The organism is Deltaproteobacteria bacterium (assembly GCA_022340465.1).
GTDB lineage: Bacteria > Desulfobacterota > Desulfobacteria > Desulfobacterales > B30-G6 > JAJDNW01.
The window spans coordinates 1-52,187 of record JAJDNW010000029.1; the positions used below are offsets into that span (position 1 = coordinate 1).

The following is a 52,187-nucleotide window of genomic DNA, read 5'->3' on the forward strand; positions in this document are numbered from 1 at the left end:
TGGCATGAAAGATAACAGCGATTTGTTGACAATGACCATTCCGCAGCTGTTGCGCTGGCGGGTCAAGGAATCCGGTAACAAGGTGGCCCTGCGTGAAAAGGATTTCGGCTACTGGAACAACTACACCTGGAACGATTTCTACGACCACGTTCGCAAAATTGCCCTGGGACTCGAGAGGGTGGGCGTTAAAAAAGGCGACAAGCTGGCTTTGATCGGTGACAACATTCCGGAAATGCTGTTTATGGCCATCGGCGCCCAGTCCATAGGGGCGGTGTCGGCAGGCATCTACCAAACCACCCTTCCCGATGAAATTGCCGAACTGATCGATTACATGGATATCACCGCCGTGTTCTGCGACGACCAGGAGCAGGTGGACAAGCTGGTCGAGGTTAGGGATAAAATTCCCGCGGTGCGCAAGGTGATCTACGAAGATCCCCGGGGCATGCGCGGCTATCGGTCGGACGACTGGTACCTTTACATCAGGGATCTGTATGCGCTCGGGGACGCCGTCCATGTCGAAGATCCGCAGCGCTTCGAAGCCCTCATCGAGCGGGGAGCGCCGGACGATGTGTGCCATTTCTGCCTGACTTCCGGCACCACCGGTTTGTCCAAGGCGTCCATGATGACCCACAAAAATTACATCAACATGGGCATTCAGATCACCAAGGTCGACAAACTCGAAAGCACGGACGAATATCTTTCGTTTCTTCCCTTTGCCTGGATCGGCGAGCAGATGAACTCCTTCGGCGTGGCCATGGCCACCGGCATCACCATCAACTTTCCCGAATCGGTGGAAACCAGCATGTCCGACCTCAAGGAGATCGGGCCTCATTTCATGTTCGGTGCCCCCAGGATCTACGAAACCATCCGCTCGCAGATATGGCTGAAAATCGACGAATCCTACTGGTTGAACCGTCTGGCCTACAACCAGTTTATCAAGATCGGGGAACGGGCGGCCCGTTACCGCATGAGCGGCGAAAAGATGCCGGCCTCCCTGCGCTTTGCGGCCTGGCTGGGGAAGGTCCTGGTGATGGACCCTTTGATCAACCAGATCGGGCTGCGCCGGCTGCGGCGGGCCTACACCGGGGGGGCGGCCTTAGGCCCCGAGCTGTTCACCTTTTACCAGGCCATCGGTGTCAACCTGAAACAGATCTATGGGCAGACCGAGATCACCGGCATCGCCTACATGCATCGCGATGGCGACGTGCGGTCCGACACGGTGGGCAAACCCCTGCCGGAAACCGAGTGTAAAATCAGCGAAGAGGGCGAAATCCTCTCGCGTTCGAACTCGGTGTGCGCGGGGTACTACAAAAGAGATGAACAGACCGAAGAGCTGCTGGAAGGGGGATGGCTGCATTCCGGGGACGCCGGGTACATCGACGAGAACGGCCACCTGGTGGTGATCGACCGGGTGGCCGACGTGATGCACAATGCCAGGGGCGAGATGTTCAGCCCCATGTTTCTGGAAAACAAGCTCAAGTTCAGCCCCTACATAAAGGAGGCGGTCATCTTCGGCGACCAACGCGATTATGTGGCCGCCCTGATCAACATCGATCCCATCGTTGTGGGCAAGTGGGCCGAAGACCGGGGGATCTCCTACACCACCTTCATGGACCTGTCCGGCAAACCGGAAGTGGCGGAGCTGCTGAAAGGGGCGGTGGCCGACGTCAACGCGCGTGCGGAGCAGGACCATTTTAAAATCAAACGCTTCGCCGTTCTTTACAAACTGCTGGACACGGACGACGGCGAGTTGACCAAGACCGGGAAAATTCGCCGGAAATTTGTTCGGGAGAAATACGAGGATCTTTACGAAGCCCTCTACGACGAGAGCGTGAGCAAAAAGAGAGTCGAGGCGTTTTTCCAGTACCAGGACGGCCAGACCACCACCGTGGAGGCCGACATGTCGTTTTACACAATGGAAGGAGAGGCATGAGTTATTTTTTTCAACTTGTCATCAGCGGGGTCGTGGTGGGCTCCATTTATGCCCTTTCGGCACTGGGGTTCGTGCTGATCTATAAATCCAGCCGTGTCTTGAACCTCGCCCACGGTCAGATTATCGCCTCCGGGGCCTTCATTGCCTATGCCCTGACCGTGTTTGTAGGCATTCACATCGTGATCTCCTTTCTCCTGAGCATGGTGATCACCTTTTTTCTGGCCATGAGCGTGGAGCGCGTGTTCCTGCGCCGATTGATCGGCGAACCCATCATCTCGGTGATCATGGTGACCATCGGGTTGATGTCCATAATCGACGGCATTATCTACCTGACGCCCTTTGGCGCCGGCAACTTTTCATTTCCGGAATTTCTGCCCAAGGCACCCGTTACCTTTGGGGGGGTATCGATTTCATGGACCCAGCTGGTGGGGGTCGTTATCACCTTTATTATGATCGGCGCCTTTACCTGGTTTTTCAAGGCCTCCACCGTGGGCATCTCCATGCGGGCCGTGTCCGACGACCAATTTGCCTCCATGTCCATCGGCATCTCCGTTCCCCGGGTGTTCGGACTGGCCTGGGCCACGGCCGGCTTGAGTGCGGCCGCAGCCGGCGGCATTATCGGCAACATCACCGGCTTGAATTTTAACGTGCTGCACTCCTTTGGCATCATCGTCTTTCCGGTGGTGATCGTGGGAGGGCTGGACTCCATTGTCGGGGCCATCGTGGCCGGCATCATCATGGGCCTGATCCAGCAGTTCGCCGCCGGCTATCTGGATGGCCACTGGGGGTTGAACGGAACCGCCGACGTTTTGCCCTACGTTATTTTACTGATCATTCTGCTGTTTAAACCCCATGGCCTTTTCGGTATCCATGAAATTGAGCGGGTGTAGTCTATGTCTGAAAATCGATGGTTAGCCACGGGCAACTTTTTTACTTCCTATAAAGCGGAACAGCGCATCTTTTTGACGCACATCGACCGGCTGATTTTCAGTTGTTTCCTGGTAGTGGCGTTTGTCTGGCCGCTTTTCCTGGAGGTCGGCAACAAATACATGCTGGTGATCGACAGCATTCTCATCGCCATCATCGCCGTTTACGGCTTGAACCTGCTGACCGGGTTTGCCGGCCTGATCTCCATTGGCCACGCCGCCTTTGTGGGGGTGGGGGCCTATAGCCTGGCGGCTTTTGCGCGCGTCCTGGGTGGCAACCATGTGCTCTTGACGCACTACTGGCCCCTGATGATCCTGGTGGCCGGCCTGGTCGGTGCGGTGATCGGCGGCATCGTCGGCCTGCCGTCCCTGCGCCTGAAGCACCTCTATTTGGTGATCGCTACGCTCTCGTTCCAGATGATTTTTCAGTGGTTTATCAACTTTTCCAAGTTTTTCAACCAGGGACAGACCATCGCCATCGGCCGGGTGTTCTGGTTCACGGGCAAGGTAATGCGCAACCAGCACTATTTTTTCTGGTACTACGTGATCCTGGTCTTTGTGGTTGTCCTGGGCTTTGCCGTGCGAAACCTGCTGCGCACCAAACACGGTCGGTGCCTGGTGGCCGTGCGCGACAATGACCGGGCGGCCGACGCCATGGGCATGAATCCGGGGTTTACCAAGGTGTACGCCTTTGCTCTGGCCGGCTTTTTTGCGGGGGTGGCAGGCGCCCTGCATGCCTACCTGTGGCGTGGCGTCGGCTTCGAGTCCTTTCTATTGCATCATTCCATTACCTATTTGGCCATGGCCATTGTGGGTGGCCTGGGCACCCTGGTGGGCGCCATTGTCGGGCCGGCCGCCATCATGATGCTGGAGTTGCAGGTGGAAAACCTGGCCGGGTTTATCGGGCATTACATTTCGTCCCTCGGAGACGTGGCCACGGCGTTTCGGCCCCTGTCCTTCGGTCTGGTCATCGTGCTGTTTCTGATGTTCGAGCCGCGGGGGATCGCCAACTGGTGGCGCATTATGCGGAACTATTTCAAGCTGTGGCCGTTCAGATACTGATTTTGAGCAACCCCGGCCTTGGACGAAACAGGGCGGGGTTGATAAATAACTGTCAATGGTCGGTACGACGCCATGGTTAACCTAAAAAAAGGGAGGAAAAAAATGAAGCGAAAACAAATCATGTTCATACTGGTCACCATCTCTTTTCTGCTGTTCTTGGGGCTTTCCAGCCAGGCCCTGGCCGGAGAAACCTATAAAATGGGGCTGTCTCTAGCGATTACCGGACCGACATCGGATGCCGGCGACCCCTATTCCAAAGGGGCCGAGGACTATGCCAAATATGTCAATGACGAAAAACTGTTGGGTGACGACAAAATAGAACTCTTCATTCGCGATGACGCCTACAAAACAGAAACGACCAAGCGCAATTTCGAGGATTTTCTGGATGAAGGCATTGTCTTCTACCTGAACTATTCGACAGGCAGCACCATGGCATTAAGGGCGGACTTTCAGGAAGAGAAGATTCCGGTAATTCCGGCATCGTTTCATGCCGGCAATCTGGAGGGCTGCGATTACACGTTTCTGCCGATCGCCTCCTATTCCAGCCAGACAGTCGGTTTGGCGGAATATGTCGTAAAAAACCATAAGGGCAGTGGCAAACCCAAGGTAGCCCTGTTCATTCACCCTTCCGCATTCGGCCGTGCGCCGCTTGAGGATGTAAAAAAGGCGATCGAGGCGGGATTGGCCATCGATCTCGTCGAGGTGGTGGAGCACGGCAAGGACCTGGACAACACGGCCATGCTGAAACGCTTTCAGAACAAAGGGGTCCAATACGTCATCAGTCAAACCGTGCAGCCACCGGTGGCAACCATGCTTAAAAGTGCCCAGAGTCTGGATTTGATTGCCTCCACCTACGGCGAGAAAGGCAAGATTACCTTCCTGGGCGCTCACTATGCCGGTGGCCCCGGTTTGATCGCTCTAGCGGGGAGTGCGGCGGAAAACAACTACTACTGGACCACGTCTTACAAGTTGATGACCGCCAAGGGGCCGGGCACCGATGCCCAGCTGGCTCTGGCAAAGCGATACGGCCGGGATGACAAATTGGCCAACGACAGCAACTACACCAACGGCATCATGGTCGTGCAGGTGGCTGTAGAGGCCATGCGCCGCGCCAAAGCCCGAGGCAAGAAAGTCACCCGTGAAAGCCTGTATCAGGAGCTTCTTGCCATGCACGGGTACAATGCATTTTATCCGCTGACCACGGTGGGTCCGGTGACGTATTCAAAGGATGACCGGGAAGGCGTGGATACCCTGCAGCTCTACGTTTCCAAAGGTGGTATGTTTTATGGAATCGGTACACCGTTCGTTTCCGAGTATGTGCAGAAGATCAAAAAATAACAGCGCTTAGCGCCGTTATGCAACGCGGCTTAGCCGCTTTAAAAAACAGGAGGGCTGCCTTGTGCAGCCCTCCCGCTCAGAAATGAAAACTATGGCGAATCAAACATCCAATGGCAAGCTGTTAGATGTCAACAACATCGAGGTCGTTTACAACGACATCGTTCAGGTGCTGCGCGGGGTCAGCCTGAGTGTGCAAAAAGGCGGCATCGTGTCGCTTTTGGGCACCAATGGCGCCGGCAAAACCACGACTTTGAGGGCGATCAGCGGCCTGCTCAAGCCGGAGAACGGCTTCATCAAAGACGGCCACATCAAGTTCCAGGGTGAAGACATCACCAATGTTCTGGGAACCCAGGTGGTCAAGCTGGGGGCGGTGATGGTTCCCGAGGGACGCCGGGTGTTCAAGCATTTGACGGTGGACGAGAACATCCGGGTGGGCTCCATCACCCGCAAGGATGGGGCTCAGAATGTTCGCAAGGACCAGGAGCTGATGTATGATCATTTCCCCCGTCTTTCCCGGGTGACCAACCGGCTGGCGGGATATTGTTCGGGCGGCGAGCAGCAGATGATTGCCATCGCCCGGGCGCTCATGTCGTCGCCGACGATGCTCATGCTGGACGAACCGTCCTTGGGCCTGGCACCGCTTTTGGTCAAGGAGATTTTCGAAAACGTCGAGCGCATCAACCAGGAGATGCAAACGACGCTTTTAATCGTGGAACAGAACGCCAAGATCGCCCTGGAGATATCGAGCTACGCCTACATCATGGAAACCGGCAAGATCGTTCTGGAGGGGCCTTCAAAAGAATTGAAGAAAAATCCCGACGTCAAAGAGTTTTACATGGGTGTCACCCAGGGCGGCGGCAGGAAGTCTTTTAAGGAAGTCAAATCCTATAAGCGGCGCAAGCGCTGGATGTAATTCTGATTCTATTGCTTCCACCTGAAATAGTCAGTTGGAAGCAATAGAATCAGTTTACGGCTTCGCCGTGGTATGGTGGAGATAATCTGGGGCAGTTCGGTCGGGATGGATACGGTTTTCGGTAGATCAGCCTTGTTGCCGGACGACGGTCGGAGTTGCAGAAGATGACAGGGGGAAAAAAGGCCATGAAACTAGTTGTTGGCTTCAACGGAACGGATGAATCGAGAAGCGCTCTCGCGGTTGCCAAGCAGCATGCCGAGCTCTTCAACGCCAAGCTGCTGGTTGTCTATTCGAGTGAGGGAGGCAAGGGGGAGACGCCGGAAAGCATCGGCAAGATAACGGTGGAACTGGACCAGATCCGCGCGGATCTGGAGAAGGAAGGCATCGATGTAGAAGTGGAACAGCTTGCCAGGGGATTTTCGCCGGGCGAGGACATCGTGATGTTCGCCGCCGAGAACGATGCCGATCAGGTCTATGTGGGCATTCGAAAAAAATCACGCACCAGCAAGCTGATTCTGGGGTCCACCGCCCAGTACATTATTCTAAAGTGTCGGTGCCCGGTAACATCGGTCAACACCGGCTGAAAAGGAGCTGACTTAATATTATGGGATTGTATGATTTCACCTTTTATGACCTGATTGCCCGCAATGCCCGTTCCTTCAACAACCGTCCCGCCTGGCTGGAAGCGGACGACGGCAGGGCGCTGACATACGGCCAGTTCAAGGAAGCGGTGGACCGCCTTGCAAGCGGCCTGCAGCAGGCCGGTGTGAAAAAGGGGGACCGCATCGGTGTTCTGGGTAAGAACAACCTGGAGTTTTTTCTCCTGTATGGTGCGGCTGCGGCTCTGGGCGCCATCGTCCTGCCGGTGAACTGGCGCCTGTCTCCGGAAGAGGTGCTTTTCAATCTGAATGACGGCGGACCCAAATTGCTGTTCGCAGGCAGCGGGCAGGCGGAGCTGGTGGAGAAAGTCCGGGACCGCCTTGACAGTGTGAAAGACATTTACAATCTCGACATCAACACCGGGTCTTTTTGCGGTATCGAGACCCTGCTGGACAACACCGGTGGGTTTGCGCCGGCCGATGTTGCGGCGGATGACGGTTTTGTCATTATCCACACGGCTGCCGTGGCCGGGAGGCCCCGCGGCGCACTGTTGAGTCACGGAAACCTTTTGTGTGCCAACCTGACCATCGATTATTACCTTGAAATGTCGGCAAAGACCGTTCATTTGAGTCTGCTGCCGCTGTTTCATGTGGGGGGCCTGTTTATGGCCACGGCCAGCTTTCAAGCCGGGGCCCACAACATCAGCATGTCCAAATTCGATGCGGGCCAGGCGGTCGCGCTGATCGAGAGGCACCAGGTCTCGATGCTTTTTGAATTTGCTCCCATTCTTGCCGCCATCCTCGAGGCAGCGGAGAAAAACGGAGCGCCGCTAAAATCTTTGAAATGTGTCGGCGGCCTGGATGCGCCGGACACCATCGAGAAATACCAGGAAATGACCGGGGGGACGTTTTTCTGCATGTATGGTCAGACCGAAACGTCCTGTGCCGCCACCATGGGGCGCTACGATGAAAAGCCCGGTTCTGCCGGCAAGACGGTTCCGTTGGGGGTGGTACAGCTGGTAGACGACCATGACCGGCCGGTTGCCACCGGCGATACAGGCGAGATTACCATGAGGGGTCCCATGGTTTTCAAGGGCTATTGGAACCTTCCGGAAGACAATGCCTACACCTTTCGTGGAGGCTGGCACCACACCGGCGACCTGGGCCGCTTCGACGAAGACGGCTTTTTGTGGTACGCGGGACGCAAGCCTGAAAAGGAGCTCATCAAGCCCGGCGGCGAGAATGTCTACCCCGCCGAGGTGGAAAAAGTGATCCTGCAGCATCCGGCCGTGGCGGAAACCGTGGTTTTCGGCGTGCCCGATCCCAAATGGAAAGAGGGGATCAAGGCTGTGTGTTGTCTTGAAAAAGGAGAAAGCCTGACGCCGGAGGCATTGATCGACTTTGTCGGTGAACGGATCGCCCGTTTCAAAAAACCCGGCTACGTCGAGTTCGTCGACGCAATGCCGGTTCTGGAAGACGGATCACCGGACCGGGAGACCGTGAAAAAGCAATATGGCGGGGAACAATAGCTAACTGAAAATAGAGGTGATTTCGTGATTCTTTTTTAAGCGGCAAAGCACATTTCTAAGGAGCGCTCAAATGGTACGCACGGAAATATCGCTGTTCATGAAGAATGAGCCCGGGGAACTGGGCAAGCTGGCCACCTATTTCGGGGAAGCGGGCATCAACATCGATGCCATCACGATTCAGGACGCATCCAGCTATGTGCAGGAACTGTTCAAGGCCCGCGGGAAATCCCTCAAACGGATAGCCTCGCCGGCAAGCTACAATTCGATGCGCAAGGACTCGGCCATGTTCGCGTTGATCAGACTGCTGCCGGGGGACGGCATGACCAACAAGGCCATTGACCTTCTCTCCAAACACGAGTACCTTTTCGACATGATGCCGGTTATCGCGCTGGAACTGGATAACAAAGCGGGGGAACTGGCCAAAATCACCAGTCGGTTCGGTGAAGCGGGCATCAACATCAACTACGTCTACGGCTCGGTTCAATCTCCAGACGCCAAGTGTCTTTTCGTATTCTGCCCGGAAGACATCGACCTGGCAACGAAAATTTTCTCGGAGTAATTTTCGAAAGTCATGTCGGCATTCCTTTCTAAATTAGAGCATTTGCCATAAATAGGTTCCACGTCAATATTGGATTGGAAGGTGGCGGGTTTATTTTTCAGAGCACCATATCATCGATCCGGCGGGCACAGGGTATGCTTTGGTTTGATGTGGTGCTTTGTAAAATAAACCCGCCACCCGCTTAGGGCAAACGGAACGTTATTCTGACAAACACTATAGAATTTCCAGCCTGTCAGTGTCAGGGCCCGTAGATGACGACCAGCAGCTTGGCTTCCTTTTTTCCGATATTGCGCAGGTTGTGGGAAATGCCGGAATTGAAGTGCAGGGAGTCGCCGGTTTTGAGCTTGTTGATGTGGTCGCCGACCTTCACCTCCACGGTTCCCTCGAGAATGTAGTTGAACTCCTCACCCTCGTGCTGGTAGCCCACACCGACATGGTCCTGCATGGGGTCGATGGTTACGAGGAAGGCCTTCAGGTGTTTGTTTTCGGCCCCAGGCGTCAGCGTGGTGTAGGCGTAGTTGTCGGTCCGCTTGGTGTAGGCCTTGATCCGGCGCTTCATTTTGCTTTCGTCGGCCTTCAGCAACGTGCCGGAGTCGATCTCGAGAGCCCGGGCAATCTGTAAAAGTGTTCCCACCGGTGGTGTGGTTTTTCCGGATTCAATCTCTTTAAGGTAGTCGACGGAAAATCCGGTCTCGTTGGCCAGCTGCTCGTAGCCCAGCTTCTTGGCTGTCCGGGCTTTTTTTATCTTTGCGCCAACGGAAATCTTGCTATCGGTTTTTTTTTTAGCCATGTTGTTTACGCAGCGTTGGGGTTAATTGTAATCGTAGAATCCCTTGCCGGTTTTGCGCCCGAGCCAGCCGGCCTCCACATACTTCCGCAACAGGGGGCAGGGCCGGTATTTGGAGTCGTTGAACCCGTTGTACAGGGTTTCCATGATGGCCAGGCAGGTGTCCAGTCCGATGAGGTCCGCCAGAGTCAGGGGTCCCATGGGGTGGTTCATGCCCAGCTTCATGACCGTGTCGATGTCTTCGCGTTTTCCCACGCCGTGATAAAGGCAGTAAACCGCTTCGTTGATCATGGGCAGAAGAATGCGGTTGGCGATGAAGCCCGGGAAGTCATTGGCTTCCGCCGGTGTTTTGCCGAACCTGACGGCAAGGTCCCAGGTGGTTTTGAACGTTTCGTCCGATGTGGCGATGCCCCGGATGACCTCCACCAGCTTCATTACCGGCACCGGGTTCATGAAGTGCATACCGATCACGTTGTCCGGGCGCTTGGTCTGGGCCGCGATGCGTCCGATGGGTATCGAAGAGGTGTTGGAGGAAAGGATCACTCCGGGCTTGCAGATCGCGTCCAGGCCTGTAAAAATTTTGAACTTGAGATCCTCCCTTTCCGTGGCGGCTTCGACCACAAAGTCGGCGGCCTCCATATCCTGCAGTTTCAAGCTGGGTTGAATACGGTCGAGCGCTGCACGCTTTTCATCTTCAGGCAATTTTCCTTTGGCCACGGCGCGTTCCAGGTTTTTGGTGATGGTGCCGAGGCCGCGCTGGACAAATTCATCGCTGATGTCGTTCATGATCACCTGCAATCCGCTCATGGCTGCCACCTGGGCAATACCGTTTCCCATCTGACCGGCACCGATGACGCCGAATGTCTGAACAGTCATATATTCCTCCTGTAAATTTTAAGTTTAAAAAGTTCTAAAGATTCGTTGATCACTTCACAATCAGGGCTATAGCCTTGGCCTACATCGGAAGAAAGTTTTGCTTAACGAAATGTTATCTTTTTAACTTACGAATACGAATTTATGTAGCGCAGGGATTTATCACTGCCAGAGCGCCACGTGGAACAGCCCCCTTATCGCTTGATGATCAGTGCCACCGCTTCTCCGCCGCCCAGGCAGAGCGAGGCCATCCCGGTCTTTTTATCCTTCCGGATCATTTCATACAGCAGGGTCACCAGGACGCGGCAGCCACTGGCGCCGATGGGGTGACCCAGGGCGACGCTGCCGCCGTTGACATTGACCCTGGCGTGATCCAGGTCAAGCTCCTTCATCACCGCCACCGTAGAACCGCTGAAGGCTTCGTTGATTTCAAAAAGATCCACGTCTTCCTGGCTGATACCTTCCTTGTCCAAGCATTTGGGAATGGCGTACATGGGAGCCACGAGCACATACTTCATGTCGATGCCAAAAGATGCCTGGGCGCCGATGCTTGCCAAAACCCGGCAGCCCAGGGCCCGGGCCTTTTCTCTGGACATGACCACCACCGCGGCGGCCCCGTCGCTGATAATCGAGGCATTGCCGGCGGTGCCCAGACCGTCTTTACGGAAGGCCGGTTTCATCTTGGACAGCGCGTCATAGCCTGTCTCCCGGGGGCATTCGTCTTTCGCAAATGTCACCGGGTTCCCTTTGCGCCGGGGGATCTCGACGGGGACGATCTGGTCTTCGAAGCGTCCGGCGGCGATGGCGGCCAGAGCCCGTTCATACGAGGTTGCCGCATACCGGTCCTGGTCCTCGCGGCTGACGCCGTAGCGTTCGGAGCAAAGCTCGTTGGATATACCCATGTGGAAATCGTTGACCACGTCCCACAAGCCGTCATGCAGCATGTGGTCTTCGAGTTTGCCTGCCCCCATACGGTAGCCGAAGCGTGCCTTGTCCAGATAATAGGGCGCCAGGCTCATATTTTCCATCCCGCCGGCGACGACAACATCCGCGTCTCCCACCTGTATGGCCTGGGCGGCCAGCATAATTGATTTCAGGGATGAACCGCAGACCTTGTTGACGGTGATGCATTCCGCCTCCCAGGGCATGTCCGCCTTTACGGCGGCCTGCTTGGCGGGGTTTTGGCCGTAGCCGCAAGGGAGCACCTGCCCCATGATCACCTCGTTGACGTCGTGTTTTTCGATGCCGGCTCTTTTGACCGCTTCGCGGATGACGACGGCCCCCAGGTCGGTGGCGCCGGTTTGACCCAGCGAACCGTTGAAACTCCCCAGGGCTGTCCGGCAGGCACTGACGATAACTGCTTCTTTCATGGTTAATCTCCCTTGTTTACTGCTGACATTCTTAATGTAATCAATTTTGAATTAAATTTATCAGAGCAATATTATCAGGGTTCAAGGATCCAAGGGGTCCAGGGGCCAAGTGGAAAAAGCGCATAGCTTATAGCGTGCCATGGTCTATACGCCATGAACTCGTTTCTGTTTCACTTGAACCCTCGAACCCCTGGTTCCTTGAATCCTAATTTGAAGGAAAAAATCATCGAAACGAACATTGATTGCTCTTAGTAGCGATAGCAATTATAAACGTTTTCCGGTATAGGCCCGCAGAGCCGTCACGTAATGAATTTGAGCAAAATGGAAGCCATTTTGCTCAAATTCATTGCTACATGTTGCGGCGATACTGGCCGCCGACATCATACAACGCCTGGGTAATCTGCCCCAGGCTGCAACGGCGCACCGTGTTCATCAGTTCCTCGAAAATGTTGTCGCCGGCAAGGGCCACTTGCTGGAGCCGTTCCAGCGCCTCCGGCGCGGCAGCCTCGTTTTGCTTCTGAAAGTCGGCCAGCCGTTTCAGCTGCGACTGCTTTTCCTCCTCGGTCGCCCGGGCCAGTTCGAGGCCCTCGCTAAGCACCTCGAATTCGGCATCCGGGTCCCTGAAGGTGTTGACGCCGATGATGGGCAGTTTGCCGGTGTGTTTCAGACTCTCGTAGTACATGGATTCTTCCTGAATCTTGCTGCGCTGGTAGCCGGTTTCCATGGCTCCCAGCACGCCGCCGCGCTCGCTGATTCTCTCGAATTCGTAGAGGACGGCTTCTTCAACAAGCCGGGTAAGCTCTTCCACGATGAAGCTGCCCTGGAGCATGTTTTGGTTTTTGGCCAGCCCCCACTCCCGGTTGATGATCAACTGGATGGCCAGTGCGCGCCTGACCGATTCGTTGCTGGGGGTGGTGATGGCTTCATCGAAGGCATTGGTGTGCAGGCTGTTGCAGTTGTCGTATATGGCGCAGAGGGCCTGCAGCGACGTTCTGATGTCGTTGAACTGGATGTCCTGGCTGTGGAGGGAGCGCCCCGACGTCTGAATGTGGTATTTCAGCATCTGTGAGCGCGGGGACCCGCCGTAGAGGTTTTTCATGGCAATGGCCCAAATCCGGCGGGCCACCCGGCCGATTACCGTGTATTCCGGGTCCATCCCGTTGGAAAAGAAAAAAGACAGGTTCGGGGCAAAGGCGTCGATGGGCATTCCCCTGGATAGGTAGTACTCCACGTAGGTAAACCCGTTGGCCAAGGTCAGGGCCAGCTGGGTGATGGGGTTGGCGCCGGCCTCCGCGATGTGGTACCCGGATATGGACACCGAGTAGAAATTGCGCACATGGTTGTCGATGAAGTACTGCTGGATGTCACCCATCATCTTGAGAGCGAACTCAATGGAAAAAATGCAGGTGTTCTGCCCCTGGTCTTCTTTGAGAATGTCTGCCTGCACGGTTCCCCGTACGTTGCCGAGCACGTGCTCCCTGATGCTGGCGTAGGTTTCGGACGTCGGCTCACCGCCGTTTTCAAGCCGGTACTTGTCGACTTGCTGATCGATGGCTGCATTGAGAAACATGGCCAGGACAATGGGGGCCGGACCGTTAATGGTCATGGAAACCGAGGTGTTCGGCGCGCACAGCTCGAAGCCGTCGTACAGCGTTTTGACATCCTCGAGGGAGCAGACGCTGACGCCGGAGGTGCCCACTTTTCCGTAGATATCCGGACGGATGTCGGGGTCGTAGCCGTAAAGGGTTACGGAGTCGAAAGCCGTGGACAACCGTTTTGCCTTGCTGTCCGCCGAAAGAAGTTTGAAGCGTTGATTGGTTCTGGCGGGATCCCCTTCACCGGCGAACATGCGCGTGGGATCTTCGTCTACCCTTTTTACAGGGAAAACGCCGGCTGTGAAGGGGAAGTGCCCGGCCACATTTTCACCGCGCATCCAGTGGTAGATTTCACCGGGGTCCTCGAATTCCGGCAGGGCGATTTTAGGGATTTTCTGGTGGCACAATGATTCCACGAAAAGGGGTACGCGTATCTCCTGGTCGCGAACCCGATAGACTAGCTCGTCCTTCCGGTAGGCTTCATTGATTCGTTCCCACTCCTCGAGCAGCGCCGGAGCCTCGGGGCCCAATGCGGCCCGGGTCCCTTCGAGCTCCCGTTTCAAACGGTCCAGGGCGGCGCCGGCATTGTCTTCAGTCAGGGAGAGCACCTTTTCCGCCTCTTCGAGATGCCATATCCTGCGGAGAAGATTGCCTTGGTCTTTTGTTTTTTGGTGGTAACGCCGTATCTCTTCCGCGATTTCGGCAAGATAGCGGGTCCGTTCCGGGGGGATGATGATGGTTTTGGATGAGGAGGTGGTTCCCGGCGGCCGTTGCAGCCCGGATTCAAACCGAATACCGGTTTTGGCTTCGACGGTATCGATAATGGCATGGTAGAGCGCCGTGACCCCGTCATCGTTGAATTTGGAGGCAATCGTGCCAAATACGGGCATCTCCCCGGGAGACTTTTCCCACAGGTTACGGTTGCGCTGAACCTGCTTGCGTACATCCCTGACGGCATCCTCGCTGCCCCGTTTTTCGAACTTGTTGACCACCACCAGGTCGGCATAGTCGAGCATATCGATTTTTTCCAGCTGGGAAGCGGCCCCGAATTCGCTGGTCATCACATAGATGGAAAGATCGCTCAGGTTGACGATGTTCGAATCTCCCTGCCCGATGCCCGCTGTTTCGGCGATGACCAGGTCGTAGCCGGCGGCCCTGGCGACTCGGATCACTTCACCCAGGGCCAGCGGAATCTCCGTGCTGGAATGGCGGGTTGCCAGCGAGCGCATGAAAATCCTGGGGTTTTTAATGGCGTTCATGCGGATGCGATCCCCCAAAAGCGCACCACCGGTTTTACGCCGGGAGGGATCGCTGCTGATGATGGCGATGCGAATGTCCCGCATGTCGTGCAGAAACCGTAGAATCAATTCGTCGGTGAGGGAGGACTTGCCCGCCCCTCCTGTTCCGGTAATGCCGATGACTGGTATCGTCCGGTCCTCGATTTTTTCGTCCAGCCTGGTCCTCAGATTGTCCAGGTCAAACGCGTCGTCGTCAACAGCCTGCTCGACGGTAGTCATCAGTCTGGCTACCACCAGCCGGTTTTCCGGCGAGAGCGCGGCGAGGTCCGGGGCGTCATCAATGCCCGCCATCGGAAAGTCCAGTTCCCTGGTCATGTGGTTGATAAGTCCCTGCAGCCCCATGGAGGCACCGTCTTCGGGAGAGTAAATTTTTGTAACGCCGTAGGCTTGAAGCTCCCGAATTTCTTCCGGTACGATAACGCCGCCCCCACCCCCGAAAATTTTTATGTGGGGCGCACCGTTTTCTTTGAGGAGGTCCACCATGTATTTGAAAAATTCGATGTGGCCACCCTGGTAGCTGGAAACGGCAATGCCCTGGGCATCTTCTTCGATGGCGGCATCGACGATCTCCTTGACCGACCGGTTGTGGCCCAGGTGGATTACCTCCACACCGGTACTTTGCAGTATCCGGCGCATGATGTTGATGGATGCGTCGTGGCCGTCGAAAAGCGACGTTGCTGTGACGACGCGGATGTTGTTTTCAGGCTTGTAGACTTCTGTTTCCACTAAACGTTCCTCCTCAGCTGAAATTCGAAACGGGCAAAGCAGCGCAGGCTTCGCTATGACGACCGGGACACCATGCCGATGATTAAATCCGTTTGAGCACGTATGTAGTCGTCGATGCTGTGATGCCGTGCCAAATACCACCGTCTGAAGGTCCACATGTGCCCCAGAACCGTGATATTGTGAGCCACCAATTCCAGTTTTTCGTCGCTCATGGCGGGCAGATCGCCGCCGGCTACCAGGCCGGCAAGCACCTCCATGAGTACACCGGTGATGCGCAGCTCGTTTTCTAAAACCCTTTTGCGCCACACCACGGGCAGAGACCTGGTTTCCTGGTAGATAAGCAGAATGAAGTCACTCATCCGGTGGCACACCAGAAAGTATTCCCGGACAACCTCGGCCAAGACCTCTTTGCCGACGGCCCTTCGCTGCATGGCTTCGGCAACGCCGTGTTCAACTTCGGTGTGAATGTATTCGCAAACCAAGTATAGAACGTCCTCCTTGGAGGTAACGTATTCATACAGAGAGCCGATGGAAAATCCCGCCGTCCTGGCAATCTGGCGTGTGGTCGTTTTGTGAAACCCCTGTTCGATGAAAAGCTTGGCCGCGGCTTCCACGATCTGTCGCCGCCTTTTTTCCACCAGATCGGGGTTCTTTACCTGGGTGGGAACATCACGGGTCCGGATGGGTTGCTCATGCATGCTCTATTCGTTCCATTCTCGATGGGGCGATCACATTGTTTTCTGAGCGAGCGCTCAGTCGTAGAAGGCTACCACAGCCTTTTCCATTCGTCAAGGCTTAAGCTACAGACCGTAGGCAAGCATGCGGCGGCCGCACATAAAATTAAACTTATATATCAACCGGTTAATATGACTGCTGACATCGAACAGAAAGCGGTTGACAATAAGATTCTCTTTATATTACCATGCATCCGACCGAGCGCTCGTTCATAATAGTTTTTCTTGCCTATGCAGCTGTTTTAACATCATTTCTCATTGCTGGAAAAGGAGGGCCGGGTGGATTTCGATTTAACCAAAGAACAGGAAATGATCCGCAAAGAAGTCCGCACATTTGCCAACGCCGAAATTGCTCCTGTCGCCGCCGAACTGGATGAAAATGAAACGTTTTCAGCCGATCTGACCCGGAAAATGGGCGAGATCGGGCTGTTCGGCATGTTCGTTCCCGAGGCGTACGACGGGCAGGCCATGGACTATATATCCTACATTATCGCCGTGGAGGAGGTTGCCCGGGTGGACGGTTCCCAGGCGGCCACCATCGCGGCGGGCAATTCCCTCGGTATCGGCCCTTTGAATTATTTCGGTACAGAGGAGCAGAAACGCAAATACCTGCCGAAGCTGTGCCGCGGCGAGGCCTTGTGGGGGTTCGGGCTGACGGAGCCAACTGCCGGGTCGGATGCCGGGGGCAGCCATACCACCGCCGTTCAGGATGGGAACGAATGGGTGCTGAACGGGTCGAAAATTTTCATCACCAATGCCGCCTGCGAAATGTCTCTGGGGGTGACAGTGCAGGCCAAGACCGGAACAAGGCCGAGTGGAAAACCGGAGTACACCTGCTTTTTGGTCGAGCACGGCACACCGGGGTTCAAGGCCGTTCCCATGCATAAAAAACTCATGTGGCGGGCATCCAGCACGGCGGAATTGTATTTTGACGATGTGCGTGTCCCGGCGGAAAACATGCTGGGCAACAAGGGGGATGGGTTTCACCAGATGCTGCAGACGCTGGATGGCGGAAGGCTTTCCATTGGGGCCATGGGGTTGGGTGGCGCGCAGGGGGCGTATGATGCCGCCCTGACATACAGCCGGAAAAGGGAGCAGTTCGGGCAGCCCATCTCCAAATTTCAGGCGGTGGCGTTCAAGCTCGCGGACTGCGCCGTGGAAATCGAATGCGCCAGAAATCTGCTCTACAAGGCCTGCTGGCTCAGGGATAAAAAACGCCCTTTTGAAAAAGAGGCGGCCATGGCAAAACTCTACTGCTCCGAGGTCATGGGGCGGGTGGCCGACCACGCCGTCCAGCTACACGGAGGATACGGGTTGATGAAGGAGTACAACGTGGAGCGCTTTTACCGGGACCAGAAGCTTCTCACGATCGGTGAAGGGACTTCCGAAGTCCAGCGCATCGTTATTTCGCGCTATATCGGCTGCTAATTTTTGCTTCGCAAAAAATTAGTGAACGCGGCTTCCGTCTTCGCTCTTTGAGTTTTGCCGAGACAAGCCGCCGCTATTTTATTAAAATAAGGAGTTAGAAATATGGATAGCGATCTCTTGTTGCGAGAGGAAGCGGACGGCGTCGTTACCTTGACGCTCAACCGTCCGAAAATGATGAATTCGTTTAACTTTGACTTGCTGCGGGCGTTGGGGGGCCAGGTGGAGGCGCTGCGGTTCGAGGCGGGGGTCCGCGTTGTTATCGTCACGGGCGCCGGTGAAAAAGCGTTCTGTGCCGGTGCGGACCTGAAGGAGCGGGTGACACTCTCGCCGATGCAGGTCAAGGAGTTCATTTTTACCATTCGAAACCTGTTTACGGCTATCGAAAACCTCAACAAGCCCGTGATCGCCGCCGTCAACGGGGTGGCCCTGGGCGGGGGCACGGAACTGGCCCTGGCTTCCGACATGCGCATTGCGTCCCTCAATGCCAGCATGGGCCTCACGGAAACGCGCCTGGCCATTATTCCGGGAGCCGGGGGCACCCAGCGCCTGCCGCGGCTGGTGGGCAGGGGCAAGGCCAAGGAGCTGATTTTCACCGGCCAGCGAATAGGGGCTGAGGAAGCCCTGCGAATCGGGCTGGTCAATAAGATCTGCCCCCTGGACGCGTTGCTGGACGAAGCCCACAAAATGGCGGCCATGATCTGTGAAACCGGCCCCGTTGCCATCGAGCAGGCCAAGTATGCCATCAATCACGGGTTGGAAACCGATCTGAACACCGGCCTGGCCATCGAGTCCAATGCCTACTGGGTCACCATACCCACCAAGGACCGCCTGGAGGGGCTGGCGGCATTCCGTGAAAAGAGAAAACCCGTGTACAGAGGAGAGTAGCAATGACTGAATATGATTACAGGAAGATCTTCCCGCGCATGCCCAAAAGCGTCACCATCGGCGACATCACCATCCGCGACGGGTTCCAGCACCTGGAAAAATTCATTTCCACGCGCGCCAAAATATTCTATGCCGAAGAGCTGATATTTGCGGGCTGTCGCGAAATCGAGGTCACCAATCTGGGCAATCCCTACCTGATGCCGCAGTTCAGCGATGCCGAGGAAATTTTGGCCCACCTTCGCAGTGACCGCTTTAAAAAACGCTGTGCCCGCAAGGGCATCGATATGGATGACGTCTGCATCACGGCGGTAACCATCCGCGAGCGGTCGGTTGACAGGGCCATCGAATTGAAGAAAAAGGGGGTCGGTCCCGACCGCGTTCTCATGATGGTTTCCACCGAAGAGGAGCATCACTTCGCCAATTCAGGCACCACCTTGCCGGACTATTGGGCGGAAGCCGAGCGGTGCATCAAAAAATGTACCGATGCCGGCATCAAGATGTGCGGTACCGTCAGCACGATCTGGGGCAGCCCGATCGCCGGCGCCACAGACATGAAGGACGCCGTCGAGTTCACCAAGCGTTGGCTCGAGATAGGGGCTCACGACATCGAACATGCCGACCACGACGGCAGTGCATCGGCCCCGGCTGTGTACCGCTATTTTTCGATGATCCTGGATGCCATCCCCAATACCGACGTGCACCTGGCCCACTTTCACGAAACCAAGCGGGTGGCGTCCGCTTCGGTTTTGGCGGCCCTCCAGGCCGGCATCGCCAGGTTCGAGGCCACCCTCGGCGGCATGGGCGGGCAGCCGGCGAATTTTTTAGACGACACACCGGTGCCCGGCACCGGGGATTACTACTACGAAGATCCCCGTTATGTCGGCCTGACCTGTATGGAAGACCTGCTGGTGCAGGTCGATGAAATGGGCATCGAGCACGGGTACGACGTTGACCGCATCCTCTGGCTGGGGCGTCAGATGGAGCGGACCGTGGGACAGCGCCTGCGTTCCGAAGCCGCCGTCAACGGTCGCACCCTCAAAGAGGGTCACATGAAATTCGCCCGGCCCGGGTTGAAAAAGTTGAAGGAGAAAATGGGAGAAAAACCCGGCCAGAATTTTCCAGACGGCTGGTCGGAAAACGCCGTACTGCCGGAGAAATACCGGCCCTAGGTTGGCTGCAGAAGGAAAGAAAGTAAGACGGTGAGAAGGTGAGCGCCTCCATCCTTCCCACCTTCTTTACACTTACAGGGGGAAACATTGACAGATTCTTTTCAATCGGTCGAGGGAATGGATCGCCAGGCCTTGGTTCGTCTGGTCGTGGACATGCTGCAGCGCCTGGCCCTTCACAACGGCATGTGGTTCAACGAAGTCAAGCATCAGATGGGGCTTGAAAAGGCCTTTGAGATGTACAGCCTTGCAGCGGGCAAGAGCCTGGAGATACAGCTGAGAAGGCTTGCCAAGCTGTTCGGTTTCAATATGCGCGACGGATTGCCGGCCGTGCTGTTCGACATGCCCAGGGAGAAATTGGTGGACCTTTTGGACGCCCTGGCGGCCAACTGGCTGGCCAATGACGGTGTGTGGTTTCAGGCGGTGGAATTCAGCAGCGGCATGGTCGATGCCAAACGCTGCAACGATTCCTGCTGGGCGCAATTTTCTCCGGTGGAAGCCTGGTCCATCAAGAAGATCTTGGGACTTTCCAGGAATCCCGGGATAGACGGCCTGAAGCAGGCCCTAAACCTCAGGCTTTACGCCCGCCTCAACCAACAATCCATCATCGATGAGGGGCCCGACGGCATCGTCTTTCAGATGAACGAGTGCCGCGTCCAGACCGCCCGCAAGCGCAAAGGGCTGCCGGACTACCCTTGTAAGTCCGTCGGTAACGTGGAGTACCCCTATTTTGCCCGGACCATCGATGACCGGATCACCACGGAGTGCATCGGCTGCCCGCCGGACGACCACCCGGACGATTGGTACTGCGCCTGGCGGTTCAGCATTCAGCAACCCTCATCGTTGCAACGTTGAGGTAACGCACTTGCGGCCTTGTCGGCGCTGGGAACACGGTTTTATGTTTACCCCCCTTGCAAATCAGTTACGTTTGTCATAAAACAGTTCCGGTTTTAATGGATACTTAAACGAGGAGTATTCGCTCATGCCCAAAATGCCGTGTTATTCGAGGAACCGGGCCACCAGCGTCGAACAGATCGATGCCACCACGTTAACATCCACCTGCCGCCTGCAAGACAGCTTTACCGATGCCCATGTGACCATCCATGTACGCCTGCCGGAACTGGAAATTATTGCGGCCGATGGCGCTTTTTCCCGTATCAGCCACGAGACGTGCCGGGGTGCGGAAGAGGCCCTGGAAAAGGTTGTGGGGGTGCGCATCGGAGCCGGTATGAAAAAGATCATCCGCGGGCTTGTGGGGGAAGTGACGGACTGCGGGGAACTGGCCGTCCTGGTGGAGGAGTGTTGTCACGCCGTCATCCTGGCTTTTACCAAGGAGATGTTGGGTCAGGTGCCGGAGGAGCTGAAAAAGGAAAAGGATTTCTTTGCCAACATGGTCAAAGAGAACATCCGGCTCTACAACAGCTGCGCCGCCTTTGCGCCGGGGAGCCCCATTGTGGAGGGGATCGATCCTCCCTGAATCTTGCATGAAATTTGATGATCCTTTTTATGTCTATCGATATTTACAGATGTTCACGCATTTGCAACTATTCTTCATTAAACTGATTGGGTTAAGCGGATGAAATCTTTTTGACTCATCAAAATTCACCCTTCGGGCGGGCCGGAGGCTTCCACATGCTGTGTTGCCAAGGGTTCGAAGTAAACCACTACGACTTCACCCCTGGACGCCTTGCCTGTGAAAGCCTCCGACCCGTGCAAGATCCAGGTAATAAGCACCTACAATTTGTTTGAGGACAAGCGGATATGCTTAAATTTCAGAGAACCAAGCTGGTCAACATCATCAACAACAACGACGGTACCCTGGCGGTGCACGGCGCCCTTGACGATCACATCTACCAGATCGACATCGACATGATCATCGGCATCGAGAACCTCACCATCCAGGCTATCGAGGGCAAATGGCTCCGGGCGGAAAATTCGGAGTGCCGGCGCGCCATACCCTTTCTCCAGAATGCCGTGGGCATTCGCATCGACCAGGAGGGATTTTCCCAGCAGGTCAACAAACATGTGGGTCGCACATCGTGCCCCCACTTCGCCAACCTGATTATCGAATGCAGCGATGCGGCCCTGGATGCCGTGGACATGATCCGTTTCGAAGCGGCGCGGGAGAGCCGGACGGACCTGACCTTCGATGAATTTCTTGAAGGCCGTGTCAGCGCCCCCCCACCCCCTGCGGCAAATGCCCGTGTCAGTGTCCAGGCTGAAAAACGAGAAACCATAGAAGACGAAAAGGCACGATCGACCGCTGGTATGGAAGGCTTTACCGTGGACCTGCACGTCCACACTTTTCCGGCTTCCCAGTGCAGTTCGGCGTCCGCCGAAGACATGCTCCAGGAGGCCAAGAGAATCGGCCTCGATGCCGTTTGTATCACCGACCACAACTACGTGTGGCAACCAGCTGACATCGAGGCGCTGAGTTCCAGAAACGACATCCCGGTATTCATGGGCAACGAGATAACCACGGATCAGGGCGACATGCTGGTTTTCGGCATGTACGAGGACGTGCAGGGGATCATCAAGCTTCAGGAACTGAAGCAACGGGTGGATGCCGCGGATGGGTTCATGATCGCCGCCCACCCCTTTCGGGGGTTTTTAATCTTCAATACCAACGAGATCGGGCTCACCATTGAAAAGGCGATGGAGCGGCCTATCTGGAAAATGGTGCACGCCCTGGAGGTGCTGAATGGCAAGGTGACCGAGAGGGAAAACATTTTTGCCGGCAAGGTGGCCGCGGGGCTGGGCATGCCGGCTACCGGCGGGAGCGACGCTCATGACGTGCAGGGTGTCGGCAAGTATGCGACCTGCTTTAAAGAGCGCATCGCCAACGAAAAAGAACTGGTGGAGGCCTTGAAAAGCGGCGCTTATACGCCTTGTAAATTCCGGCAATGATCCGGCCGCCAGGCCCATCCGTAACCAACCATCAAGAGGTGCTTTCAGAATGCAGATGAAAACGGAAAAGAAAATAGACTGGGAAAAGTTGATCCGGCGCATGGAGCTGCTGATGCGGCTCAAATCATTTCCGGTGGCGTTCAAGATGCTGGAGAAGAAGGAGGAACTGGAAAAGATTCCTTTCATGCGGCGTACCAGCCACAAGTCGACCCTGTGCCAGTTGATTACACTGGTGAGAAATTTCGACTGGACCGTGGGGGCGGATCTGGATGATTTTCTTTTTTCGGCCTGCCCGTCCATCCTGGGCCTCACAGAGGTTCCGGAGGTGTGCACGAACGGGACCTTCAGGAGCATCGTGTGGGTCAAGACCAAGAAGGACGGCAGGAAGTACGAGGCTTCCATTCCCCGGCTTCCCCTGGGAAAGTACGAGGCCGTGGCCATGGCGCCCATGGTGTACAATCCCTTCGAGCCCGACATCGTCCTCATCTATGCCAACCCGGCCCAGATGATGCTGCTGATCAACGCGCTTCAGTTCGAAGACTACGAAGTCATGCAGTTCTTTTGTGTCGGGGAGTCTTCCTGCTCCGATGCCATTGCCCGCTGCTACAACACGGGCAAGCCCTCGCTGACGATTCCCTGCTACGGCGAGCGCCGCTATGGGCACGCCCAGGACGAAGACCTGGTCATGGCCATTCCCCGCGACATGATGGAAAAGGCGCTTTTCGGGCTGGAGGTGCTGTATCGGCGGGGGGTGCGCTATCCCATCAGCTTTGCCGGCGCCGAAGGCGATGTGGGGCCCATGTTTCCGGCCAGCTACCACAGTATGGAAGACGTATCCAAACATATTTCGGGAGGAGAGCACCTGCTTTTAGGGGTGACCGGCGGCATTGCCAGCGGTAAATCCTATGTGTCCGAAATCCTGGAGGACCTGGGATCGCCGCTTATCGATTTCGACAGGCTGGCCAGAATTGTGGTGGAGCCCGGCAAACCGGCGTTTGAACAGATCGTGGCCTACTTCGGCCGACAGGTGTTGGCCGAGGACGGCACCCTGGACCGCAAGCAGCTGTCGGACATCGTCTTCAGCGACATGGAAAAACGTAAGAAATTGGAGAGCTTTACCCACCCAGCCATCTATACGGGGTTTTTCGACGGCATCAGCGCCATCACCAAAGAGAAGCCCGATGCCGTCATCCAGGTGGCGGTGCCCCTCCTGATCGAACTGAATCTGCAGTTTTTATTCGACAAGCTGCTGGTGGTACACGTCCCCATGGAGGTCCAGGTCGAGCGTTTGGCCGCACGGGACGGAATTACCACGCAAGAAGCAGCCAACATCCTCAGATCCCAGCTGCCCATCGACGAGAAGGTCCGGTTCGCCGATTTCGTCATCCACAACGAAGGGTCACGCGAGGCGACCCGCCGGCAGGTGGCAGCGGTGTGGGAGGAACTCGGCAAAGTCGGGTAGTTTTAGCTTATAACGCTAGTCATCCCTGCATGCCTCCCCCGGCATGGTGTTGGGCCGCAGGCAGGGATCCAGGGCATATAGCGGATCGCTTGCTGGATCCCTGCTTGGGAAGGGATGACGGATTTGAGGAATCTAATAGCCAGAGTAATAATATTATTCTTTGCGGCCCTTGCCCAGCTAAATCCTCTGAAGGAAGGCATCCGACCTCTGGATTCTGACTTCTGCCCTCTAAGGTTTTACCATCGGACCTTTCGATGGATGCAAGTTGCGCCCATCAGCGGCCGACCGCCTTGGTCCCGGCCAGGGAAAAGCGAACGATATGGTCCGTCAGGCGCCGAATCAAATCCGGGCTGATTTTTTCACACAGCAGGAATTCCAAATCGTTGCGTTTGATGGTCAAAAGCGCGCGGCACTGGGTGATGATGCTCAATTCGCAGAAACGCACGTCCTGCTCGTCGGCATCGGGGCCGATCAATGCGCGGATGACGTCGTGCAACTTTCGCCTTTCGGGATTGACCAACTCACGCCAGTCGTTTTTGACCAGGCCGGTTGGGTTGGCCAGCTCCATCAGATACAGGCGAATAAAGTGACCCTCCTCCCCCTTTTTGATAACGTTTTGCATGAGGGTTTGGATAAACACCCGCAGCCGATCCATGGGCGCCCCCTCGCTTGAAACCGAAAAAACCTGGTCTTCGAATTGTAGAAAGGTGTAACGCCACGTTTCGGCATAGAGGCTGGCCTTGTTTTTGAAGTAGTAATTGACGGAAGCCACGTTGGCCCCGGCCCGGGAGCAGATTTCCACCACCTTGGCATTGCGGTATCCTTTTTCGGCAAACACTTCGCAGGCTGCGTTCAACAGTCTTTTCCGGGTTTCTTTGCCATCCTCTCGTTTCGCCACGGTGCTCTCCCTGGTGGGTGATGGCGCCGGCAAGCCGCGCCATCGGCTTCATTGAAGCGCTGTAACAGCGTTGTCATATTTTATAATTAGGCCTATGGTCACCGGCATAAATGATCGTTGACATGGCCGTTCCTATAAGTTAAAAAGCGATTTTAAATAATCGTTTAAGATAATGGATACCATTTGTCAAGCGGAAGGAAAACATTCATGCAAATCATCAAAACAAGGCCTTCTATCATTGCCCTGACAGCAGCCGTTCTACTGACCGGGCTGGTGTTCGCAAGCTGTGATCGATCGACGGAATTTAGGCCGCCTCGAGCGGTTCCCGAAGTATCGACGGTCACGGTTGACGCATGCATGCTCCTGCTGACCACCGAACTGCCCGGCCGCACGTCCGCTTACCGTACTGCGGAAATTCGTCCCCAGGTCAGCGGCTTGATTCTAAAACGCCTGTTTGAGGAAGGGTCCGCTATCAAGGCGGGACAGGTGCTTTACCAGATCGACCCCGCCCCTTTTCAGGCCGCTTTGGACAGTGCCGAGGCAAATAAAACGGTGATGCTCACGGCCACCGAACAGGCGCGGGCGGCATTGAAAGCGAGCCAGGCCGAGGTTGCCCGTTTGAAAGATGCCCTGGCCCTAGCGAAAACGAACAATGAGCGCTACGAGGAAGCGTTCAAGGACAATGCCATTTCCGCCATCCAGAGGGACCAGGCCGCCACCGAGGTGAAAACCACGGAATCCTCACTGCGGGCTGCGGAAGCGCAGGTCGAAAGCAGCCGCCAGGCGGTGGCTGCAGCCCAGGCCGGCATTCAGCAGTCCGAAGCGACACTGAAGACCATGAGAATCAATTTGGGATATACAAAGATGACGGCACCCATCTCCGGCCGCATCGGCAAATCCAGCGTAACCGAAGGTGCCATCGTCACGGCCTATCAGCCGGTCCCCCTCGCCACGATCCAGCAGTTGGATCCCATCTATGTGGATGTGCCCCAATCCACCAGCGAGCTTCTGCGGTTGAAGCGTCGCGTTGCCGAAGGCCTGCTGCACAACGAAGGGAAGAATCAGAGCAAGGTCCAACTGATTATGGAAGACGGCTCGGCTTACCCTCTTGAGGGGACCCTGCAGTTTCAGGATGTCACGGTGAACCCGAGCACCGGTTCCGTGCTCTTGCGGGTGGTCTTCCCAAATCCTGACGGATTTCTCCTGCCGGGCATGTTCGTGCGGGCGGTCATCCAGGAGGGACTGGACGAAGAGGCCATCCTGATTCCCCAGCAGGCGGTGTCGAGGGATCACAAGGGAAATCCCTATGCGTTGACGGTGGATGCCCAGGGCAAGGTCGGTCAGCGGATGCTCACCCTCGACCGGGCGATCGACGATCAGTGGCTGGTCGCATCGGGGCTAAATCCCGGTGATCGGCTGATCGTCGAGGGACGGCAGCGGATACGGCCGGGTATGGCGGTTAAAACGGTGCCATTCGTTGAAAAAAAAGCCGGGCAGGATACGAGTGGTAACGCCGGGGCACCGTCTGGAAAGAAAAGTCAAGGAGGCGCCTGATGTTGTCACGGTTTTTCCTGGACCGACCGGTATTTGCCTGGGTTATCGCCATTGCCATCATGGCCGCCGGCATCCTGGCGATTTACAATCTGCCCGTGTCGCAGTACCCCCCGATCGCGCCGCCGTCCATCGCCATCGATGCCTCCTATCCCGGTGCATCGGCGGAAACCGTCGAAAACACGGTGACGCAGATTGTCGAGCAAAAAATGACCGGGTTGAGCGATATGCTTTATCTGTCCGGTACCAGTTCCTCTTCCGGCTCCGCCAGAGTCGAGTTGACCTTTAAGCCCGGAACCGACCCGGATCTGGCCTGGGCCAAGGTACAGAACAAACTCCAGCTCGCCATGGCCAGCCTTCCCGATGTGGTCCAGCGCCAGGGCGTCCGGGTCGCGAAGTCGACCCGGAACTACCTGATCATCGTGGGGCTGATATCGGAAGACGGCAGCATGGATGGTGACGACCTGCGCGACTATGCCCAGTCGAACCTGGAAAAGATTATGGCCAGGGTCCCGGGCGTGGGTGAGGTCCAGATCTTCGGTTCCCAGTATGCGATGCGGATCTGGGTAAATCCCGACAAGTTGACCAGTTTTAACCTGACCATGGAAGACGTCATTGCGGCCCTGCGAACCTACAACGTGGAGGTGTCCGCCGGACAGCTGGGCGGGGCTCCCGCGGTGGAGGGGCAGCGGATGAACGCCGCCATCGTCGTGCAGCACCTGCTGCAGACCCCGGAAGAATTTTCCGCCATACCCATTCGCACGAATCCCGACGGCTCCGTTGTTCGCGTCAAGAACATCGGGAGGACCGAGCTCGGCACCGAGCAGTACAGTGTCACCAGTTCTTATAACGGCAAGCCCTCGGCAGGCATGGCCATCAGGCAGGCCGCCGGTGCCAATGCCCTGGAAACGGCCAATGCCGTCAGACAAAAACTGGAGGAGATGAGTCACTACTTTCCCCCCGGCATGAAGGTGATTTATCCTTACGACACCACCCCCTTTACCAGGGTGGCTATCGAGGAAGTGGTCAAAACCCTGTTTGAAGCGATTCTGCTTGTGTTTGTGATCATGTACCTTTTCATGGGAACCTTCCGGGCTACCCTGATACCCACCATCGCGGTGCCGGTGGTGCTGCTGGGTACCTTTGCGATTCTGGGCTTTTTCGGGTTTTCCATCAACATGCTGACCATGTTTGCCATGGTACTGGCCATCGGACTGCTGGTGGACGACGCCATCGTGGTGGTGGAAAATGTGGAACGGATCATGAGCGAGGAGGGACTCCCCCCAAAGGAGGCGACGGCCAAATCGATGGATCAAATCACCACCGCACTGATCGGCATCGGGCTGGTGCTCGCAGCGGTTTTTGGCCCTATGGCCTTCTTCCCAGGGTCCACCGGCATCATTTACCGGCAGTTCGCCTTGACGATTGCCTCTGCGATGCTGCTGTCGGTTGTCGTCGCCCTGATTCTGACCCCCGTGCTTTGCGCTTCACTCCTCAAACCGGTGCCGAAAGGGCACGAACCGGCGGATAACGCCGTTTTTTTTCTGCGCCCGTTTTTCAGATGGTTTGACCGGGCCTTTTTCAGTACGCGCAATCTGTATGTCAGGCTGGTCGGCCACGCCCTGGCTTCGAAACTGCGCTATCTGATTCTCTTCGGACTGATTGTGGGCGCCATGGGTTATCTCTTTCAGCGTATGCCCACGGCATATCTACCCGACGAAGACCAGGGCATCATGCTGGTCCAAGCCATCTTGCCATCAGGCTCCACCCTGGAACAGACCCAGCAGATTTTAGGGGAGGTCAGACACTATTTCCAGACACAGGAAAAAGAAGCGGTGGAGTCTTTCATGGCCATTTCCGGCATCAGTTTCGGCGGACAGGGACAAAACATGGGATTGGGTTTTACCAAGCTCAGAGACTGGGACCTGCGTCAAAGGCCCGATCTAAAGGTCGACGCCATTGCCGGCAGGACTATGCGGGCCTTTTCGCAGATAAAGGGCGCCATGGTGTTCGCATTCGCTCCCCCACCGGTTTCTGAATTGGGCAGTGCCACCGGGTTTGATTTCCGGTTGCAGGATCGCGGCGGGATCGGCCATCAAAAACTGATGGAAGCACGCAATCAGCTTCTGGGCATGGCTGCCCAGGATCCGCGCTTGACGCGCGTTCGACCCAACGGCATGGAAGACGTACCGGAATACCGCATCGATGTGGACTGGGACAAGGCCGGGGCTTTGGGAATTCCCATCAGCTCAGTTAACAACACGGTCTCGGCCGCTTTTGGCAGCGCTTACGTCAACGACTTTATCCAGGCCGGACGGGTCAAGCGTGTCTTCGTGCAGGCGGATGCCCCGTACCGCATGATGCCGAGTGATTTGAATAAACTCTATGTCCGCAACAACAAGGGCGAAATGGTGGCTTTCTCCTCCATTGCTTCCGGTCGATGGGCCATCGGTTCTCCGCAACTGGAACGCTACAATGCCTTCTCCTCCATCAATATCTGGGGCGAGCCTTCACCGGGAAGGAGCTCGGGAGAGGCCATGCAGGCCATGGAGGAGATCGTTTCAAAATTGCCGCAGGGGATCGGCTTCGACTGGAGTGGACTTTCCTATCAGGAGCGCATGGCCAGCGCCCAGGCTCCCTTGCTGTACGCATTTTCCATTTTCGTCATTTTCCTGTGTCTGGCAGCGCTCTATGAAAGCTGGCCGATTCCCCTGGCCATTTTGCTGACCCTTCCTCTGGGGGTCATCGGCGGTGTCATTGCTTCGTTCATGCGGTCGATGCCCAATGACGTTTATTTTCAGATCGGCCTGCTGACCACCCTGGGCCTGACCACCAAGAATGCCATTCTGATCGTTCAATTCGCCAAGGCCAGGGTCGATGCGGGGGATCGGCTCATCCAGGCGACGCTCGAGGCCGCAAAATTGAGGCTGCGTCCCATCATCATGACCTCGCTGGCGTTCGGCTTCGGTGTGTTGCCGCTTGCCCTGGCGAGCGGTGCCGGTTCGGGTGCGCAAAGAGCGATCGGCACCGCTGTTCTGGGAGGCATGGTGACATCCACCCTCCTGGTGATCCTGTTTGCGCCGCTTTTTTACGTTTTAATCTATAAGGCACTGGGAAAACACAGAAAGCGTGTAACTATGAAGTATGTTGCTGAGAATTCAGTGGGGGGTGGAACCAAATGAAGGCATCCATATTCTTGATGGGGGTTGGCATGGTTATGGCTTTGTACGGGTGCACGATGGCGCCCCGATACGAACAGCCGCCGGCACCGGTCCCCGCCGCGTGGCCCCAGGGTGCCGCCTACACGGACATGCGCGCCGGCTCGGAAACGGTGCCGGTGAACGATCTTGTGTGGAAAGATTTTTTTAGCGACGATCAGCTGCAGCAAATCATTGAAACCGCCTTGAACAATAACCGCGACCTTCGGATTGCGGCCCTGAACGTGGAAAGGGCCCGCGGGCTCTACGGTATTCAACGGGCGGAACTGCTTCCTTCCGTGGATGCCTCCGGCGTGTACAGCAAGGAGCGCCGCTCATCCGATTTGATCACTCCGGGCTATCCGCGGACCTTCGAACAGTATAGTGTCAACCTCGGTGTCGCCGCGTGGGAGATCGATTTTTTCGGCCGTATTCGCAGTCTAAAGGACCAGGCACTGCAGAATTATCTGGCCACCGAGCAGGCCCGCCGCAGCGCGCAGATTGCTCTGATTGCACAGGTGGCGAGGACGTATCTGCTCCTGGCGGCTGACAGGGAGAACCTGGCCCTGGCCCTGGCAACGTTTGAGGCCCAGCAATCCTCCTGTGATTTGATTCAGCGGCAATATGAAACCGGATTCACCACCAAGCTGGATCTGAGCCAAGCACAAACCAGGCTGGAAGCGGCCCGGAGAGATATCCCCCGGTTCACCCAGATCGTCGCGCAGGATAACAATGCCTTGAATCTTCTGGCAGGCGCGGTGGTGTCGCAAGATCTTCTGCCCGAAGACATGAGCGCCATCCACCCACCCAAAGATGTTGCACCGGGCCTGCCTTCCGAAGCCCTTTTGTCTCGTCCCGACATCATCGCGGCGGAACACAGGCTCAAAGGGGCCTATGCTTCCATCGGTGCGGCCAGGGCGGCCTTTTTCCCCCGTATTTCTTTGACGACTACGGTGGGGACGGCCAGCGATGAACTGTCGGGACTGTTCGGATCGACGGCCGATACCTGGAGCTTCGTCCCGCAGATCACCATGCCTATCTTTGATGGCCGCGTCTGGGCCGCCTTGCGGGTCAGCAAAACCGACCGGGAAATCATTTTGACCCAATATGAGAAATCGATCCAGACCGCTTTCAGGGAGGTTGCGGATGCCCTTGCCGTAAGGGGGACGATCAATCAACAAATAGCAGCACAGGAATCTCTGGTGGATGCGGTTGCCGAAACCTATCGCCTTTCAGAGAAACGCTATAAAATGGGGATCGACAGCTATCTGAACGTTCTCGATGCCCAGCGCTCTCTCTATGCCCAACAGCAGGTGCTGATCAGGCTGCGCTTGACCGAACTCGAAAACCGGGTGGTGCTTTACCAGGTCTTGGGAGGAGGGGCCGGATAGGCCCCAAGGCCCTCTCTTTTCCATACTGAAAGAGGATATCAACCGCGACAGGGGGGAAGAAAAATGACACAGCAATTACATCCGACGACCACCGCACCCGACAAAAATGAAATGTCCGGCAGATTGGCAAAGGTCAGGGAAATGATGGCAGCGCAACAATTGGATTACTACATCGCATACGACCCGGTAAATGTGTACTACCTGACCAATTTCTACAACTACGTGCATGAAAGGCCCTTTATTTTAGTCATCGGCAAAGCAGGGGCGCCAAAATTCCTGGTTCCAAAACTTGAAATACCGCATGTGCAAAGCCGTGCCAAATGTGATCTGGAATTGGTGCAGTATTTTGAATATCCCGCGCCTGAAGGTGAGAACTGGCATGACTATTACCGGTCCGTGATCGACGAGAACGCACGTGTCGGTGTCGAATCCGCCATGACGCTAGAGATATACGACCAGACACCGGGCAACAAGATTAAAACCGATATCATAGACGACGTCCGATTTATCAAGACGGATTTCGAAATCGGTCGTTATGTCCATGCCTGTGACGTGTTGAAAGCGGGTTTTAACAAGCTCCTGGAGGTCTGCCGGCCCGGAAAGATGATGATCGAACTTTACAGCGCACTGACACAGGAGATGATGGGCAAGGCCATCATGGAAATCCCGGAGCTCAATCCCTTGATAACAACCGTAAAAGGCGTGGCCCAACCCCCGAGCATTTCGCACGATCCCCACAATTTTACCAACCTCTTTCTCTCCATGGAAAACGGCGGGCCGCATGTGACCCTGCTTGCCGGGCAGGTCGACGGATGCGGCGTCGAGCTCGAGAGAACCTTTTTTCTCGGCACGGTTCCCGAAGCCGCCAAAAAGCCCTTCAACGCTATGCTGGAAGCCAGGAGCATGACCTACGATCAACTGAAACCGGGGGCCAATATGGCCGAGATCGACAGGAAGGCCAACGAATTTTTCAAGAAAGCCGGTTACGGGGAGAACCTGTTGCACCGGACAGGGCACGGAATGGGAATCACGGGACACGAGGGGCCTTTTCTGGCGGAAGGGTATGACCGTGAACTCGAGGCGGGCATGATGGTCAGTGTCGAACCGGGCATCTATTTTCCGGGATTGGGAGGATTCAGGCATTCGGATACGGTACTGATTACCGAAGATGGTTATGCCAAGCTGACCGACGCCCCGGATTCGATGGAAGCGCTGACCATACCTTTATAAGCATAAAATCGTGTCCCACGATTTTATGATACGCGACTGCGTCGCTCCTATGCGAAAGAACAAAATTCATATTCCTGAAGCAAGCTGCAGGGTATTTCGGAATGTTGCCGAAATCCTTCGGATTCCGGTATCGCTCTTCCACAAATAAATGAATCCTTATCTATATTTTCGTTTTACGGCGCCTGCCGGACGTGAAGGGTGCGCATGCGGTTGATGGCCCCTGCGAGCTCGAAGGCCCTGAAGGCGGCGATATCCCCGGTCAAATAGGGTGTCAGGCATTCCAGGCCCCCGGCGGCCACGTCCTTCAGCACACAATCGACCACCTCCCTGAGGGTGCGCTGCCCGTCCATGTGACGCACGGCCCGGTGCATGCCGTGGGCCAGGCCCCGGGTCTGGGCGCTGTCGACGATCTGTTCCAGGTCACCCAGGTCGATGCGGGTGCGGCCAAACAGGATTTCCTTTCTTCGGGGGGCGGCGATTTTGGTTCGCCGGTGCTGGCTAAAAGGGTCGAAGCCCTGTTTCAAGGGGATGCGTTTTTTCAGCGCGCCGAACGGTTCGCCCCCTTCTGCGATGCGGCCGGTGTCGTTTTCCGCGGCGATGTCGTGCGCTCTTTCGGTGACGTCTTCGGGCCGGTAGTTGTTCATGCGGATGACGGTGTCGGCCGCCTGAAAGTAATCCCCGGACCCGCCCATCACCAGCACGGTCGAAATGCCCAGATCATCGTAGAGTTGACGCACCCTGTCCACGAAGGGCGTGATGGGTTCGTTGGCCTTCTCCACCAGCATCTGCATGCGCCGGTCGCGAATCATGAAGTTGGTGGCCGAGGTGTCCTCGTCCAGGAGCAGGACTTTCGCGCCCGTTTCGATGGCCTCGGATATGTTGGCGGCCTGGGAGGTGCTGCCGCTGGCGTTGGCGGTGAAAAAGGCGTTGGTGTCCTTCTTGAACGGCAGATTGTCGATAAAGGGCGAGATGTCTACGCCGGCCACGGATCGACCGTCGGCGGCCCTGATTTTAACGGCTGCTTCGAGGCTGACCGTCATTTCCCGACCGTCGCCGGGCAGGTGGTTGTAAACGCCCAGTTCCAGGGCGTTGAGCAGGGTCGACTTGCCGTGAAAACCGCCGCCGACAATCAGGGTAACCCCTTGGGGAATGCCCATCCCGCTGACAATGCCGCGGTTGGGCAGGCGCACTTTCGTTTTAAGGCTTGCCGGCGATTCAAAGCGGACGGCGAGACGTTCCTTCAGAGGTCCGGGATCGATGCCGCTGGCCCGCGGCAGGAGGGATCCGTCGCCCACGAAGCCGACCAGGCCCCTGTCGGCAATGATCCGGCGGAGGGTGTGTGCGTCTTCGGCCGTTTCGATGTGCTCCATGACCGCGGGCATGCTCAGGCTGCGGGCATAAAGCGATGCCTGCACGATTTTGGGGAGTTCCTCAAAAAACATGGCCCGTGCGTGCCGCCCGGATATTTTCCTGCCGACCGCCGGCAGGCCCATGAAGAAGCGCGCTTCCACCAACCGGTCATCCACGGCCATGGCGGTACGGGCCAGGATTTCCTGCGGGGGCCTGTCGATGGTGATCAGGCCGCTTTTGCCGGTTCCCCGCTCGCCCCGGGCAATGCGTGTGCAGCTGTGATGAAAGCTTCTGGTAAGATAGTCGCAAAGAGCGGTTTGCCGGCTGGGACTGGCGGTGGTTTCCGGACCGAAGCCGGAAACCGGACGCATCACGCGGGCGCGGATCCTCGACGGGGCGGCGAAGGGATCGCCCTGGACATGATCGACAAAAAGCCTGAAGCCAGGAAAATCATAGACCCCCTCGATTTCCTTGTAGGTTTTATAGCCTCTGCCGTCGATGCGACGGAGGGTCTTTTCAAGATGGGAGCTCTCTTCGGTCATGGGTCATCCTCCCAACATCGCCGGCGCTTGGCAAGATAGCGTTCCGACATCCAGGTCGCTGTCGCGGTTCAATCCGTTTGCTTTTTGCGGTTGGCCTTGATCGCTTTATCGAGCGCCTTGGCATGCACGTTGCCGGCAAAGTGTACGGGGCTCTTACCGTAAATGGGATCCCAGCCGGCCGGGTCGGCGCTGCAAAAAAACTGAACCTCCAGGCCCATGCGAACGGCGGCCTCTTCAACCGGATAGCCGATGATTTTCAGGGCCGCCTCCCAACTGGCCCCGCAGGGCGCACCGCGCACTACGGTCACGGCGGAAATTTTCCCACCGGCGACTTCGACTTCGTATTCCGGGGCGCCGAATCGGGCGCCGTACTCCCCCAGGCAGTCCTGCCGGGAAAGCCCGCATCAGGTCGGCGGCGTGGCCACGCCCTCCATTTTTACTTTTTTACCCGAGGCCACGACAGGAATACCTTTTTCACGGCACAGCAGGCCGAGGTCGTAGGACAGATCGGGGTGCGTGAGGAAATCCAGCACCAGGTCGGCATCGATATCATCGGGCAGATAGTCGCGGGCGTCATCGATGACCGCCGGAAGCGGCGTGTCGATGGAGATCATCTCGAGGTCGAAGCGGTCCTGACCGAACTTTCTGATGCCGGCGATTTTGCTTTCACCGCTTCCGTTTTGTTGAAACACCAATACTTTCAAAACCGGATAACCTCCTCCGGAGTCATAAGTTGCATGTTGCCGTCTGCATCAACACCCAGGAATATATCCCCTTCAACATTGCCCGCAAGGATCGGATGACGGGATCTCAAGTTCGGAAAATCAAGTTGTTCAAGGGCCTGTTTCAGCAGGTCGATTTGTATTTCTATGTCCTGTCTGCCAAGTCGGTTTTTGAAATATCGGGACACATTTCTATTATAAAGCCGCTTGATTTCGGTTTCAACACAGTGCCGGCTCAGATCGAGCCGAATTTTCACAGGTAATTCACCCACTCCCATTGCTTGAACCCCTCTTTTTCCGTCAGGCGCAGGTATCCGCCTCGCACGGCATGACGCAGGGTGTTCAATATCTCTTCCCTGGACGGCTCAAGGAAATCCTGGATGCGTTCCACCAGGTGTTCCAATGCCGAATCGGTCGGCTCGCCCCGGGCACTGTCCGGCATATCCCCTGGAACAGGACCCAGGTTTTCGAGCACCCGCTTCATCATCATGTCATAAAGCAAAACGGTGTGTTCCAGGTTGGTCAGGGGCCAGGCCTCTTCTTCATCTGCTTCTCCGCTGGCTCTTCTGGTTTTTATTTTGTCCAGCCAGATGTCAAAGTTCTTTTCCCAGTCCAAAACCACTTTATCGAGCATTTCCCGGGTGGCCCCCCTGGTGCTGACGATGGCCCGGTTGGCGTGGTAGTCGTTCCAGTCGTGGCTTTCTATCTTGAGGTCGTAGTTACGGCAATTCTCCCGCACCGCGGTGCCCGGAAACGGTGCCAGGAGATGGAAGCCGTACAGGACCCCCATGGCTTTCAGTTTTTCGCCGAAGGCCACGGTTTCGGCGATGGTTTCGCGCGTTTCTCCGGGAAGCCCTAAAATAAAGGAGGCATGCGGGGTGATGCCGGCATCCGTGCACATCTCAACCGCGGCAACCACCTGATCCAGGGTGATGCCCTTTTTAATCCTCTTGAGCATTTCCGGATTGCCCGTCTCGACCCCGAAACTGACGGCCGTGCATCCGGCGGCCTTCATCCGCTGCAAAACCTCCGGCGATACCGTGTCCACTCTGGCAAACGAGGTCCAGCGCACATCCATTCCGCGGGCGATGATTTCATCACATACGGACAGGCAGTGCCTGGGGGCCGCAGTGAACAGGTCGTCGGCGATATTGATCTGGCTGAAATCGAGGCGGTCGAGATAGGCCAGCTCGTCCACGACCTTCAGGGGGTTGCGGTATCTTACCCTGCCGCCCACCATTTTACGGCCGACGCAGAAGATGCACTTGAAAGGGCAGCCCCGACTGGTGGTCATGCTGACGGGCAGTCCCAGGGCGCGGTAGCGGCCAAGGGGAACGAGATGGCGGGCCGGATCGGGAAGGGTGTCGATGTTTTGGATGAAAGGCCGCGGCCCGGACGACGAGATTCCATCGCCGTCCCGGTAGACCAGTCCCCTGATGTGCGACCAGCTTTCCGGCCGCCGGGGGGACGCAACCAGTTCGACAACGGTTTCCTCGCCTTCACCCAGAACCACGAAGTCTATTTCCGGCACCGCCCGCATGGTTTCCTCGGCACAGAAGGTGACATGCGGGCCGCCCATGACGGTCATGATGTCGGGAGAGAGTGACTTGACGTCCCTGAGAACGGAAAGGGCATTTTCGATATTCATGGTCACGGCGGTAAAGCCGACAAATTGTGGGTCGAATCGCTTCAGTATCGACTGCAACCGCTTTTTAGCGTAGGGGAATACCACCAGGTCGAGAATTTCGACATCGACACCGGCCGCCTCGAGGGCCCCTGCTAAAAATGCCAGGCCCAGGGGGGGGGAGGGTGTTTCCGAAATGGGGTAAAACGGGTTTACCAGTAAGAATCGCGCGGTCATATATTTTTAATGTCCCATACGGGGAATGGGAGAAAATTCCTCGCCCTTGGGTGAAAACTTACGTTTGACAATATAGAACGGAAAGGATTCAAGGATTCAAGGGGCCAAGTGAATGTTCTTTGCTGTTAGCTTTTAGCAGCGATCAGCTAAAGGCTTATTTCTCACTCGAATCCTTGACTCCTCGGCCCCTGAATCCTTTCCTGATGAAAAAACGATGCCACAGTCTGATGACCGTGGCATCATCATTTTTCAGTTATGTAGCGGCGTTTCGTCCGGCGTAACCCGCAGAGCGAAGACAAAAGCCGCAGTTCATAAAATCGGGGAGTCCGATTTTATTAGAACAGTCCGGAGACCTTTCCGGTGTCAGTGTCCACATCGACTCTTCTGAAGGCCGGGTTGGAACCGGTTCCCGGCATCAGGCTGATGGTGCCGGCACAGGGGCACAGGAACTTGGCGCCCGAGTAGATCAGTACGTCGCGAATCGGCAGCCGCCATCCTTTGGGTACCCCCTTGATGGTGGGGTCGTGGCTCAGGCTGAGATGGGTTTTGACCATCATGGTGGCGAAATCCGCGTACTTGGGATCGTTTTCCAGCATCTTGGCCTTGGATTCGGCTTCCGGCTGCCAATCGACACCATCGGCACCGTAGACCTCTTTGGCAATGAGATCGACGCGGTCGCGCAGTTTCATTTCCAGCGGATACAGGAATTTGAACTCATTCTCTTCGTTGCAGGCGTCGATGACGGCATCGGCAAATTCCAGGGCACCCTCGCCGCCCTTTTCCCAATGCTTGGACTCGGCACAGCGCGCGCCGGCCGCTTCGGCTGCCTTGCGCACGATCGCGCACTCGGCATCGGTGTCGGTGTAGAAGCGGTTGATGCATACCACCGGGTTGATGCCGGCCTTGCGGATGGTGTTGATGTGATGGACCATGTTTTCGCAGCCCTTTTCCACCAACTCCAGATTCTCCTTGGTGTATTCTTCGGGCAGGGCGATGCCGGCCACGACTTTGGGGCCTCCGCCGTGCATCTTGAGAGCGCGGATGGTGGATGTCAGAACGGACACATGGGGTTTCAGGCCGCTGAAACGGCATTTGACGTTCCAGAATTTTTCGAAACCGATGTCCGCTGCAAAGCCGCTTTCGGTGACATGGTAGTCGAAAAGTTTCAGGCCGACACGGTCGGCAATGATGGAAGACTGGCCCACGGCGATGTTGGCAAACGGTCCGGCGTGCACCATGCAGGGATTGTACTCGGCCGTGCACATCAGGGTGGGGTTGATGGTGTTGCGCATGAAGGCGGTCATGGCGTTGCCCACTTCGAGGTCGCCGGTGGTAACGGGCTTGCCGCTCTTGTCAAAGGCCACCGTGATGTCATTCAGGCGTTGCTTCAGATCCGCCAGATTACGGATTACCGCCAGAATGGCCATACATTCGGAACCCACGGCGATGCCGAACTTGGACTGCATGGTGAAACCGTCAAAACGGCCGCCGATACCGATGATGATGTTGCGCAGGGCCTGGGCGCAGAAATCCATGATCCAGCCCAGCTCGATGCGGGTGGGGTCGATGTCCAGCCGCCGCATACCGGTCAGGCGCTGTAGCTGTTCGTCGTTGTAGTTGCGCTCGTGCTGCATGCGGGAGGTCATCGCCACCATGGCCAGGTTGTGGGCGTTCATGATGTCGTTGATGTCGCCGGTCAATCCAAGAGAGAACTCGGTCATGGGAATCAACAGGCTGTTGCCGCCGCCGGCCGCGGTACCCTTGACATTCATGGTGGGGCCGCCCGATGGCTGCCTGAGGGCGCCGCCCACATTAACTCCGCGCATTCCCAGGCCTTCCATGAGGCCGCAGGAGGTGGTGCTTTTGCCTTCTCCCAGCGGTGTGGGGGTGATGGCGGTAACTTCGATGTACTTGCCGTCGGGCTTGTTCTGCAGACGGTCGATAATTTTCAGAAAATCGAGTTTTGCCAGCCTGCCCATGGGGAGAATCTCGTCTTTTTCAAGGCCGAGCTTGTCCCGCCATTCATCCGGTGACGGCATGTTTTTTTCTGCTTCTTCGGAAATCTGCCAATCAGCCATTTCTACTGCATTGTATGACATGAATCCAACCTCCTTTTTTTTCGTTGATGGTTAATAGATAAAGACCGAACCTGTCTACCTTTTCATAATCAAAAGGCCTTGCCGAAGAAGGCCTGCTGTTTTTCCGTACGTTCGCGGCCCTGGGTGCTGCCGGGTGGATGGGTGAAAATGACAGCAAGGCCGCACCCTGCCATATCGAGGCAACGAAATATCAGCTATCATGCGAAAATGGATTTGGCAAGCACAATCGCATGGCAAGGGACGGGGCATCGCTGCTGGTTTCCGGCACTGTTTTATCGAGGAAAATGTGTGCGTTATAACCCATTGTCAAAGCACTCGGAACCGATGCACGTCTGCTGATGGTTCAACCGGAAATAAAACCCCTTCTGCTGCATCAACCCCTCGTGGGTGCCGGTTTCGATGATGCAGCCCCGATCGAGCACCATGATTCTGTCGGCTTGCCTGATCGTGGAGAGCCGGTGGGCGATCACGATGGCGGTGCGCCCGCGGAGAAGAGCGCCCAGGGCATCCTGAATATCTTTCTCGGTGCGGGAATCGATGTAGGAGGTGGCTTCATCCAGAATAATCAGTTCCGGCTGGCTGGCAAATGCCCGGGCGATGGAGATCAGCTGACGCTCGCCGCTCGAAAGGGAGGCCCCACCACCCGTAAGAGGCGTTTCGATGCCCTGGGGCAGCCGCGCGACGAGAGGTGCACAATTGGAGGCGGTGAGTACCGCCTCTATCTCCCTGGTCGAGGGATGCGCCTTGCGGCGCCAGATGTTGGCCTTGATGGAATCCGAGAAAAGAGTCGGGTCCTGGGTTACCAGGGCCAATTTCGATCTTACGGCACCGGGGGGGATGGATCTGGCATCGCGGCCATTCCAGAGAATTCTGCCGCTGTCTGCATCGTAAAAGCGCGTGATGAGGTTGATGATGGATGTCTTGCCGGAACCCGTGGAGCCGACGATCGCGACGGTTTCCCCCTCACGAACGTGCCAGCTGAGGTCCTTGAACAGCGGTTCACCGGGAAGATAGGCAAAACCGACGTTTTCGAAACGCAGTTCTTTGAACGGTTCCCGCACGTGGATATCCGCCGGAGAATGCCCACCGGTTGTGTCGACTGCCCGGCGTGCTTCTGTGCCTTCCGCCTCTTCTCTGCTGTCCATGATGAGAAAAAGACGCTCGGCGGAAGCCATGGCATTCTGCAAAAGATTGTACTTTTCGGCCAGATCCCTTATGGGCCGAAAGAACATGCGCATGTAGGAGATGAAGGCCACCAGCACACCGAGGCTGATGCTGCCGCCCATGACGCTCCGGCCACCGAAAAATATCACCGCGGCAAGCGTGGCCACGCCGAACACCTCGATCAGCGGCATGAATATGGCCAGCACGTGAATTTCACGCATGCCGGCCCGATAATTTTCATGATTCAGGACCGCGAATTCATCCACATTGTTCTGCTCGCGCCCGAAGGCCTGAATGACCTTGAGGCCCTCGATGGTTTCTGAAAATTTGGTGTTGATTTCGGCGACTTTGATCCGGATCGTTCTGAATACGTCCCGAATGCGGCGGGAGAACAGCAGGGCCGACCAGATCACCAGGGGAAAGACGGCAAAAGATGCCAGCGCCAGCCGCCAGTCCATGGCCAACAGCACGGCGGCAATCCCCGCCAGCAGAAAAAAGTCTTTGAACACGAGTGAGATGACGGTCGTGAAAAGCTCGTGCATGTTCTGAATGTCATTGGTTGCCCTGGTCACCAGGCGTCCGACCGGGTTTTTAGTGAAAAATGAGATCGCCATGCCCTGAATGTGACGAAATAGAGCCATTCTCAGGTCGTGCATGATCATGTGGCCGGTATATTCCATCACCATTTTTTGGATAAAATTGAGTCCGAAATTGAGAGCGATAAGCACAAGGAATAAAAGCGCCATGAGGCTGACGCCCACGATGTCACCATGCCTCAGTCGTACGATCTCCTCAACCGGCAATTGTTTCAGATCGGCATACCGGATCACGGTCCGGGAGGCTTGCACCGAAAAGAGGTGCGGGTGTTTCGCCACCACCGCCTGTACGGCGGGCTGCTGCCGGTCAACTTCCAGCAGACGCTCGTTTTGTTCGGCGGCTGCTCTATGGGAAGAGCCGGAATCGTGTAAAACAGGCACGATGTACCGGTCGATGGTGACCTTGGTGATGTACGGGACCGCCAGATCGAGGAGGGTGATCAGTACAACCAGCAGAATGGAGGCCACTATCAGGCGACGGTAGGGTCTGGAAAAGGGATAGAGCCGTCCGATCAGCTTGACGTCATACGCTTTGCCCAGGATTCGCTCTTCGAAATATCCGGTGTCATGGCGCATGGGTGATCTCCTGCAGACGGTATGTCTGCGCGTAATAGCGGTTGCGGGCCATGAGTTCATCATGGCTGCCGTACTCCGTTATTTTTCCATTTGTCAGAACGACGATATGGTCGGCGTGGCGAACGGCCGACAGCCGATGGGACGCCAGAATCGTTATCTGCGGGCCTTTCAGGGTCTGCAGGGTTTGAATGATCCGTTGTCCGGTTTCGGCATCCACCTGACTGATAGGATCATCCATGAGGAGCAGGGGACGGTTGCTGACCAGGGCGCGTGCCAGGGCAATGCGTTGTTTCTGGCCGCCGGACAGGATGACCCCTTTTTCTCCGACGATGGTTTGCAAGCCTTTGGGGAACGAGGACACGCTTTCATCCAGGGCCGCCAGGTTCAGGACCTCCGAAAGGTCGCTGTCGCTGATGGAAGGGTCGCCCAGGGTGATGTTGTCCGCGATGGTTCCCGCGAACATGAACGGTTCCTGGGGGACGAGGGCAATTCGATCTCTGAGATCGGCCAGGCGCAACACGCGGATATCCCGGCCGTTTAGAGCGATACGTCCCCGGGTTGCATCATAAAAGCGGGGGACCAGGTTGATCAGCGTGGTTTTGCCGCCTCCCGGCGGTCCAACCAGGCCCAGAGTCTCCCCGGGTTCGATGGAAATACAAATGTCGGACAGCGCGGGCGGGCCCTCCGCGGTGTAGGCAAAGGAAACCCTGTCGAAGAACAGTCCGGTGTTCAGCCTTCCCGGGGCCACTGCGTCGGGCCTGTCGGCAATCTGCGGCACGGTTTTCAGAATGGTGTTGATACGCTCCAAAGAGGCTCTCCCCCTTTGGATGAGGTTGGTTACCCATCCCATGGCCATCATGGGCCAGGTCAGCAGCCCCAGATAGCTTATGAAAGCCACGAAGTCCCCGGGCGTGATTTCCTGCATGATGGTCTGACGGCCGCCGAGATACAACACGATGGCAAGGCTCAGGTTGGAAAAGAGCAGCATCATGGGAAAAAAGGAACCGGTGACCCTGACCAGTTTGAGATTTTCGTCCACATACTGCTTTGAAATCCTCTCCACTTTGAGCGCTTCCGTTTCTTCGTTGTTGTAGGCCTTGATGATTCGAATACCGGCGAAGCGTTCCCTGACGCTTTCGGTAAGGTCTGAAAAGGAGCCCTGCACGTTGCGATAGCGTTCATGCATCCGCTTGCTGAAATAGCGGGTTCCCAGGACGATCATGGGCATGGGAATTAGCACGAAGGCCGTCAGCTTCAGATCGATCCAGGCCATGAAGCCGATGGCCGCGGCCCCGAGAACAATGGCGTCGTTAATCGCCACAAGCCCCATACCGGTGGCCATCCTGACCTGCTGAATGTCGTTGGTTGCGTGGGCCATGAGATCGCCGGTGGATGTTTTGTCGAAATAGGATGCAGAGAGCGCCTGGACATGGGTGAAAAGCCTGTTGCGCAGCCCCTCTTCGACACGACGGGAGGTTCCAAGAAGGAAACGGCGCCACAGGTAGCGGAAACCGCCGATCAGGAGACCGATGGCAAGGAGGCAGCCGGCGTACACCGCGAGGTCGCGTGCGGTGGCGTTGAAGGCGGTCAAATTGTCGATGGCGCGTTTGATGACCCGGGGAACGATTAGCTGAAGAAAATCGACCAGGATCAGGCAGGCAAACCCCAGCAGGATGATCAAACGGTTTTCGACGAAATAGGGTTTTATCAGTGCTGTTGCTTTCATATAGCGGTTGTCCTGGTTTGTTTTTCTCCTGAAAAAGATTTCTCCACCATATATGAGAGGTTTCCAGGGTTCAAGGATTCAAGTGAAATAGAGACGAGCTCATTGCTGACAGGTCATAGCCCATCGCGCGCTATCAGCCATGAGCTATGCGCTTTTTTCCACTTGACCCCTGGTCCCCTATCCGTTCGGCGCTAGCGTGGTTGGAAGAAAAAACGTTACGCATGGCGTGCATCCAGTACGGAATAGACTTATGGCAATCGGTGCAGCTAAAAGGGGTTGATTGCACGCATTGACCGCAAAACGAGCCGTGGGATTAGTGCGTAATATTGACGTCCAATTCGTTGACTTTCAACCGTAGTATTGTTAAATTAGGAAGTTATGGAATCGGGTAACGTCGTCGAATTTATAGAAAGCCAGAAAATAATGTGCGCCGTGGTTTTGGAGATAAAAAAGCTCCGCCTGAGGCTGCTCACGGAGACCAACCGTGAGGTGAAAATGCCTGTCAGCCGCCTTTCGCACAAGTGCGACAGTTATCTGGACCTTTCCATGGGAAGAGATAAGCTGGTTGCATCACTCAAGAAAATTGCCGACCGTCGCTCGGCGCTCATCGGCAGCATCGATGTAAAAGAACTCTGGGAAATTTTAAACACGGAACAGGAATGGATCGACCTGCAGACCATGACCGAGTTCTGCTTTTCGGGCAGCCCTACCCAGGACCACGAGTCTGCCGTCGTCAGGGCTTTCTTCAACGACCGGCACTATTTCAAATTCAAAGGGGACCAGTTCTTTCCTCTCACGGAGGAACAGGTCTGCAAGCTCGATGCCCGTGAAAAGAAAGAAGCGGAAAGGGCCAGGTTCATAGAGGCAAGCGGCCGATGGGTCAAGCGTCTTCTTGAGGCGGAGGCGCTTCCAGCGATATCTTCCCTTGATACAGAAAAGGTCCGCTGTGTCGATGTTTTGAAATCGGCTTTTCTTTTTGACAAGGAGAGTGCGCACTACCAGCTCGCTAAACAGATTCAGGGTGTGGCCGGTATCGAAAGCAGAGACAAGCTGTTCAATCTGCTGGTCAGGTTGGGAGTCTGGGACAGGAATGTCAACCTGGAGTTCCTCACCAACCATATTACCGAGGATTTCCCGGATGCCGTCAAGGAGCTGGCTGAAAAAAAACTAAAGGAAGCATTCTACTCCAAGCCCAGGCCGACGGGCGGTAGACAGCGCAAGGATTTGACAGACATTCCCCTCATCACCATCGACGGCCAGGCGACCTTGGACTTCGACGATGCATTGAGCTTGGAGACGATCGACGGCCATTACCGGCTGGGCATTCACATATCGGATGTGGCGCATTTTATAAAAAAGGACGACGCCATCGACCGTGAAGCGTGCAACCGGGCAAGCTCCATATACACCCCTGATCAAAAAATCCCCATGCTGCCCACTCCGCTGGCAGAGGGCCTCTGCAGTCTGCGGGCGGACGAGATCAGGCCGGCCATCAGCGTTCTCGTCAAATTGACGCCTTCCGCCGAAATCATGGATTACGACGTGGTGGCGAGCCTGATAAAGGTTAAAAAACAGCTTTCCTACTATGATGCAAACATGTTGGCCGAAGAGGACAAGGAAATTCAGGCGCTTGTCAATGTCGCCAGCAAATTCAGACAGCGCCGACTCTCCCAGGGGGCGCTCCAGATAACCCTTCCGGAGATAAACATCTGGATAAACGACGAAGGCGAACCAATGCTCAACAGGGTCAACCGGGAGAGCCCTGCCCGGATGCTTGTTTCCGAACTGATGATCATGGCCAACTGGTTGATGGCCAAGTTTCTGGAAAAAAACGGGGTGCCGGCAGTCTTTCGCTCACAGCCGCCGCCCAGGGAGCGCCTGTACCGAAATAACGAGGGCAGCCTCTATCAGAACTGGATGCAGCGAAAACTGTTGAGCCGTTTTTCGCTGGGAACCGCTTCCCAGCACCATTCCGGGTTGGGGCTGGATGCATACGTAACGGCAACATCCCCTATCCGCAAATATTTCGACCTGGTAACGCAGCGGCAGATACGGTCCGTTTTGGCAATGGACGACGCCTATCTGCCGCAGGAGATTCAGACGATCATCCAAACCGTGGCACAATCCATGGGCGGCGTCTCTAGAATGCAACACAGTCGCAACCGGTATTGGCTGCTTAAGTATCTCGAGAAAAAAACCGGAGAAAAAACCGAGGCCGTGGTCCTGGGGCGACGAAGAAACAGTTATCTCATCCTGCTGAAGGAATACATGGTCGAGTGCAGCCTGCCCCTTTCGCAAGGCATCGAACTGAAGCCCGAAGATCTGGTGCAGGTAACGCTGCAGCACGCCAACGCGAGAAACGATATGCTGTCGGTTTATATTGGATGACCTTTATCCCACGGTTGTTCAGCCACGGGATGAACGGCGAATCACGCTGTCGGCTTTGGCGGGGGCGAACCCCTGCTGCGCATAACATCGTTTCTGAGCGGTGAGGAATGCCGGAATATGAAGCACAACCTGATTGTTCATTGTTTGCTCGTTGTTTTTTTCCTTACGCTTTCAACGGCCGTGGCAAGCGAAACCGTGGAACCGGTTGGAAATATCACTTCCATGAAAGGCCGGTTGCAGGTGAAAAAAAAGGATGGCCGGGTGTGGCTCGATGCCGAACCGGACCAGGGTGTGTTTTATGGCGATGCCATCCGCACCGGGGATGAAAGTGAAGGCATCGTCACCCTGGTCGACGAAAGCGTTATCAGGGTTCACGCGAACAGCCAGATCATAGTGAACACCATTATCTCACCTCTGGAAAAGAAAAATTCGATTCTGTTGTTTTTCGGGAGGGTGTGGAATAAAATCAGCAAAAAGGCGCTGCGCAGAAAACTGTTCGAGGTGCAAACGCCGACCGCGGTTTGTGGGGTGCGCGGCACGGACTTCGAGACGGGGGCCTATGAGGACGGCACGACCCTGGTGCGGGTGAACAGCGGCGAGGTGAGCGTCGGCAATGAAGCCCACCGTACCATGGTGGGCGCAAACCAGGGAACCCGCCTTTCCTACGAAGACCGCGAGATCAGAATCGAAACAGGCTTCCAGCCGGACTGGGAGGCGAGCAGCGCAGCGGGCCGCAAAAACCTCTTTGCCGATGGTGAAAAATATGGCACATATGTCAACTCTGAAATTTACAGGCAGCGGGATTACCTGAAAAGCCTGGTGGCTCGGGTTGCGGACTTGTCGGAAGAAAAAAAACGTGTCAAGACTGCCGCCGAAACCGCTCGGAGAAAAGGCGACGATGCCGCCTACACAGCCCGGGAGAGGGAGCTCGAACAAATCAATCGGGAATTGGGCGACCTCAACAAAAAAATTGCCTACACCGGCGGAAGGCTCGAGTGCCAGTTCGGTCTGTTTTCCCACTACGGCTACCTGGCAAAGGACCCGGAGCTTTCCCGCTACTTCAACGGAAAGGAATTCATCCTCAAACAATTGGACAATATCGAGATGATTCAGGCTGAGTTCGATGCCATGATCGAAGAGGGGATGAAGATGTCCATGGAGGACATGGAAGACTTGATGGATGAGATGCGACAGAAGGTTCGGGATCATAAAACCAGCAAAAAAGATGATCTCTTCAACCAACTGTAACATCGCTGGAAGCGATGTTATTAAACGCGGCTGCGCCGCTGGAAAAAACACTTCTTTAATAAAACCTAGATCGAGCGATTTTCGGGTTTGCCGCGGGTGCGGTGAACCCCTAAAATCCCGACTTGTCCGGCGAAGCTCAAAGAGCGAAGACTGAAGGTTTTCAAATTTTAAGAACTCAAATAGATTTTATCCTTTGAAAATATGATCATTTTTATCATTCTTAAAATTTGAAACGCTCAACTTAGGTAAAATGTAGGATAGCAACATTATGGGCATCCAGGAAAGAAAAGAGCGTGAAAGGGAAAGGCGGCGTCAGCAGATCATCGTTGCCGCCAAAAGGGTTTTTACGGAAAGAGGCTTCAACAGAGCCACAATGGAAGACATTGCCAAGGAGGCGGAGCTCAGCCCCGGAACGCTCTATTTGTATTTCAAAAACAAGGAAGAGCTTTACGCCTCGCTGTCCCTGCGCATTCTCCAGTATCTGGGCATAAGGATCGACCATGTGGAAAATGAAGGGGATTCGGATCCGTTGGCCAAGCTGGACAAACTCATCGAGGCCATGTACGACGTGTACGATTTCGACCCCATGATGATCATCAGCATGTTTCATCTGCAGTCGAGCGAGACCCTGAAAAACCTGTCGCCTCGATTGAAGGCGGAGATCAATAGCCTGTCGAAAAAATCGATCGCCTCCATTGCAGATATTTTCGAGGAGGGCATCGAAAAAGGCGTGGTCGTCGATCGGCACCCGATGGCGCTGGCCGATACGTTCTGGTCGCTGTTTTCAGGGATCATCCTGTGGGAGTCGAGTAAAAAAATCATCGACGGCAGGAAGGACTACCTAAAAGAAACCCTGAAGACCGCGTTTGGCATATTCCGCCAAGGTATCATCGTAGCTGATTGAAGCAAGCCCCTCTTCAAGGGTAGTGCCTTCACTCGGATGGGCAATGCGGCTACGCCCGTTCCCGCCCGGTTTTCGTTACACCCACCTGAATCGCGATGGCGGCCGCATTTCCTGCCGTTTGCTGCAGGGAATGTTCAAGATAGACGTTTTATCGAGGACGATTGTCAAAAGCCTGTTTCGTTGGCAATTGGCCGGGGGCAATTGGTGTTTTCCGCTTGACTCTACAATGCGTTTTCCTTATAGTGCTGCTTTATAAAAATACCAAAAAATTCAGACGCTATTAGAAGCCGTTCTAAAAATAGGACGTTGGCTCAAAGTCAAGGCGGCTTTTAGTTATAACCCGCAGGAATAGGTGGCGTATGTTGAGACCTGGAAGTGAAAACCGACACAGAGACTGGGCCAAAAGATATTGTTGAGATCGTTTCTATTTACCGGAAGGCTCTAATGAAGTTTTTAACGGCTGTAGCCAAATGGATCGACACCCTGAACGAATGGGTGGGCCGCGGGGTGGCCTGGATTACCCTGGGCCTCGTGCTGGTGGTTTTCGCCGATGTGGTTATGCGCTACCTGTTCAACACCAGTTTCGTTTTCACCCAGGAACTGGAATGGCACCTGTTTGCATTCATTTTTCTGATCGGGGGCGGTTACACCCTTCTGCACGACGGGCACGTCCGCGTGGATATTATCTACCAACGCTTGGGTTTCAAGGGCAAGGCCTGGGTGAACCTGATCGGTGTCATTCTGTTTCTGATACCCGGTTGCGCCATGATTATCACAACGTCCTTCAAATTTGCGTATACATCGTTTTCCATTATGGAAGGGTCGCCGGACCCCGGGGGCATCCCGTTCCGCTTCGTTCTCAAGGGGTGTATCACCGTCGGGTTCATCCTGCTGCTCTTGCAGGGGATTTCACTGGGGCTTCACAGTCTGCTGCAAATACTGAACGTTGAGAAGCCAGAGGAGGCGGCCTGATGGACTATTTAGCCGCCTGGATGTTTCTGGCACTGACAATTCTGCTTCTGGCCGGTTTCCCGGTGACCTTTACACTGCTGGGAACGGCACTGACATTTGGAATGATCGGTTTTGGCTGGGATTTTTTCAACCTGCTGCCGCTGCGTATCTGGGGCCGCATGCAGAACGTGACCCTGGCGGCCGTGCCGCTGTTCGTGTTCATGGGGGTCATGCTGGAGCGTTCCGGCCTGGCTGAAGACCTGCTGGACACCATGGGACTCCTTTTCGGTCGTCTCCGGGGCGGGCTGGCCGTATCGGTTGTCGTGGTGGGTGCTCTTCTGGGAGCCTCGACCGGTATCGTGGGCGCCACCGTCGTCACCATGGGGCTTTTGGCCGTGCCTACCATGCTGAAACGGGGCTATCAGAAAGAGCTGGCCACCGGAACGGTGTCGGCCTCGGGTACACTGGGGCAGATCATTCCCCCCAGCATCGTGCTGGTGCTCATCGGGGACATCGTGGGCGTGTCCGTGGGCGATCTTTTTATCGGTGCGGTGCTACCCGGTCTGCTGCTGGTGGGGCTATTCATCGTTTATATTTTAATCGCCGCCTTTTTGCGCCCGGGTGTGGCGCCGGCCATTTCAAAAGAGGAGCTGGCCCAGATATCACCCGCTCAGATGGTGAAACGGGTGGGAAAGGCCCTGTTTCCGCCCCTTTTTCTTATGGTTGCCGTTCTGGGTTCCATTTTCAAGGGCATTGCTTCTCCAACCGAGGCCGCCGCTGTCGGGGCCGTTGGGGCGACTTTGCTGACCATACTCAACCGAAAGTTTAACATGGCTATTCTCAGGGAAGTCATGAAATCCACCACCATGCTGACCTGCATGGTCTTCATCATTTTGTGCGGTGCAGCCGCATTCGGCCTGGTGTTCCGGGGGCTGGGGGGAGACACCATTGTCAGGAATTTCTTGAGCGGGATTGCGCACCAGTACAGCCATGGCGCTGTTCTGGCCATTGTGATGACCCTGATCTTTTTTGTCGGTTTTTTTCTTGATTTCATCGAGATTACCTTTATTCACGTGCCGGTTCTGGCGCCCATCATGATCGATTTCGGCTACGACCCGGTTTGGTTCTGCATTCTTTTGGCGGTAAACCTGCAGACGTCCTTTTTGACACCGCCGTTCGGTTTTTCGCTGTTCTACCTCAAGGCGGTCACGCCGCCCGAGGTGACAACCGGCCACATCTACCGGGGGATTATCCCCTTTGTTCTGGTCCAGATTATCGGTTTGGCCATTGTTGTGTTCTTTCCCAAACTGGCCACCTGGCTGCCCAGGGTGGTTTACGGCCCTTGACGTTGGCGGGTATATGGGATTAGATTGATTCTTAATGTGATTGAGGGCCTGGGTTTTCAGGACAGGGCCTGGTCTATGCGGTTCCGTTTTCGACTGTACCGCTTACCCAATATTATATTCATTCAAGGAGGTATCTATGAAACGACGTGATTTCCTGAAAAAGGCGGGTTTGGGGGCGGCGGCTGTAGCGGCGACGACCGTGAATGCACCGGCGGTCCTGGCAAAAAAGACCTATCGCTGGAAAATGGTCACCACCTGGCCTCCCAAGCTGCCCATCCTTCAGACCGGCTGCGAAAGACTGGCTCAAAGAATCGGGGAGCTTTCCGACGGCAGGATCCAGATCCAGGTGTTTGCCGGTGGCGAACTGGTGCCGCCCCTGGAGAGCTTTCAGGCCGTGTCCGACGGCACGGTTGAAGTGGGCTCCGGGGCCTCTTATTACTGGGCCGGAAAAGAGCCGGCCTGCCAGTGGTTTGCCGCGGTGCCCTTCGGCATGAATGCCCAGGGCATGTCCGCCTGGTTTCACGGTGGCGGCGGACTCAAACTGTGGGAAGAGGTCTATGCGCCCTACAATTTGGTTCCACGTCCGGGCGGGTCCACCGGCGTGCAGATGGGCGGTTGGTTCAACAAGAAAATCAACAGTATAGACGACTACAAGGGTCTCAAAATGAGAATTCCCGGTCTGGGTGGCAAGGTCGTTGCCAAGGCCGGCGGGACGGTGGTGCTGCTGCCCGGCGGTGAAATTTTCACCTCCCTGGAGCGCGGTGTCATCGACGCCACCGAGTGGGTGGGGCCCCTGCATGACTTGCGGATGGGGTTCTGGGAGGCCGCAAAATATTATTATTATCCCGGTTGGCATGAACCCGGAACCTATCTAGAGTACTTTTTCAACAAAAAGATCTTTGATTCATTACCGGTCGACTTGAAACATATCATCAACGCCGCCTGCATGGAAAACGAGCATTGGGTACTGGCCCAGTTCGATGCCCAGAACGGTGCGGCCCTTCAGACGCTGATCAATGAAAAAAAGGTTCAGGTGCTGCAGTTCCCGAAAAACGTGATGGATGCCTTGAAAAAACTTGCAAAAGAGGTTGTCGAAGAGGAAGCTGCCAAAACGCCGGCAGCCACAAAGGTAAACGAAGCCTTCAAGAAATTCCAGAAGCAAGTCGGCACATGGGCCACCGTTTCGGAAATGTCGTATTACAACACGATACAGCCGGATTTTCCGCTGAAGGCCTGATCCGCATGCATTAGAACCATCGGACCGTAAAACGGCCGGCCCGAATTTCAGGCCGGCCGTTTTCATTGGTTTTATATGGAAGACCAGCAGATGGCTGAAGCGTCCCTGTCTGCGTTATTCTTTTGGATGGCATCCGATGCAACCGGTGGGTCCGCTGGGCTGAAGCGGTTCTCTCAGGGTTGCCATGGATTTTTCGAGCTCTCTGTTGTGGGCTTTGATCTCCTTGTGACAGCCGATGCAGGTGCCGTGAAAAGCCGATTTATAGTAGCGCACAGCCTCCCCGGATTTGAGGCCCCCTTCAGGCACCGCCGTCAGATCGTGACAGCCGGCAGTAGTACAGGACAGGATTGCCGATTCCGCATCCCAGGTGTGGTGGCATCTCTTGCAGTTGAAGTCGAAATGAACAGAATGCGGGAATTCGACCTCGGAACGCTGGGTTTCCGCTCCCTCCGGTGCTTCCAGGCTAATGGATCCCATGGGAATACACATCGTGTCTTCAGCCTCATCGGCGGTAACCCAACCAATGCCGACAATCATCACCACTGCTACAACTAGCGCCAAGGTCTGTATTTTATGCATCCTTCTCCCCCATTTGACGAATATTTCTCCTCCGATTTAGAAGCCTGATATAATATTTCTTTTAAAAACTTTCAATAAAATTTTTCACACATTTCTTTTGGGGAGCGGTTATGGTATCTGAACCCATTCTCGAACTGCAAATACACCCGCTAACCATAAGGAATGAAAAAATTCGACATGGAAACATTTGACTTTGACAGGATCATCGACCGTCGCAATACCGGCAGCCTCAAGTGGGACCGGTACCACGGCAGGGACATCCTTCCTCTATGGGTGGCGGACATGGATTTCACGGCACCGCCCGCGGTGATCGATGCCCTTCGAAAAAGGCTCGATCATGGTGTTTTCGGTTACACGGTTCCCCCGGACGGCCTCGCCGAACAGGTCTGCGGGCGGCTGAAGAAAAAATACGCGTGGACGGTTCCTTCGGAAGCGATCGTATGGCTTCCGGGCGTGGTGAGCGGATTGAACCTCGCCTGCCGGAGCGTGGGTGAGGCCGGTGATCAAGTGGCTACCCTCACACCGGTGTACCCGCCTTTTT

General features: G+C 55.8%; 39 protein-coding genes and 1 pseudogene. 26 read left to right on the plus strand and 14 right to left on the minus strand.

Translation table 11 applies throughout. The features are described from left to right. Positions 1-4 precede the first annotated feature (4 nt). The 8 genes from LJE94_05240 (at position 5) to LJE94_05275 (ending at position 8,859) form a co-directional block, all read left to right on the plus strand. On the plus strand, positions 5-1,933 hold the full coding sequence (locus LJE94_05240; GenBank protein MCG6909512.1) for an AMP-binding protein: 1,929 nt from the start codon (positions 5-7) through the stop codon (positions 1,931-1,933). Beyond that, positions 1,930-2,823, plus strand: coding sequence for a branched-chain amino acid ABC transporter permease (locus LJE94_05245; protein MCG6909513.1), 894 nt, complete (start codon positions 1,930-1,932; stop codon positions 2,821-2,823). Before LJE94_05240 ends, LJE94_05245 begins: the two co-directional genes overlap by 4 nt. Before the next feature lie 3 nt (positions 2,824-2,826). Next, the gene (locus tag LJE94_05250) at positions 2,827-3,921 is read left to right on the plus strand and encodes a branched-chain amino acid ABC transporter permease (protein ID MCG6909514.1); all 1,095 of its coding nucleotides are present in this window, start codon (positions 2,827-2,829) and stop codon (positions 3,919-3,921) included. A gap of 102 nt (positions 3,922-4,023) precedes the next feature. Next, positions 4,024-5,259: an ABC transporter substrate-binding protein gene (locus LJE94_05255; protein ID MCG6909515.1), complete on the plus strand. Its 1,236-nt coding sequence runs from the start codon at positions 4,024-4,026 to the stop codon at positions 5,257-5,259. 91 nt (positions 5,260-5,350) lie between these two features. After that, positions 5,351-6,172, plus strand: a complete 822-nt coding sequence (locus tag LJE94_05260) for an ABC transporter ATP-binding protein (protein MCG6909516.1) — start codon at positions 5,351-5,353, stop codon at positions 6,170-6,172. Positions 6,173-6,357: 185 nt separating this feature from the next. Next, positions 6,358-6,756: a universal stress protein gene (locus LJE94_05265; protein ID MCG6909517.1), complete on the plus strand. Its 399-nt coding sequence runs from the start codon at positions 6,358-6,360 to the stop codon at positions 6,754-6,756. A 20-nt stretch (positions 6,757-6,776) separates the two neighbouring features. Continuing rightward, positions 6,777-8,300, plus strand: coding sequence for an AMP-binding protein (locus tag LJE94_05270; protein MCG6909518.1), 1,524 nt, complete (start codon positions 6,777-6,779; stop codon positions 8,298-8,300). Positions 8,301-8,370: 70 nt separating this feature from the next. Next, the gene (locus LJE94_05275) at positions 8,371-8,859 is read left to right on the plus strand and encodes an amino acid-binding protein (GenBank protein MCG6909519.1); all 489 of its coding nucleotides are present in this window, start codon (positions 8,371-8,373) and stop codon (positions 8,857-8,859) included. A 238-nt stretch (positions 8,860-9,097) separates the two neighbouring features. On the opposite strand, the gene LJE94_05280 is transcribed toward LJE94_05275, so the two are convergent. The 5 genes from LJE94_05280 to LJE94_05300 all read right to left on the minus strand — a co-directional run bounded on the left by LJE94_05280 (position 9,098) and on the right by LJE94_05300 (position 16,206). Further along, positions 9,098-9,649: an XRE family transcriptional regulator gene (locus LJE94_05280; GenBank protein MCG6909520.1), complete on the minus strand. Its 552-nt coding sequence runs from the start codon at positions 9,647-9,649 to the stop codon at positions 9,098-9,100. Between the two features lie 21 nt (positions 9,650-9,670). Then, positions 9,671-10,522: a 3-hydroxybutyryl-CoA dehydrogenase gene (locus tag LJE94_05285; GenBank protein MCG6909521.1), complete on the minus strand. Its 852-nt coding sequence runs from the start codon at positions 10,520-10,522 to the stop codon at positions 9,671-9,673. A gap of 191 nt (positions 10,523-10,713) precedes the next feature. Continuing rightward, positions 10,714-11,889, minus strand: a complete 1,176-nt coding sequence (locus LJE94_05290; protein ID MCG6909522.1) for an acetyl-CoA C-acetyltransferase — start codon at positions 11,887-11,889, stop codon at positions 10,714-10,716. A 349-nt stretch (positions 11,890-12,238) separates the two neighbouring features. Continuing rightward, on the minus strand, positions 12,239-15,508 hold the full coding sequence (locus tag LJE94_05295; GenBank protein MCG6909523.1) for a methylmalonyl-CoA mutase family protein: 3,270 nt from the start codon (positions 15,506-15,508) through the stop codon (positions 12,239-12,241). 53 nt (positions 15,509-15,561) lie between these two features. Continuing rightward, positions 15,562-16,206 carry a TetR/AcrR family transcriptional regulator gene (locus LJE94_05300; GenBank protein ID MCG6909524.1) on the minus strand — a complete coding sequence of 215 codons (645 nt, stop codon included), beginning with the start codon at positions 16,204-16,206 and terminating at the stop codon, positions 15,562-15,564. Between the two features lie 315 nt (positions 16,207-16,521). On the opposite strand from LJE94_05300, the gene LJE94_05305 reads away from it, so the two are divergent. The 7 genes from LJE94_05305 (at position 16,522) to coaE (ending at position 24,090) form a co-directional block, all read left to right on the plus strand. Next, a complete protein-coding gene (locus LJE94_05305; protein ID MCG6909525.1) occupies positions 16,522-17,670 on the plus strand; it encodes an acyl-CoA dehydrogenase family protein in 1,149 nt (382 codons plus the stop codon). 102 nt (positions 17,671-17,772) lie between these two features. After that, positions 17,773-18,555 (plus strand): enoyl-CoA hydratase/isomerase family protein, encoded by a 783-nt coding sequence (locus tag LJE94_05310; GenBank protein ID MCG6909526.1) that lies wholly within the window; start codon positions 17,773-17,775, stop codon positions 18,553-18,555. 2 nt (positions 18,556-18,557) lie between these two features. After that, on the plus strand, positions 18,558-19,724 hold the full coding sequence (locus LJE94_05315; GenBank protein ID MCG6909527.1) for a pyruvate carboxyltransferase: 1,167 nt from the start codon (positions 18,558-18,560) through the stop codon (positions 19,722-19,724). A 117-nt stretch (positions 19,725-19,841) separates the two neighbouring features. Then, a complete protein-coding gene (locus LJE94_05320) occupies positions 19,842-20,576 on the plus strand; it encodes a DUF6125 family protein (GenBank protein ID MCG6909528.1) in 735 nt (244 codons plus the stop codon). A 127-nt stretch (positions 20,577-20,703) separates the two neighbouring features. Further along, positions 20,704-21,198, plus strand: a complete 495-nt coding sequence (locus tag LJE94_05325; protein MCG6909529.1) for a DUF2889 domain-containing protein — start codon at positions 20,704-20,706, stop codon at positions 21,196-21,198. A gap of 284 nt (positions 21,199-21,482) precedes the next feature. After that, on the plus strand, positions 21,483-22,628 hold the full coding sequence (locus tag LJE94_05330) for a CehA/McbA family metallohydrolase (GenBank protein ID MCG6909530.1): 1,146 nt from the start codon (positions 21,483-21,485) through the stop codon (positions 22,626-22,628). A 49-nt stretch (positions 22,629-22,677) separates the two neighbouring features. After that, complete coding sequence (gene coaE, locus LJE94_05335) at positions 22,678-24,090, plus strand: dephospho-CoA kinase (protein MCG6909531.1); 1,413 nt, start codon at positions 22,678-22,680, stop codon at positions 24,088-24,090. A 274-nt stretch (positions 24,091-24,364) separates the two neighbouring features. On the opposite strand, the gene LJE94_05340 is transcribed toward coaE, so the two are convergent. After that, a complete protein-coding gene (locus tag LJE94_05340; protein MCG6909532.1) occupies positions 24,365-24,988 on the minus strand; it encodes a CerR family C-terminal domain-containing protein in 624 nt (207 codons plus the stop codon). Positions 24,989-25,195: 207 nt separating this feature from the next. On the opposite strand from LJE94_05340, the gene LJE94_05345 reads away from it, so the two are divergent. From LJE94_05345 to LJE94_05360, 4 genes are all read left to right on the plus strand, one after another. Beyond that, complete coding sequence (locus LJE94_05345; protein MCG6909533.1) at positions 25,196-26,542, plus strand: efflux RND transporter periplasmic adaptor subunit; 1,347 nt, start codon at positions 25,196-25,198, stop codon at positions 26,540-26,542. 2 nt (positions 26,543-26,544) lie between these two features. Then, a complete protein-coding gene (locus LJE94_05350; GenBank protein MCG6909534.1) occupies positions 26,545-29,721 on the plus strand; it encodes an efflux RND transporter permease subunit in 3,177 nt (1,058 codons plus the stop codon). Beyond that, entirely contained in the window at positions 29,718-31,127 is a 1,410-nt protein-coding gene (locus tag LJE94_05355; GenBank protein ID MCG6909535.1) for an efflux transporter outer membrane subunit, read from the plus strand. The genes LJE94_05350 and LJE94_05355 overlap by 4 nt, the downstream gene beginning before the upstream one ends. Before the next feature lie 63 nt (positions 31,128-31,190). Next, entirely contained in the window at positions 31,191-32,357 is a 1,167-nt protein-coding gene (locus LJE94_05360) for a Xaa-Pro peptidase family protein (protein ID MCG6909536.1), read from the plus strand. 173 nt (positions 32,358-32,530) lie between these two features. Here LJE94_05360 and LJE94_05365 read toward each other — a convergent pair whose 3' ends face one another. From LJE94_05365 to LJE94_05395, 7 genes and pseudogenes are all read right to left on the minus strand, one after another. Beyond that, a complete protein-coding gene (locus LJE94_05365; protein MCG6909537.1) occupies positions 32,531-34,249 on the minus strand; it encodes an ABC-ATPase domain-containing protein in 1,719 nt (572 codons plus the stop codon). Positions 34,250-34,317: 68 nt separating this feature from the next. Next, positions 34,318-34,941, minus strand: a pseudogene (locus LJE94_05370) (DUF166 domain-containing protein). Positions 34,942-34,949: 8 nt separating this feature from the next. Then, positions 34,950-35,249 (minus strand): hypothetical protein, encoded by a 300-nt coding sequence (locus tag LJE94_05375; GenBank protein ID MCG6909538.1) that lies wholly within the window; start codon positions 35,247-35,249, stop codon positions 34,950-34,952. Beyond that, positions 35,225-36,832, minus strand: coding sequence for a B12-binding domain-containing radical SAM protein (locus LJE94_05380; GenBank protein MCG6909539.1), 1,608 nt, complete (start codon positions 36,830-36,832; stop codon positions 35,225-35,227). The genes LJE94_05375 and LJE94_05380 overlap by 25 nt, the downstream gene beginning before the upstream one ends. Before the next feature lie 335 nt (positions 36,833-37,167). Further along, positions 37,168-38,931 (minus strand): formate--tetrahydrofolate ligase, encoded by a 1,764-nt coding sequence (locus LJE94_05385; GenBank protein ID MCG6909540.1) that lies wholly within the window; start codon positions 38,929-38,931, stop codon positions 37,168-37,170. 293 nt (positions 38,932-39,224) lie between these two features. Beyond that, positions 39,225-41,267, minus strand: coding sequence for an ABC transporter ATP-binding protein/permease (locus LJE94_05390; GenBank protein ID MCG6909541.1), 2,043 nt, complete (start codon positions 41,265-41,267; stop codon positions 39,225-39,227). Further along, positions 41,257-42,993 carry an ABC transporter ATP-binding protein/permease gene (locus LJE94_05395; GenBank protein MCG6909542.1) on the minus strand — a complete coding sequence of 579 codons (1,737 nt, stop codon included), beginning with the start codon at positions 42,991-42,993 and terminating at the stop codon, positions 41,257-41,259. The genes LJE94_05390 and LJE94_05395 overlap by 11 nt, the downstream gene beginning before the upstream one ends. Positions 42,994-43,371: 378 nt before the next feature. Here LJE94_05395 and LJE94_05400 point away from each other — a divergent pair, with 378 nt between their 5' ends. The 6 genes from LJE94_05400 to LJE94_05425 all read left to right on the plus strand — a co-directional run bounded on the left by LJE94_05400 (position 43,372) and on the right by LJE94_05425 (position 51,067). After that, positions 43,372-45,381, plus strand: coding sequence for an RNB domain-containing ribonuclease (locus LJE94_05400; GenBank protein ID MCG6909543.1), 2,010 nt, complete (start codon positions 43,372-43,374; stop codon positions 45,379-45,381). A gap of 117 nt (positions 45,382-45,498) precedes the next feature. Continuing rightward, positions 45,499-46,629, plus strand: a complete 1,131-nt coding sequence (locus tag LJE94_05405; GenBank protein MCG6909544.1) for a FecR family protein — start codon at positions 45,499-45,501, stop codon at positions 46,627-46,629. A gap of 268 nt (positions 46,630-46,897) precedes the next feature. Beyond that, positions 46,898-47,533, plus strand: a complete 636-nt coding sequence (locus LJE94_05410; protein MCG6909545.1) for a TetR/AcrR family transcriptional regulator — start codon at positions 46,898-46,900, stop codon at positions 47,531-47,533. 444 nt (positions 47,534-47,977) lie between these two features. Next, on the plus strand, positions 47,978-48,505 hold the full coding sequence (locus LJE94_05415; protein ID MCG6909546.1) for a TRAP transporter small permease subunit: 528 nt from the start codon (positions 47,978-47,980) through the stop codon (positions 48,503-48,505). Then, positions 48,505-49,830: a TRAP transporter large permease subunit gene (locus LJE94_05420; protein MCG6909547.1), complete on the plus strand. Its 1,326-nt coding sequence runs from the start codon at positions 48,505-48,507 to the stop codon at positions 49,828-49,830. Before LJE94_05415 ends, LJE94_05420 begins: the two co-directional genes overlap by 1 nt. Before the next feature lie 136 nt (positions 49,831-49,966). Continuing rightward, positions 49,967-51,067: a twin-arginine translocation signal domain-containing protein gene (locus LJE94_05425; protein ID MCG6909548.1), complete on the plus strand. Its 1,101-nt coding sequence runs from the start codon at positions 49,967-49,969 to the stop codon at positions 51,065-51,067. 114 nt (positions 51,068-51,181) lie between these two features. Here the strand turns inward: LJE94_05425 and LJE94_05430 are convergent, their stop codons facing one another. After that, positions 51,182-51,646 carry a cytochrome c3 family protein gene (locus LJE94_05430; GenBank protein ID MCG6909549.1) on the minus strand — a complete coding sequence of 155 codons (465 nt, stop codon included), beginning with the start codon at positions 51,644-51,646 and terminating at the stop codon, positions 51,182-51,184. A 177-nt stretch (positions 51,647-51,823) separates the two neighbouring features. Between LJE94_05430 and LJE94_05435 the strand changes: the two genes are divergently transcribed. Further along, positions 51,824-52,187, plus strand: a 364-nt coding sequence (locus LJE94_05435) for an aspartate aminotransferase (GenBank protein MCG6909550.1), incomplete at its 3' end; no start/stop codon positions are given.

What these genes read in the sequence shown, in the direction of transcription:
- LJE94_05360 (MCG6909536.1), top strand. Translation starts at nt 31,191, where the DNA reads ATGACACAGCAATTACATCCGACGACCACCGCACCCGACAAAAATGAA.
- LJE94_05315 (MCG6909527.1), top strand. Translation starts at nt 18,558, where the DNA reads ATGACTGAATATGATTACAGGAAGATCTTCCCGCGCATGCCCAAAAGC.
- LJE94_05260 (MCG6909516.1), top strand. Translation starts at nt 5,351, where the DNA reads ATGGCGAATCAAACATCCAATGGCAAGCTGTTAGATGTCAACAACATC.
- LJE94_05330 (MCG6909530.1), top strand. Translation starts at nt 21,483, where the DNA reads ATGCTTAAATTTCAGAGAACCAAGCTGGTCAACATCATCAACAACAAC.
- LJE94_05400 (MCG6909543.1), top strand. Translation starts at nt 43,372, where the DNA reads ATGGAATCGGGTAACGTCGTCGAATTTATAGAAAGCCAGAAAATAATG.
- LJE94_05325 (MCG6909529.1), top strand. Translation starts at nt 20,704, where the DNA reads ATGCCCAAAATGCCGTGTTATTCGAGGAACCGGGCCACCAGCGTCGAA.
- LJE94_05245 (MCG6909513.1), top strand. Translation starts at nt 1,930, where the DNA reads ATGAGTTATTTTTTTCAACTTGTCATCAGCGGGGTCGTGGTGGGCTCC.
- LJE94_05410 (MCG6909545.1), top strand. Translation starts at nt 46,898, where the DNA reads ATGGGCATCCAGGAAAGAAAAGAGCGTGAAAGGGAAAGGCGGCGTCAG.
- LJE94_05365 (MCG6909537.1), bottom strand. Translation starts at nt 34,249, where the DNA reads ATGACCGAAGAGAGCTCCCATCTTGAAAAGACCCTCCGTCGCATCGAC.
- LJE94_05255 (MCG6909515.1), top strand. Translation starts at nt 4,024, where the DNA reads ATGAAGCGAAAACAAATCATGTTCATACTGGTCACCATCTCTTTTCTG.
- LJE94_05375 (MCG6909538.1), bottom strand. Translation starts at nt 35,249, where the DNA reads ATGGGAGTGGGTGAATTACCTGTGAAAATTCGGCTCGATCTGAGCCGG.
- LJE94_05240 (MCG6909512.1), top strand. Translation starts at nt 5, where the DNA reads ATGAAAGATAACAGCGATTTGTTGACAATGACCATTCCGCAGCTGTTG.
- coaE (MCG6909531.1), top strand. Translation starts at nt 22,678, where the DNA reads ATGCAGATGAAAACGGAAAAGAAAATAGACTGGGAAAAGTTGATCCGG.
- LJE94_05385 (MCG6909540.1), bottom strand. Translation starts at nt 38,931, where the DNA reads ATGTCATACAATGCAGTAGAAATGGCTGATTGGCAGATTTCCGAAGAA.
- LJE94_05380 (MCG6909539.1), bottom strand. Translation starts at nt 36,832, where the DNA reads ATGACCGCGCGATTCTTACTGGTAAACCCGTTTTACCCCATTTCGGAA.
- LJE94_05265 (MCG6909517.1), top strand. Translation starts at nt 6,358, where the DNA reads ATGAAACTAGTTGTTGGCTTCAACGGAACGGATGAATCGAGAAGCGCT.
- LJE94_05425 (MCG6909548.1), top strand. Translation starts at nt 49,967, where the DNA reads ATGAAACGACGTGATTTCCTGAAAAAGGCGGGTTTGGGGGCGGCGGCT.
- LJE94_05420 (MCG6909547.1), top strand. Translation starts at nt 48,505, where the DNA reads ATGGACTATTTAGCCGCCTGGATGTTTCTGGCACTGACAATTCTGCTT.
- LJE94_05300 (MCG6909524.1), bottom strand. Translation starts at nt 16,206, where the DNA reads ATGCATGAGCAACCCATCCGGACCCGTGATGTTCCCACCCAGGTAAAG.
- LJE94_05345 (MCG6909533.1), top strand. Translation starts at nt 25,196, where the DNA reads ATGCAAATCATCAAAACAAGGCCTTCTATCATTGCCCTGACAGCAGCC.
- LJE94_05415 (MCG6909546.1), top strand. Translation starts at nt 47,978, where the DNA reads ATGAAGTTTTTAACGGCTGTAGCCAAATGGATCGACACCCTGAACGAA.
- LJE94_05310 (MCG6909526.1), top strand. Translation starts at nt 17,773, where the DNA reads ATGGATAGCGATCTCTTGTTGCGAGAGGAAGCGGACGGCGTCGTTACC.
- LJE94_05395 (MCG6909542.1), bottom strand. Translation starts at nt 42,993, where the DNA reads ATGAAAGCAACAGCACTGATAAAACCCTATTTCGTCGAAAACCGTTTG.
- LJE94_05290 (MCG6909522.1), bottom strand. Translation starts at nt 11,889, where the DNA reads ATGAAAGAAGCAGTTATCGTCAGTGCCTGCCGGACAGCCCTGGGGAGT.
- LJE94_05430 (MCG6909549.1), bottom strand. Translation starts at nt 51,646, where the DNA reads ATGCATAAAATACAGACCTTGGCGCTAGTTGTAGCAGTGGTGATGATT.
- LJE94_05250 (MCG6909514.1), top strand. Translation starts at nt 2,827, where the DNA reads ATGTCTGAAAATCGATGGTTAGCCACGGGCAACTTTTTTACTTCCTAT.
- LJE94_05320 (MCG6909528.1), top strand. Translation starts at nt 19,842, where the DNA reads ATGGATCGCCAGGCCTTGGTTCGTCTGGTCGTGGACATGCTGCAGCGC.
- LJE94_05355 (MCG6909535.1), top strand. Translation starts at nt 29,718, where the DNA reads ATGAAGGCATCCATATTCTTGATGGGGGTTGGCATGGTTATGGCTTTG.
- LJE94_05280 (MCG6909520.1), bottom strand. Translation starts at nt 9,649, where the DNA reads ATGGCTAAAAAAAAAACCGATAGCAAGATTTCCGTTGGCGCAAAGATA.
- LJE94_05270 (MCG6909518.1), top strand. Translation starts at nt 6,777, where the DNA reads ATGGGATTGTATGATTTCACCTTTTATGACCTGATTGCCCGCAATGCC.
- LJE94_05405 (MCG6909544.1), top strand. Translation starts at nt 45,499, where the DNA reads ATGAAGCACAACCTGATTGTTCATTGTTTGCTCGTTGTTTTTTTCCTT.
- LJE94_05275 (MCG6909519.1), top strand. Translation starts at nt 8,371, where the DNA reads ATGGTACGCACGGAAATATCGCTGTTCATGAAGAATGAGCCCGGGGAA.
- LJE94_05285 (MCG6909521.1), bottom strand. Translation starts at nt 10,522, where the DNA reads ATGACTGTTCAGACATTCGGCGTCATCGGTGCCGGTCAGATGGGAAAC.
- LJE94_05390 (MCG6909541.1), bottom strand. Translation starts at nt 41,267, where the DNA reads ATGCGCCATGACACCGGATATTTCGAAGAGCGAATCCTGGGCAAAGCG.